The organism is Arthrobacter sp. 2MCAF14, assembly GCF_052115645.1.
In the GTDB taxonomy this organism is placed as follows: Bacteria; Actinomycetota; Actinomycetes; order Actinomycetales; family Micrococcaceae; genus Arthrobacter.
The window spans coordinates 55,189-111,528 of the sequence record NZ_JBFRHB010000005.1; the positions used below are offsets into that span (position 1 = coordinate 55,189).

Genomic DNA, 56,340 nt, shown 5'->3' on the forward strand with positions numbered 1-56,340 from the left:
CGTGCAGCGCGAAAGCCTCGAAGGCGGCGCCGTGGCGGGTTTCGAGCTTCTCGAGTCCTACCGCACGGCGTTTGGCTTCGGTGTATTCCGCGCGGGCTTCTGCGGCTTCAGCCTCCGCACTGGCGGCCAAGGCGTCAAGCTCAGCCAACATGCTTTGCGAGGATGCGCGGGAGGCCGCGATGGCCAGGAGCGACGCGGAGCTGCCGGCATCTCCGGCAGACTCGGCCAGTTCCTCGCGGGCCGTAGCCCGGCGGGATCGCAAGGATGCGCCTCGGGAGTTGGCGCGGGCCAGTCCACTCGCTGCGGCGTCCTGCTGTGTCTGGCGCAGGCGCAGTAGCCCGGCCAGGGAGAATTGACGGTTCACGCGGCTCCTTCGAGGCTTGTTGAGAGCCGGAAGAGTTCCGGCCAGGACTCGCTGTAGGGGGTGGATTCGTCCATGCTTTGCTGCAGGAACCCGTTGATGGCGGCTTCGTGGTCCAGGGCTGCGTCGACCAACGGATTACTGCCACGGTGGTAAGCGCCGACGTCGATCAGGTCCTGGGCGCCGCGCCGCGCGGCGAGGACCCTGCGCAAGGACGCCGCGAGCGCCGTGCGATCGGCGGAATTGACCTTGGAGGCCACGCGGGACACCGAACCAAGGACGTCCACCGAGGGAAAATGCCCCGTGACGGCGAGCTTCCTGTCCAGGACTACGTGTCCGTCAAGGATCGAGCGGGCGGCGTCGGCAATCGGTTCGTTGTGGTCGTCGCCGTCCACCAGCACCGTGTAGATGCCGGTCACGGATCCGGTTTCGGCGGTACCTGCGCGTTCCAGGAGCCGGGCCAACACGGAAAAGGTCGACGGCGGGTAGCCGCGGGTAGCGGGCGGCTCACCGGCGGACAGGCCTATTTCGCGCTGGGCCATGGCCACGCGGGTAAGCGAATCCATCATGAGCACCACGTCCTGGCCAGCCTCGCGGAACGATTCGGCAATCCGGGTGGCCGTGACCGCGGCACGCAGGCGCATGAGGGCTGGCTCATCGGACGTGGCAACAACCACCACGGAACGGGCCAGGCCTTCGGGGCCAAGATCGTCCTCCAGGAACTCGCGCACTTCTCGTCCGCGCTCCCCCACCAAGGCAATCACGGACACTTGGGCATCCGTTCCGCGGGCAATCATGGACAGCAGCGAGGACTTCCCGACGCCCGAGCCGGCGAACAACCCCATGCGCTGCCCGCGGCCAAGAGTGGCCATGGTGTCCAGGACGCGGACCCCGGTCTGGAGCGGGGTGTCCACCCGGGCGCGGTGCATCGCCGACGGGGCTTCGTTGTCCAGAGGGACCATGGGGCTTGCGGGCAACGGGCCTTTGCCGTCGATCGGACGCCCGAGCCCATCCAGTACCCGCCCGAAGAGGCCACGGCCGGTGGGGACCAAGATCGGAGCGCCCTTGGAGCGTGCCGGGTCTCCCGCGGCCACCCCGGTCAGCCGTCCCAGCGGCATGCAGCGCACGGCACCACTGACCGAGGCGACCACTTCGGCGTCGAGCCCGGGTGCCTCGCCAACGGTCACGAGATCGCCCACCGCACAGTCCAACCCGGAGACCTCCAGGCCAAGGCCGAGCACGGACGTCACGGTACCTACGCGCTGCGGTGCCGCGGCGGCGAGGGCTGCGCGGAAACGGCCCGGGTGCGGCCGGAAGTCCGTGTGGTTCATGAGTCGTTCCCCAGCAGGGCTGCCTTGGCCCTGTCCACAGCGGTGCCAAGCCGGGCGTCGAGCCAGCCGTGCGGATATTCCGCAATCGCATCGCCGGGATTCAGTGCGGGATCGGCCTTGAGTTCGACGCCGGCCACGTTCCCGACGTCGACGGCGGCCAGCGCGGCAAGGTCCACCGGGTGGAGGCGCACCGCAGTCACGGTTTCCACTCCGGACACGGCGCCAAGGGCACGGGCCAACGCGGCGCGGGCAGTGTTCCCTCCGTGCTTGAGTTCGTAGCCCAGGACGGCTTCGGTAAGCTCGATCGCGCTGGCCGCCAACACGTCCTGCGCTTCCTCCAATACAGCGCCGCGGCGCTCCCGGGACGCGGCGGTAGCCGCTTCGAGTACGCGGACAGCTTGCGCGACAGCCAGGCGTCCGGCGTCGAGCATCGCGCGGTGTTCGGCGTGGAACTGTTCGCTGAGACGGCGCTGTTCCGCAGCTGCAGCCTGGATCCCGGCGGCGTAACCTGCCGCGTGCCCCTGGGTGAACCCCCGGTCCTCCTTGCACGACCTCGCAGCCGGCTGGATGTCCGGAAAGACCACCCTCTGGAGTTCAGCCTCAGTAGACATAGTCGTCTTCTTCGCCGCGCCGGACAACGATGGCGCCTTCGGCTTCGAGTTCACGGATGGAACGGACAATCTCTGCCCGGGCCTCTTCAACCTGGGAGGCGCGCACGGGCCCGGCGGAAGCCATTTCGGCTTCCAGGATTTCGAGGTTGCGGCCGGACACGTTGGTGCGTACAGCCTCGAGCACCACGGCAGGGGCACCCTTCATGGCGACAGCGAGCACTTCGGCATTGACGCCACGCAGGATCTGCTGGATGTCGCGGCGTTCCAATTTCACGATATCCACGAAGGTCAGCATCCGGGCGCGCACTTCCGTGGCCAGCTCCGGATCGAGCGTTTCCAAGCCTTCCAGCACGGAGCGTTCGGTGTTGATGTCCGAGCGGTTGATGATGTCTACGAGGGGCTGGATGCCGCCGACGATCTCGCTCGACTTCCGTTGCGACATGACCGCCCCGGCGCGAACTTTCAGGGTTTCGGCCACGATGCCCACGGCCTCCGGCGAAGCCATTCCCATCGTGGCGATGCAACGGGCCACCTCGCTCCGCTGCACGTCGCCCAGTCCGGCCATGACCGCGGAAGCCTTCCCCGGCCGCAAATGCGCCAGGATCAGGGCAATGGTCTGCGGCATCTCGCCGTCGATGAGGGCCAGCAGCTGTCCGGAATCCATCATTTCCAGGAATTCGAACGACTTCCCGGCCATGGTCGAGGCGAGGCGGTCCATGAAACCGGCCGCTTTGTCCGCACCGAAGGACGCTTCCAGGAGCCCGACGGCGAATTCCTGGCCGCCGCGGGCCGTGCGGCGGCCGCTGACCGCAAGGTCGTGGAACTCGGTCATGACGTGGTCCGCCACGGTTGAGGAGACGCGGCGCAAGCGGACGATCTCGGCGGCGATGTCCTCGGCCTCGGATTCGGAGAATTGGGTCATGACGGAGGCCGCACTGGCCGGGCTCATCTGCATCAGCACCACGGCCACCTTCTGGGCACCGCTCAACCCGCTTACGTCCAACTCCCCGGCCCTCATACGGACTGCCTTTCATCCATGAGTCCGCGCAGGTAGTCGGCGGTCCGGGCCGGGTTCTCGGCAACCATGGCCTCAATCTGGGCCCGACGCCGCTCGCCGTCGAGAGCCTCGGCGCCTGGTATCGGCAAGCCGGACATCGGTAAGGCCGGAACGGGATGCACAGGCGGCAGTTCGATCGCCGACGTGGCAGGCGGCCCTTCGAGCGCCGGCGTGGAGACGCCTTGCGGCAGCATCTCGTAGTCAAGGCGTTCGCCAAGGTCAACCGGTTCGCGTCGCTGCCTGCGCCGCAGGAGGATCAGCACAAGCACGATCAGCGCTACAACTGCCAGCAGGATGCTGCCCGCCAGGATGAGCGTGTTCATCAAATCCGACTGTTGCTTGGCATCGGCTTGCGCTTTGGCCGCGCCCAATGCCTGGGCCGCCGCGTCTGCGGCCGAGGTACTGAACGGCAGCACTTCAACCGTCACCACGTCGCCGCGGGTAGGATCGACGCCCGCCGCGGAAGTAACGAGAGCCTTGACCGAGTTGACGTTGAGTCCGGCCGCAGCCGACTGGTTGATCGCCACTGAGATGGTCTGGCGTTTCACGGCGCCTTGCGGAATGGTGCGGTCTTCCGTGACCTTGTTGACGGCGTTGTTCTTGGTGGTGTCGCTGGAGTCGAACGTTCCGTTGCCGTTGGTGCCGCCCGGCACGGCGATGTTGTCCGGGCCAAGGACACCGGAGGCGCCGCCGCCGGACCCCGTGTACTTCTCGGTCTTGGTGGTCTCGCTGAGCGGAGCGGCATCCTTGGCCGTGGAGAACGTCTCGCTGCGCTGCTGCGCGGACTCGGCGGTCACGTCGGCCGCGACGGCGACGGTGGCGTTGCCCGGTCCCACTACCCGGTCCAGCACGGCCTTCACCGAATCGGAGGTGCGCTGTTGGTAGTCGGCGGCTTGCTTGGACGAGGAACCCGTGGCTCCCCCACCCACCGTGGAGAGGACGTTGCCTTGGGAATCCACCACGGTCACGTTGGTCGGCTTCAGGTTTTCTATCGCGGCGGACGTCAAGTGCACGATCGCCTGGACCTTATCGGCAGACAGGGTGGTGCCTGGCTGCGTTTCCACGAACACGGATGCAGTGGCGTCGGGAGCCTTGTCCACGAAAACTGTCTTGGCCGGAATGGCCAACTGCACGGCCGCTGTCTTCACGCCGTCCATGGCCTGGATGGTGGTGGCGAGTTCGCCCTCGAGCGCACGCTTGTAAGTCACGGACTGCTGGAACTCGGACGAGGTTACCCCGAGCTTGTCGAGCAGCGAATAGCCCGTGGCCGCGGCCGCAGGAAGGCCCGCCGCGGCGGCTTTCAGCCGTTCGTCGTTAACCTTGTCATCGGGAACCAGGATGGTGGAACCGCCATTGCTGAGCTCATACGGGACATTGTCCTTGCGCAGCTGCTCCACGATTCCGTTGGCATCCGTGTCCTTCAAACCGGAGAACAGCGGCGAGTAGGACGGCTTGCCCAACCATGCTGACAATGCCACTCCGCCGAGCACCAGGACGGCGATGCCGATGATGGCGATGGTGCGCTGCCCGGCGGTGAACCCCTTGAATCCATCGCCCATCTTGCGGAAGAAGGCGGCAATCTGTGGAGGCATCAGGCCTGCATCCTCATGATCTCGTTGAACGCGTCAACACCCTTGTTCCGCACCGTGGAGACAAGCTCGATGGTGATCTGGGCGCGGGTGGCAGCGATTGTCGCCTTGTGGATGTCGTCAAGGTTGCCCGTCACCGCAGACACTGCGAGCTGGTTCGACGTCGATTGCAGGGACTGGAGGTTGTCCACGGCACCGGTCAGCGCGGTCGCAAAGCCATTGCCGTCCGATGTTCCGGTGGCTCCGCTTATGTTGTTTGTGCCTAGGTAGCCGGTGCCGGTGACGCCCTGCACCGAAAGTCCTCCGCCACCTTGAATTGCGCCGATCGGGTCCAAAGCCATCAGGATTTTCCTATCTCAAGCGCTGCCTGGTAAGTCTCACGGGCACGGTCGACCACTTGGGCGTTGGCCTGGTAGCCGCGTTGCGCCACAATCAGGGCACCCATCTGTTCGGCGAGGTCGATGTCCGGGTAACGGACGTAGCCTTGGGCATCGGCAAGCGGATGGTCCGGTTGATACACGAGCCTGCCAGTTGCGCTGCCCTGAGGGGTGCTCTTGACGTACACGCCGTTTCCGTTGCTGCCCTCGGCGGCCTCAATGTAGCGGGCTTGGAACGCCTTGCCGCTGGTGCGCGTGGCGGTATTCATGTTGGCCAGGTTGTCGGAAACGGCGTCGAGCCATTTGCGGTGGACAGTGAGTGCGGAGCCGGCGATCCCGATCGCGTCGAAAGTCATCAGCTGGTCCTCATGGCCGTGCGGAGGGCGGTGAATTGCTCGCCTATGGCCCGGGAGGCGAACTGGTAGCGCAAGACGGTGTCCACGTTCGAGAGGGTCTCGGTGTCCAGGTTCACGTTGTTGCCGTTGAGCTGGGTGGGTTCCTGGGAGGCGGTGACGGTCGGCGCGGTCTGCCCATCTCCGGCGCTCACCGAGGCCGCAAGGGCGTCTTCGAACTGGACCCTTTTGGCGTGGTAGTTCGGCGTGTTGATGTTGGCGATGTTGTTGGCGATGGTGCGCTGGCGCAATGAGAGCCCGTCCAGGGCGCTACCAAGGGCAACAGAAGTCACTGACTCGAACACGACGGCCTGCCTTCGCGAATAGTTTGAAGACGCCGATCCGTGGCCGTGCATCGAGCATCCCTGCTCAACTTCCACCATCGGCAACCGCGGGCCATCCGTTAGCCGATGAGGGGAATGTTTTCGATACTTTCTCGTCAGCCCTGCACGTCGAGAAACAGCGGGCGCGCCGAACTTTGGCTGTCCGGGACGGTGCTGAGGGCGTCCAAGTGGGTGAGTGCATCGTTGCGGACCTTGCCGAGCATGGCCATGGACTCCTGCTGCGCGTCCAGGATCCGGCGTGCCCGGTCCGCCAGCTCTTCAGGAAGTGGTCCGGCGTTCGCAGGCGGATTCCATGGCTCAGCCTCGCCGCCGGAGACGGCCACGGCGATGTTTGCTTCAAGCCGATCCAGGATTTCGGACCATTCCTGGACCGGATCAGCCGACACCAAGAGTGCCGTTCGTCCTTGCCATGCCGGATACCGCGGCCTGGACCGGCAGTTGCGAGGCGGCGTCGTGCCAGCCTTGCCGCAGCGGCTCCAGCAGCGCGATGCATTCCTTGGTCCGGTTGACGTCGCGGTAGATGTTGGCCCCGATCATGGCTTCCATCGCGTACTGATAGATGCTCAGCAGCCCAGGCGCGCCATCCCACACATCGGTCTTCAGGGTAGAGGACAGCTCCGTGACGATCGACTGGGCATGCAGCAGGTTTTCGCTTGCGACACCCCAGTTGGCATTCTCCTGGGCGAACTGGGCGCGGTTCAGGTCCAGGAGCAGCCGGTCATACAGCATCGTGAGAAGCCTGGCCGGCGGGGCCGAAAGGACGGCGTCGTCGTTGTACCGGGAAAGCTGGCTGGCGCGGAGGGCTGTGGAGGTCATGCTTTACGCTCCTTACTTCGTCGAGCTCGAAAGGCCGGCAATCTGGCCTGTGAGCCATGATTGCTGGGCGTTGAGTTGGCCAAGGGCCACTTCCATGGCGTTGTACGTGGTTTGCAGGGTCTGCCGCCTGGTGGCCAAGCGCTGGTCCCAATCGGAGATCTGGCTGCCCAGGTCAGCCACTTCGGATTGTTGCCCCTTGATCAGGGCGGTCACCGAACCAGTGAACGGATCGGTAGCGCTGGTGGCCGCGTCGGACACCCGGGACGCAATGGTCTGGAGCGCTGCCTGCGTCCCGGCCGGATCCGAAGCCAGGGACGATTGGAGCTTGGCCGCGTCAAAAGTGAAGTTTCCATCCCGGGTGACGTTGATTCCGTATTCGGAGGGGGACTTCCCGTTCACGGGCATCGACATGGCTGAGAAGACCTGATCGTTGACCGAGCGGACACTGCTGTTGCCGCTGAAGATCCCGCCGCTGGCCACTGACGCGCCATTAGCGTTCGTCGTCTGGGTCACCGCGCTGTATATGGACACGAAGCCGAGGACGTCATTGACCGCGTTCACCAAATCCCCGGCCTTTTTGGTGATGCCTGCGGAGTCGCTCGCAATGTTCACGGTCACCGGTCCGGCAGTGACGGCGGAGGCCGTCACTGATACGCCGGGAAGCAGATCGGTGAAGGTGTTGGTTCCGGACGTGATTGTCTGTGCTGCCGGAGTGCCTGCGTACATGGTCGCTTTGGCGTCCTGGGCGGCCTTGACGACGGCGGCGGAGGGGTCAGCCATTAGGTCGCTCGCGGTGCCCGCGCTTACCTGTGCTGCCGTGCCCTGGTAGACGCTGAAGGCTCCAGCCGCGCCTGACGTGGCTGCGGTCAGTTGAAGGCGATAGGTTCCGTTGCCTGCCGGGACCTTCACGGCACGGGCCGGGCCGGATGCCGCGTTGATCGCCGTCACGACGTCGTCAAGAGAGGTGGATGCCGGCGTGATCTCGGTCTGTTTCCCCGCGGAGTCGACGAGCGTCAGGTGTGCGGGTGCACCTGATCCGTCGGTGGGCCAGCTGCTCATTGCGGCAGTGACGTCCACTTGGCTCTGGGCAAGCTGGGTGACGGTGACGTCGATGGAGCCCGCCGTCGCGGAGGTGGTCGCCGTCGCAGTGATCGACGGCGCACTCGTGGTGGCGGTGAACAAGTTCAAGGCGTTCACGGCCGAGTCGCCGCTCGCGAGGTCCTTCAGCGATGACAACTTCGAGTTGAGCGACTGAAGCGTCGAAATCATTGTCTGGTCTGACGCAAGCTTCGTCTTCAGTTGTGTCTGCGGTTGCGCTTCCACCGCCATGAGCGAATCAATGATGGAGGTGGTGTTCAAGCCGCTGGCGAGGCCGTCGATCGAGCTTGCCACGTTCGGTCCTTCCGGAGGTATTGGTTTTGTCGGCGGGATCGGGACGCGAATGGCGGCCAGGGGTGTGCTCCCGTCCTGGCCGCCATTCGCTGATTACCGGTCAGCTACCGGAAGGTCTTAGCGCAGGAGCGAGAGAACGCCCTGGCCGGACTGGTTAGCCTGGGCGAGCATTGCCGTGCCGGCCTGGGACATGATGTTGGCCTTGGTGTACTTGACCATTTCCGAAGCCATGTCCGTGTCCGTGATGCGGGACTCGGCTGCCTGCAGGTTTTCGCCGGAGACCTGGAGGGTCTTCGTGGCGTGCTCCAAACGGTTCTGGGTTGCACCCAGGTCCGCACGCTGAGCCGAAACTGCCGCGATGGCGGTGTCAACGGCAGCGATGGTCAGCTGAGCGTTGGCGCTCGTGTCCACCTTGAAGCCTGCGGCACCAGCTGCGCCGGAGAGGCCCGTCGCGCCGGTTCCGACGGCGGTTGCGACGTCACCGAGGTTCACGGCGATCTTGTCGTTGGCGCTGCCGCCGGTGCCGACCTGGATGTTCAGGGCCGCGCCGCTGTTTCCAGCCGCACCCTTGAGCAGGTCGATGCCGTTGAACTGCGTGGACTGCGTGAGACGGTCCAGTTCCTTGCCGAGTGAGTCACCTTCACCCTTGATCGCTGAGCGGGATGCGGCGTTGTTGGTGTCGTTCGAGCCCTGGACAGCGAGGTCACGCATGCGCTGGAGGATCGAATGGACTTCAGTCAGTGCGCCTTCAGTGGTCTGGATGACCGAGATGCCGTCCTGGGCGTTGCGGGCGGCGACTGCCGAGCCGCTGACCTGGGATTTCAGGCCTTCCGAAATTGCCAGGCCTGCTGCGTCGTCAGCTGCACGGTTGATGCGCAGGCCGCTGGAGAGCTTCTCCATGGACTTGGACACGTCGTTCTGCGTGCGGTTGAGGTTGCCGTAAGCGTTGTTCGCCATCAGGTTTGTGTTGATTGCCATGCCCATGATGTATTCCTCCGTGATTGGGTCTGCTGGAACTCCCAGGCCGTCCGTGGCCTGTCACTTCTGGTTATCGGAACAGTGGCCCCGTTTGGTTAGCAAAACGCCGCAGGAAAATTTGCCGCAGGCCACAAGTTCCGCCGCCCGTCGTTTGACTGGACAAAGCGAATAGATCATGCATAAACAGCGCCTAACGCATGGGCGGCGGCAGCCGATAGTTGTTTTCAACGCGGCGAAGGCACAGGGGAAGTGCTTTCCCGCGGCAACGCACCCGAAAAAAGAACCCGGAACTGGAGTTGACCCGACATGGCCATCCATGAACTGTCGGCGCTGCTGTGGCGAGAACGTGAGCTGCTGGATCTGCTGACATTCAAGCTGGAGGAAGAGCAACTGCTCCTCACGGCAGGCAAATCCCGCTGGTTGCCGCATGGCACCCGGGAAGTGGAACAGGTCCTGGGGCACCTGTCCAAGGCCGGGCTTGCAAGGGCGGTGGAAGTGGCGGCGGTGGCAGAGCAATGGGGCTTGCCTGCCGAGTCTTCACTGGGCGAGCTGGCCTCGTCCGCTCCAGAAGAAGCCTGGGCTGATGTCCTGTCCTCGCACCTGAACGCGATGCAGCAACAGACCGCCACCATCAAGGGGCTGCGTGATTCGAACGAGCAGTTCCTTCGCGCCGCCGTCCGTTCCACCCAGGAAACCATGGCGGATCTGAAGCCGACGGCCGGGACCTACGACTCCCACGGGCGGACCGGTTCCCAGGGCAGGACCGCAGACTCAACCCCGTCCCGCCTTTTCGACCAGCAACTCTGACCGAAACTCATCAAACGTAGCCGGACAACCAAAGGCCGCACCCACTCAGGCCCGGATCACCAAAGGACACACAACATTGAGCACATTCGGCGGACTCAATACGGCCTACCTGGGCCTCACCGCAGCGCAACAGGGCATCAACGTTGCCGGACAGAACATCGCCAACGCCGGCACTGACGGGTACACGAGGCAGCGGATCGAGCAATCGGCCGTCGGCGCACCCGCGCGCACGGGTCTCTTCACAGCGGGCGCACAGGCAGGTCAAGGCGTGTCGGTGGACGGGATCGCCCGCCTGGGCAACAGCTTCCTCGATGCCGGGGTGCGCTCCAGCGCGGCCCAGGCCGGTTTCGCCGGCTATCGGTCCACGCAGCTCCAGCAACTCGAAGGCTCCCTGAACGAGCCCGGGCCCGCCGGAATATCGACGGCGCTCCAGACTTTCTGGTCCTCGTGGCAGGGCGTCTCCAACCACCCGGGAGAAGCAGCCCCGGCCGGCGTGCTGCTTCAAGCTGGCACCACCCTCGCCAACACAGTGTCGGCGGGCTACAAGGCCTTGGATTCACAGTGGACGCGGATTCGCGGCGAAACCCAAAGCACCGTCGCCACCCTGAACGATGCCGCCGCCCGCGTGGCCGGTTTCAACGCAACCATCCGTTCCGTCACGGCCTCGGGTGGTTCCGCCAATGAGATCATCGACGCACGTAACAAGGTGACTGAAACCATCGCCTCCCTGGCTGGTGGAACTGTCCGGGACAACGCCGACGGCACGGTGGATGTCTTTGTCGGCGGCAACGCCATCGTCTCGGGTACTTCCCACCGCGACCTCACTTTGAGCGGCCAGGCAAGCATGGGCGCGCCGGGTTCCGCAGTGCAGTTGGGGGGACCGGTGCAGTTGGAATGGGCCGATCGCCCGGGTGTGGCGGTTCCCCTCGACGGCGGAAAGCTCGCCGGCGCGGTCTCGCTTCTTTCCCCGGCGGCGGGAGGCGCGGGAGGCGCCATCTCCGAGGCCGCTGCGTCGTACGACGCCTTCGCCACCAAGCTCATGAATGACGTCAATGCCGTGCACCGCACTGGGCAGTCCACCACCGGCGCCTCAAACCTCGATTTCTTCGCAACCACCCCGGGCGCCCCGGCGGCCCTGTCGCTCAGCATTGTCCCGACGAGCGCCGCGGGAATGGCGACCGGCAGCCCCGGCTCCGGCGCCCTTGACGGCAAGATCGCCGACGCAGTTGCCCAAATCGGCGCCGGACAGGGTTCCCCTGACGCTTTGTGGTCCGGAATCGTCACAGGAATCGGCACGGCGTCCCAGTCCGCACAGCAGCACCAGCAGCTCGCCGACGCGGCGAGCACTGCCGCCGTCGGGCAGCGTTCCTCCGGTGCGTCCGTCAGCCTCGACGAGGAGAACATCAGCCTCCTGAGCAACCAGCACGCATACCAAGCGGCCGCCCGGGCCATGACGGCCGTGGATGAAGCCCTCGACGTCCTGATCAACCACACCGGATTGGTGGGAAGGTAAGCCATGCTGAACCGTGTCACGAACCAAACAATGTCCGCGGCCGCGCAATTGAACCTGCAGGCCGGGCAGGCAAAGCTCGCCGCGCTGCAGGACAAGGCCAGCAACCTCAAGAACATCACGAGGCCCTCCGACGATCCCGCGGCCACAGCGAACCTGCTCGCCACGAAAAGCCAGCTCAGCGCCGTCGCACAGTATTCGAACAACATCAACGACGGCAATGGCTGGCTGACCACCGCCGATTCGGCCCTCGGCCAGGCCACCAACATTCTCAACCGGGTCCGTGACCTCACGGTCCAAGCCGCCAACGGTTCCCTGAACAGCAACGCCAACGAGGCGATCGCCGTCGAAATCGAAGGCCTCAACAAGGACCTCCTCGCCCAGGCGAACACCCAGTACCTGGGCCGGAACGTCTTTGCTGGAAGTTCCGATTCCGCCGGCGCGTTCAGCAACGCGACGCCACCTGTCTTCAACGGAACACCGGGCGGCACCGTGGAACGGCGGATTGACGCAATCCAGACGGTCCGGGTAGACGCCGACGGCGGTGCGATCTTCGGTGACGGCGCCGGTTCGGTTTTCGCTTTGGTGAGCAACGTCGTCGCCGATATCCGCTCGGGTGCTGATGTCAGCGGCCGTTTGGCGGCGATCGGTGACAAGATCAAGTCGGTCGTCAACGGACGCGCCGACGTCGGTGCCAGGCAGACCAAGCTCATGCGCGCCCAGGATTCCGTCGATGGTCTCAAGGCCTCATTCGACGCACAGCGCTCCGGAATTGAAGACGCAGACATCGGAAAGGTCGTCATGGACTTGAAGCTGCAGGAAACCAACTACCAGGTTGCCCTCGCGGTCACCGCCAAGACGCTGCAGCCTACGCTCATGGACTTCCTCAAATGAGCACGGCACAGGCCTCCCGGGAGTTGAGCTTCACCGCGCCCATGCCGGGGCTTGAAGCTTCCGACGGCTTCGCTTTGCGGGGAATCGACGGCGCCCCGGGACTCTACGCGATGGAGTCGGCCAGTCCGCGCATCCGGATGTTCCTGGCCGAGGCCGCCGTTTACGTTCCGGGCTACGCGCCCACGATCCCCCGCTCGACGCTGGAGGATCTCGGGCTGGACCGGGCTGAGCTGGCAACCACCCTGGTAGTGGTCAACCCGACTCCGGAAAAGACCACGGTCAATCTCGCGGCCCCCATCGTGCTGAACCCGGAAACCGGACGCTGCACGCAGCTTCTCCTCGACAGCAAGGAATACCCCCTCCGGGCCGAACTGAGCGCCTAAGCAGCACGCGTTCCCCGACGCTCGCTCACTTTTGGGCCGTTTCCGGCAGACGCTCGCTCAGATGATCTGAGCGGGCGTCTGCCCTTTTGGCCGCATATGTGAGCGAGCGTCCCTTCTTGAGCCGTGGGATCAGGGCTCTTTCAACCTGCCGGCCTCCCGACGCTCGCTCACTTTTGGGCCGTTTCCGGCAGACGCTCGCTCAGATGATCCGCCCCGAACCAAAATTGTTTGGCAATAACACTTGCGCCAAGGCTTCTCCGCGTCCATACTAAATGAACGTCATTCATTTAGTGACTCCCGTCTCATACCCCGCTGACGGCTTCACGGCATCACCCAGCAACAAACCTTCGGCCCATTTAGAAAGAGCCAAGCACATGACTCAATTAACCCGCCCAAGCGCCAGGAAAACCGTGGAGGCCCACGATCCCGCTGGCACCGAACACGGCATCAGCGGCAAAGGACTCAAGACGGGGCAGCTGGGGCTCCTCGCCGTCGTCGTCCTCGGTATTTCCTCGGTGGCACCCGCCTATAGCCTGACCAGTTCCCTCGGCCCGGCGGTCAACGCGGTGGGCCTGCAGTTGCCTGCGATCTTCATCGTCGCCTTCATCCCGATGATCCTCGTGGCGTTCGCCTACAGGGAGCTCAACGCAGACTCCCCGGACAGCGGCACCACCTTCACGTGGGCCACCAAGGCCTTCGGCCCGTTCATCGGCTGGATGGGCGGCTGGGGGCTGCTGGCCGCGAACATTATCGTCCTGTCCAACCTGGCGGGCGTTGCGGTGGACTTCTTCTACCTCTTCCTGGCGCAGGTTTTCGGCAATCCCGATCTTGCCGACCTCACCTCCAACAAGGCCTTGAACATCGCCACGTGCCTGGCCTTCGTGGCACTGGCTGTCTGGGTCAGCTACCGGGGCCTGCACGCCACCAAACTGGTGCAGTATGCCATGGTGGGGTTCCAGGTAGTGGTCCTTGGCGTGTTCATCGTCATGGCCCTCACCCACGCCTCTTCCGGCGACACCCCCACGGCCATCGCCTTCAGCTGGGACTGGTTCGACCCCACGAAGATCAGCAGCTTCGAGCAGTTCGCTGCCGGCATGTCCCTGGCGGTCTTCGTCTACTGGGGCTGGGACGTCTGCTTGACGGTCAATGAAGAGACCAAGGGCGGCAAGGGCACTGCCGGCAAGGCCGGAACCACGACGGCGATCGCCGTCCTGGGACTCTACGTCGCAGTGATCGTCGCAACGATGATGGTTGCGGGCGTTGGCGGCGACGGCATCGGGCTCAACAACCCGGACAACCAGTCCAATATCTTCGCCGCATTGGCTTCCCCGGTGATGGGTCCTTTGGCCATCCTGATGTCCTTGGCCGTACTCGCAGGCACAGCGTCGTCCCTGCAGTCCACCATGGCCTCCCCTGCCCGAAGCCTTCTCGCCATGGGTCACTACGGCGCCCTGCCGCAGAAGTTCTCCACCGTGAGCAAGCGCTTCGGTTCCCCGGGATACGCCACCATCATTGCCGGGGCTATCTCCGGCGGCTTCTACGCCATCATGAAGGTGGTCAGCGAGAACGTCCTCAACGACACCATCCTGGCCCTGGGCTTGATGATCTGCTTCTACTACGGAATGACCGCTTTTGCCTGCGCTTGGTACTTCCGGCACAGCATTTTCAGCAGCGTCCGCAACTTCTTCATGCGCCTGCTCTTCCCGGTGGTCGGCGGCGTGGTGCTGACGCTCGTCTTCATCCAAACGGCGGTGGACAGCTGGTCTCCGGACTTCGGCAGCGGTTCCGAGATCTTCGGCGTCGGCCTCGTTTTCATTATCGGCGTGGGCATCCTGGCCCTCGGAGCGGTGGTCATGGTGATCATGTCCCGCGTCCGGCCCGGCTTCTTCCGCGGCGAAACCCTTCGGAAGGACACGCCGGCCCTCGTGGTACCGGAGTAACCCTCAACATGCCAGAAACCCTGTTCCGGAATCACCCGGAGCAGGGCTTCTGTGCTTGTTGCTTCACCACATGTGGGCGACGTCGATCACCAGCCGCGATCCCGTTCCCGGGCCAGCCAGCGTCAAGACCCTGAAGGGAAGCCGGGCGCGAAGACCAAGGCCAAGGCTGGTGTATCCCTCAAAGCTCCCCGCATAGGCCACTTGCCGGAAGGTTTTGTAGTCCGAGACGGTCGTCAGCTCGTTCTTGTCGGCCGGGTTGTACGTGGCAGCGCCGCCAGAGTTGTACGCAGGGGCATTGACTGTGATCTGCAGGAACGCATTGCCTCTCAGCTCGACCGGAAGGCCCGAACCGTCCTGCAATACTTGTGGAACGTAGCGGATTGAATAGCCGGCAACAGCGCCGTTCAGGTCGATCACCAGGCGGTCATAGCAGGGTTGCTGGCCTGTCCGGACATTGAGCACTTGTGCCTGGGTCAGCGCCGGGTTGGACTTCGCCAACGATCCCCAGACGATTCCGCAATACGGGGCTGCGGATGCTGTCCCTGGAGCCACGAGGCCTAGCCCGGCGGCTACTAGCAAAGCCGCGAACCACGCATGAAACTTTCTCACTTGGGCCCATCCCCTTGAGTGCTTGAGCGATCCGATACCTCAAGCGTAGGAGCGTCGGGGCCCTTTCAGGAGCTTCGTATCCGCTTCGGCGCCCAACTGTTAGCGGACCTCGAGAAGGGTCACGAGGACGTGATTCATTGGCCTGGATTTCGCGATTTTATAGCGATTCCGGGCCGTATCGCGCCTCTGTTCGTTATCACGGATAACGACGCCGGAGTGGTGCTTCTGAGGGGTCGCGGGGTGCAGGTAGGCACCAGCCTGGCGACTGTTCAATCGGGGTCTTGGTCGGCGCGCGACCGGAACAGACATCAAGAGTCGAGGCTGGTCGTTCGACTTGCTGGTCTGGGCTTGGGCACCACCGGGTCGATGGCTCCCTGTCGATGGCCTGTCCTGGCAGTCGTTCAAATTTTCTGGATTCTTTCGATTGGGCGGGTCTTTTCGGCCTATTAATGTCGTAGGTCCCTGAAATGCTTTGGTTATGGCCGGGAACCGGGGAACAGAGCTGATCGGATCAAGCGCGCCGTTCGGCGACGCGGGTCCGGAGGCTCCGGTGTCAGGTGCCTGGGTGCGGGAATTGATCGATACCGTTGCCTCGTTCAGGGCATGCGCCGTGGGCACCGAACCGGCCGGCGGCACCGACTTGATAAACCTGTTGCGTGCCCTTGAGGATCTGAAGTCGGCGGCCGCCGCTGCGCAGGCGAGGATCGCCGTCGTGTTCGATACCGCCCAGCGCGGCGCCGACGCGGCAGCGGGTGTACCGGCCGAGGAACAGGGACGCGGGGTCGGAGCCCAAATCGCGTTGGCCCGGCGGGAATCACCGGTCCGCGGATCCCGGCTCCATGGCCTGGCGAAAGCCCTCGTGAGCGAAATGCCGCACACCCTCGCCGCCCTCGAGACCGGGCAGCTGAACGAATGGCGGGCGACGTTGCTGGTGAAGGAAACCGCCTGCCTGTCCGCTGAAGACCGCTGCGCGGTGGACGCGGAACTGGCCGCGGACACGGGAGTCTTCGACGGCGCCGGGGACAAGGCGATCATCGCCGCGGCCAGGACCGCGGCCTACCGGCGGGACCCCCGCTCCGTGACCCAGCGCGCAAGCCATGCGGCGGCGGAACGGCACGTGAGCCTGCGCCCGGCACCGGACACCATGACCTACCTGACCGCCCTGCTCCCGGTCGCCGAAGGCGTCGCCGTGCACACGGCCCTGACCCGGCACGCCGACACCCTCCGCTCCAGCGGGGAGACCCGGTCCCGGGGCCAGATCATGGCCGACACCCTCGTCGAACGCACCACCGGCACCCCCGCAGGCATCAGCGGTGTCGAGGTCCAGCTCGTCATGACCGACCGCACCCTCTTCCAGGGCGACAGCGAGCCGGCACGCCTGCCCGGCTACGGCATCGTCCCCGCCGGCTGGGCCAGGACGATGCTCTCGACCGGCGAGCCTGAGGGCGGTCAAGAACTCAAGCTCTGGCTCCGGCGCCTCTACACCGCCCCCGGGACCGGGGAGCTTGTCGCCACCGATTCCCGTGCCCGGCTTTTCCCGGCGGGCATGGGGCGCTTCATCCAGGCCCGCGACGACACCTGCCGGACACCCTACTGCGACGCGCCCATCAGGCACTTCGACCACATCATCCCCTGGCACGACGGCGGACCCACGAGCCTGGCCAACGGGGCGGGCCTGTGCGAAGCCTGCAACCACACCAAAGAACTCAAAGGCTGGACAACACAAACCCGGTCAGCAAAAACACGCCCCGGGACACGGCATGCCCTCGACATCCGCACCCCCACCGGACACCACTACCGATCAACAGCCCCACCCCTGCCAGGAACCCACGAGCCGGAAATTCAACCCGCGCATTCCAGGCACCACCGGCGCAGGCTACGACACCACGCCAAAGCTCTCAAATACGCCCGCGTCACCAACCTGCAGGCCGCCTGAGAGGCCGCGCCGCAGGGCCGTTGGTACCGCGGGTATGCAAAAGCCCCACCCGGCTGGTTTGGCCTTGCTGGTTTCCAGTCGGGCGGGGCTGCATTGCGTGCGGGGTTTAGCCTTCGCAGTCGCGGCAGTACTTGAGGCCGTTCTTTTCCAGCGCGATCTGCGACCGGTGACGGACCAGGAAGCACGATGAACACGTAAATTCATCGGACTGCTCCGGGACAACGATGACGGTCAGTTCTTCGCCGGACAGATCGGCGCCCGGAAGGTCAATGCCCTCGGCTGTGTCGTTCTCGTCGATGTCGATGACAGCAGTCTGGGCACCGGAGCCGCGCGACGCCTGAAGGGCCTCGAGCGATTCGGCGGGAGACTCTTCTTCGGTCTTGCGTGGGGCGTCGTAATCGGTAGCCATTGATTGGTTCACTTTCGTTGCTGCATAGTGCCATTTCAGGCACCTCAGTGAAGCAGTTTAGGGCATAGTACACGCCATCAACGAATAGTGTGTTCAACAAGACATCTAGCAATTCAAAAACCCCGGAATCCCGGGGTTTTAGCTACTCCGCGGCCCGGATTTTCCGCGCCTGGGCGTCGGCGATGGCCACACCGCTGAGGGCCGGGAGCCAGCCATAGCGGGTGGTTTCAGTGGCTCCGGAGGCCCCCAGCTCGGCGGCGTCGTAGAAGTAGGCGGCTTCGATCCAGGCACTGACCTTGGACATGATGGATACGATCATGTGGCCACGCTATCGAGGCACCGTTCAGGACCGGTTTCCGGTCTGTCACGGCTGTGTTAAATGATCCTGTAGCTCAGTATCCGCGTGCCGCCGTCGTCGTCGCCGTCATCCGGCGCCGCGTGAATCAGCAGCCCGGATTCATCCACGGTGACCGTGACAGGATTGCGGGTGATGACGTGACCGGCACTGCTGAACTCGCTGATGGGCACGTCCCACGTGATTCTTTGCCGCAGCGGCTCCACCAGGGCCAGTCCCCCGAGTTCAACGACACCGCCATCGGCCTGCGGCAGCAAGGAAATCCCGCTGCACAGCAGGAGTCCCGGACCGAGGATCTGGGCATCCTGGTAGTCGACGAAATGGCCGGGATTCTCCCACTGATCCACCAGCTGGCCTTCCGTGTCCCAGGTGTAGAGCTGCCGGGAACCCCAGCTCCCCCCGAACACAAGGTCCAGCACGGGATCGCGGGCGATCCAACCGATGTGGTCGTCCACGCGGAACCGCTCACGGACCTCGAAGGTGCCCGGATCGATCGTGTAGACGATGCTTCTGCTCCCGGCCCGGTACTCGGCGACGGAAACCCACACGTGGTCGCCGTCGAAGTCGATACCACCGGGGTGATACGCCAAGCCCTCGCCCACGGGGATATCGCGTAGCAGCCCGCCTGCGTCAAGGACGAACACGTGCCCGCTCCCCCGTCCGGGAGTGCGCAGCGCCGGATCCGCCGCAGGGCGCGGCGCTTCGAGGATCTCAACGGATGACAAGAACGTCAGACCCTTGGCGAAGGCCATGCCCTGCGGGTGGTGCGTCGGGAAGTCGAGGCGGATCTCCTCAACCAGTTCGAAGCGGCTCCGCCGGTCAAGGGTGGATACGGCGTCGCTGAGGAGCTCAGTCCCCCGCGTCGTCATGTGCTTGCCTCCACAGTTCGTAGAGTTCGGCGGCATATTCCGGACGTGCCGCGAGTACCCCGCCCTGTTCAGGGAACGTGTCCATCTCACCTTCGGAGTTGAGGACGATGCCTCCAGCCTCTTGAACAACGAGCGTGGCCGCCAGGTGGTCGATCGGGCTGAAGCTCCCGATGATTGCCCCCGCACCACGCCCGGCAGCTACCCCAACCACCGTCATGGTCGCCGATCCCATGATCCGCATGATGCTGTGCCGCTCGCCAAGCTCCGCGAGGAGTTCCAGCATTCCGGGCCACGGCAAGTGCCCCGCGAGTTCGGTCGCCACCACGGTTCCGGCCAGGGCCTCCGTCGAAACTCCCGCCGGAGCCAGCGATAGCGGCTTTCCGTTGAGCCAGGCACCATGACCGGACCACCCCTCGAAAATCTCGCCACGCCAAGGATCTGCGACGACGGCCACCGCGGGCTTGCGGTCCACAGCCAAGGCAAGCGAGAACGCCGTCCAGGGAATGTGGTTCACGTAGTTGGTGGTTCCGTCGACGGGATCAAGATACCAACACGGCGCGCCAGGCACGGCGACTCCGCCCATTTCCTCGCCCACAACCGTGTGGCCGGGAAGGCGGGCGGCAATCACTTCGCGGACATGGCGCTCGACGGCGACGTCGACTTCCGTGACCAGATCGGCAGGGTGCGCTTTGGTCGAGACCTGTCCGCGATCGGCGTCGCGCATGTACCCGACGGCCCATTCGGCCAGCTCAAAAGCGACTTTCCGGGACTCAAGAACTTCGTCTCCGGCGAGTCCCCCGGGAGCCTGGGCCGAAGCCCATGCCCGCGGGTCTTCAGCGATGGCGCTTTGCAGCAGGTCCAGTTGGTTGCTCGTGATCGAATCCACGCCGAGTCCCAAGGCCCAGCGCATTGTTTCGAGATGATCAATGGTCCAGCACGCAACTTTGGCCCCCGCGGCGTGGATCTGTTCGACCATGTGCTTGCTGAGAACCACGTGCTCGGAATTGACGAACTCAGGGGTCAGCTCGGCCAGCAGCTCTTCCGGCGGGGCGGTCCTCTTGCTCCAGGGCAGCCAAATCCGGGCGTCCTGGTCGAGGGCACGGATGATCCGCATTCCGTCCAGGTTCCCGCACCAGGCCACTTCGATGCCGCTTTCGCGCACGACGGCGGCAGCCGCCCCTGCGGGGCCGGGCTCGTCCATGTCGATGAGCAAGGTTGACCGGCGCCCGCGGAAAAGCTCTAGGGCTTCGGAAAGCAGGGGAATCCGCTCCTCGCCGGCGCCCAGTTGCCTGATGCGGTCATAGTCGACGTCTGCAATGTCGGCGTCGAGGCTCCAGATCCTGAGCAGCGAGGCATCGTGCAGCAGGATCACCTGCCCGTCCTTCGTTACCCGGACGTCTACTTCCACGAGGTCCGCACCCGCGTCGATGGCTGACGCGATGGCGGGCAAAGTGTTCTCGAGATACTTGCTGGAGTCGCCCCGATGGGCCGTGGCGCGGGTCCTTTTGGTGTCAACGGTGTTGCTCAAAGCGCGGCACCTCCCTCTGCTACCAAGCGTCCGTCCCGGAAGGACATGGACTTGCGGATCCCCGCATACGTCTGTTGGCCTGGCTGCATGAGCTCACCGCTCACAAAGCTGCGGAGCTGGGCGTCGGCCCTGCGCACGTACACTTCCTGGAAGTGTCCGCGGGGGACGACCCTCTCGACCGTCGCCGGGACCGCACCCGCAAAGGGCGTGTCTGCCAGGATGACGTCCTCGGGCCGGATCCCGAGAATGTCCGGGCCCGCGGTGATGAGTCCGTTGTTGAGCGAGCCCTCCAGGCGGTTCATGCTGCCGATGAAGGTGGCCACAAACTCGGTTTCCGGGCGGGCATACAGCGCCTCCGGGGTACTGTATTGCTCGATCCGGCCCGCATTCATGACGGCGATGCGGTCGGACATGGACATCGCTTCTTCCTGGTCATGGGTGACGATGACCGTGGTGATGCCCAGTTCCTGCTGGATCTTGCGGATGTCTTCACGGACTTTGACACGCAGTTTCGCGTCCAGGTTGCTCAAGGGTTCGTCAAGGAGCAAGAGCTTCGGCTCCTGGACGAGTGCCCGGGCCAAAGCCACGCGTTGCTGCTCGCCGCCGGAGATGCGGGCGGGCTTGGAATCCTTGTGATGCAAAAGGCTCACCAACTCCAGGACGGCTTCCACCCTGGCTTTGATCTCAGTCTTCGACATCTTGCGGAGCTTCAGTGGGAAGCCGACGTTCTTGGCCACGGTCATGTGGGGCCACAGCGCGTAGTTCTGGAACACCATGGCGCTCGGGCGGTTCTCCGCACCAAGGTGGGAGACCTCCTGGCTTTCCACCTCGATGGAGCCGGAGTCCGGCTCGAGGAAGCCGGCGATCATTCGCAGCGTCGTTGTCTTTCCGCAGCCGGAGGGCCCCAGCAGGGATACCAGTTCGCCCTCCTTGACCGACAGATCGAGGTTGTCGATGATGGTGCGGCCGCCGAGGATCTTGTGGAGGCCGCGGATAGCCAGCCCACCGCCCGACGCCGGAGTTCCCGGCTTTGTTGTGCTGGCGGGTGGTTCAGTCAATGGTTCATGAATTGTCATTGGTTCTCTGTCTGACGTTGAGCGCGGGGCGCTATTTGATCTGGAAGCCTTCGGCGAGCTGGCCGCCGAGGATGTGCTTGTGCGCCGCGAGCATGAGGGCAACGGAGGGGATGGCCAGCAGGATCGAGAAGACGGCAGCCACCTGGGTGGGGTAGTTCAGCACCAGGCTGTACATCTGGGTGGGCATGGTCATGAAGGCCGGCGCGCCCACCAAGTACGTTCCTTGTGCTTCGTCGAAGGACGCCAGGAAGGACATCACGGCCGCGACGATAATCCCGGGCAGCGCCATGGGGAGCGTCACTGAGGCGAACACGCGCAATTTGGAGGCTCCGGCGTCGCGGGCTGCTTCCTCCAGGTTTCGCGGCACGGCAGCAAACGCTGCCGCGGGGATCCATGTCATGAAGACCACTGTGCCCAGCACGTGCACCACGAGGATTCCCAAAATGGTGTTCATCAGGTTCAACGCGTAGAAAAGAGCCGCCAGTGTAACGAACAAGCCCATCTTCGGAAAGGCGTTCGTCGCGAACAGGCTGATCAGGAAGAATCGGCGTCCGGGAAAATCAAAGCGGGCGAAGGCGTAGGCCGCGGGCAAGCAGATGATCGCAGACAGGAGGACCGTCAGCGGGGCGAAGAACAAGGAGTTCTGCACCGCGATGCCGAGCGCGCCGTCGTTGACGACGACCTGCCACCAGCGCAATGTCCAGTCATCGGGAAGGAGATTGGGGAAGGTCCAGTTACCGGCGAAGGCGCGGACACCGAGCCAGAGCAAGGGTCCCAGGATGAAAACGACCATGAGCACCACGAACAGGCCCACCAGCGCACTGCGGACAATCGAGTCCAGCGTCAGCGGTCGGCGGGTGCGGGAAGCAACCGGGGATCCGGCAGGGAGAGCCATCAGACTTTCCCCTGTTCCTTGGCGGAACGGACGTTTGCCCACACGTAGAGCGCGGCGATTCCGGAGGCAATCAGGAAGACAGTGAAGGCCATGACGGCGGACTGCTGGGGTTGGTTGAAGGCAGAGAAGTAGTTGGACATGTCCACTCCGAGCATGTTCGGTGAATTGGGCCCGGTGAAGTACGGAACCGTGAACGATCCAACAATTCCTATTGCCGTGAACGTCGTCGCGATGATGATGGGAACGGCGGCCATGGGAACGATTACTGAAACGATCGTGCGCACGGAGCCGGCACCGGCGTCGCGGGCTGCTTCGATCATGGCGTTCGGCACGGACTGCAGTCCGGAGGAAATCATGAGCACGGCGAACGGCAGGGATGTCCAGACCGAGCCGATGATGACCGTGACCATGGTGAACGCCCACACGGGGAAGTCAAGCCCGAAGAGGGCAAAGACGCTCCGCAGGAAACCCGTGCCGGAGTAGAACGTCAGGATCGCCCACGAGGCGATGACCACCGGGATGAAGAGCGGCACGATCGCCAGTCCGGAGAGGAGGCGGGCCATTCGACCACCCTTGAGCTTGAGATAGAGCCCAATGCCTAGGGCAAGGAAGATAACCGTTGCCGTGCTCACCAGAGTCACGATGACCGTGACGAGAAGGTCCCCGAGGAAACGCTTGTTGGTGAACATATCTTGGTACGCGGCCAGGGTTCCCCACCAGGCGTCTGCCTCGTGCACGTTCTGGCCAATGGTGGCGATGGTGTGGTTCAAGCCGCCGGTCAGGCCGATGCTGAAGCCGAAGGCGAGCACGATCGGGAAGCCGACGAAGAGTGCGATCAGCAGGATCGGCGGGAGGGCCATGAAGAACCCGACGGCGCGCTGGCCCAGTCGCTTGGGGCGCGTGGCACCAGCCGGCGGAACTACTTGTTGCAGTTCCGCCGGCTTTTGAAGCGTGGTTGTCACTGGCCGGGAACCTTCTGGTCCCAGAGGTTGTTCAGGTCTTTGCCCATCTGGTCGAAGTAGCCCTTACGCAGGTTGTTGGTGTCTGCGTCCTTGAACTTGTCCTTCACATCAGCGGGCAACTTGTCCAGGCTGATGGCCGGGAACCCGGACATTTCCTTGATGATCATGGTCTGCGCGTCCGGCGAAAGGACGAAGTTGGCAAGCTTCAGCGCGGCTTCCTGGCGGGGCGAGGACTTGGGAATGCCGAGGTAGGCAGCACCGCCAGTGAAGGAAGGGTTGCTGATCTGGGTGGCCTTCACGGTGGACGGGATCTGGCCGTTGGTCAAACCGGTGATGAACTGGTCAGACCACACCGGGGCCATGGAGATCTGTCCCTTGGCGAGCAGGTCAAGGGTCTGCTGGTTGCCATTGGGGTAGACACCGCTCTGGAAGACGGACGAGTTAAGGTCCTTCAACGTCGCGAAGCCCTGGTCCCAGTACTTCTCGAGGTCCTTCTCGTAGCCCACCGCCATCTTGGCGCGAGCGTCCGCGGGAACGAACTTGTCCAAAACGGTGGCAACGAATGCGCCGCCAGACCCTCCCGACTTGGGCGAGTTGTAGGTGAACTTGCCCGGGTTTGCCTTGATCCAGGCGAGCAAATCGTCCAGGGTCTTCGGCGGAGTGGCAACTGTCTTGGTGTCATATGCCAGGAGCACCGCGGAGCCGCGGTAGGGGATGCCACCCGTGCCACCGGCCTTGATGACGTCCTGCGGTACGTCGTTCAGCGCGGAAATCGTCTGCGAGCTCACGGAGGTCAGCAGATTGGCCGCGGAGGCCTTGGGAACAAAGCCGCCATCGACGAGGTCGAAATCAGGTTCCTTGTTCTGCTCCGTGGCGCTGGTCAGTTTCGCCAACGTCTGGGCATCGTGCTCGCCGTGCAGATCGAGGGTGACCTTAACGTTGTAGCCGGGGTTGGCCTTCTCGAAGGCGGGAACAAGGCTCTTCTCCCACAGGTTCTGGACGTTCGTGTCCCCGCTGATGAAGACGGTGATCGTCTTGTCCGGGGATGCGCTGGCGCCATTGTTCTGGGCCGAAGCGGTACTGCTTTGAGCGCAGCCGGTCACAGCGGTGGCTGCAACAACGGCGACGGCGGCCGCTGCTAGAAAGCGGTTGGTCATGGTGTTCCTTCATCTTGAACCGAAAAGTCCCCCCAAGGGCAGGAACTACCATCCAAGGGCAAGGTGAAGGAGCGGGTCATGGCCCATGAATCCAGGGTTAACCGGAGACAGAATTAACGCAAATATGTCAGGACATACGAACAACAGTACGAAAAGTTGAGCGGTACCGGATTGGGCTACTTGTGGGCTCGTCGCCAATCGATCGTCAGGAACGTGACAAGGACGGCTATCGCAGCTGCGAGGGCCAGGCTGACGGGGCCGGTACCCCAGTCGAGTCCCCCTCGGTCGGGGGAAACAGCGGTCCAGTCAGAGAAGGACGCCCCCAATGGCCGGGTCAGGATGTACGCGAACCAGAAGGCGGGGATCGCAGCCAGCAGGCGACGCCAGTGGGCCAGTGCCGGGAGAGCGATGACAACCGCGAACATGATTCCTGAGGCGAAGTAGCCGAGGCCGAGCGAGTAGGCAGTCAGGTCTCCGGTAGCCGTGCCAAGTGCGAAGGTTGTCAGCACCGCAGCCCAGTAGAAGGACTCCCGACGCGGGGTGGTGATGCTATGGATGGAGAGGGTCTTTTCGCTCCGGTGCCAAAGCAGGAAAACGACGGCGAGCGCCACGGTGAAGAACAGGGTCGACGCCAGGTAAGGGACGCCAAGTCCGACGTGGACGGCGTCCGCAGCCATTGTCCCGAACACGCTGACCATCGCGACGGCGGTCCAGTACACCCAGGGGATGTACCTGCGGACCCGGAACTGCAGGACCAACGAAATCACCAATGCCGCGAAACCGAGGCCCAAAGCGATCTCGGGTTCGAACCGGTGAACAAGGAAATCGGACGTCGTTTCGCCCATCCCGGTAGTAAGGATCTTCACCACCCAGAACAGGACGGTCACCTCGGGTACTTTCGAGGCGGAGGCTCGGGAGACGGCGCTTTGCAGTTGATCGCCAACAGCTACGGTGTCCTTGGTCCGCGGGCTAGCGGTGAGTTCTTCGGGCATCATGGACCCCATTGTTCATGGCTTTCCCGAGCGTTTCCCGAATGTGACACTCGGGCACCCCGCCCTGAAACGGCAGCGAACCCCTCAAGCAACCGGTCCGATCCGCGGGATAATGGAACTATGGCCGATCAGGATCAGGATCCTTGGGATGAGTTCGACAGGCTTAAGCCCGCGGGACACGATCGCGTCCAGGGCTATCCCGGAGGAGAACCCTTGGGATTTGGCTTTCAGACGGGCGTGCGGAGCGCAAGAGTGACCTTCGGTTTCGCCGTCTACACACTGGTCCTCGGAACCGTACTCGTCCTTGTCGGGATCATTGACTTTATCGGCACGGGCGAGTTGCTGTGGCTCGGATTGATGGTGCTCATCGAGGCCGCCTTCATCTACGGATTCATCCAGCTGGCGCACCAAGCGCGCAACCGACGCTCAACTTAGACGCGCCCGTTTTCAAAGAATTACAACCCCTCCGCGATGCGCTTGATCGCGGCCAGGCGGCGGTCCCACTCTGCACCGATGCGATCGAGGCTGCGTGCCGTTTCGCTCAGCTGCGAGCCGAGCACCCTGTAGCGCAGTTCGCGGCCCACGCGCACCGATTCAACGAGCCCGGCCTCCTGCAGCACAGCGAGGTGCTTGGCGATCGCTTGCCGGGTGACCGGGAGCCGCCCAGCGAGGGCCGACGCCGATGCGTCGCCCTCGCCGAGGGCAGCCAGGATGCTCCACCTCGTCTCGTCGCCGAGCGCGGCGAACACTGGAACCAGGGTGCTCGCGGTCACGACCCACCCTCGACATACGCGGCCAGCTCGTCGAGTTCCGAGTCCCAGCCCTGGCGGTGGCTCTCCATGTTGAACGCGGCATCGCTCGTCGTGTCGAATCCGGTCTCGACGACGGTGAGCTGCGTTCCGCCGTCGAGCGCTTCAAGCGTGAAGCGGAACACGGTCGAGTGGTCAGGATCGACCTCGGCAGGCGGGGTGCCGCGCGCGTCGTCGTTGCTCCAGCGGTAGGCGATCATTCGCGGTGGGTCGAGCTCCTCGATCCGCACCGGGAAGGCGCCGTAGCCTTCGAAAGAGAAGACACCGCCGGCGCCGACGGCCACTTCGTCGAGGACGGCGGCCTGTCCGAACCAGCGCGCGATGTGCTCGGCCTCGGTGATCGCGGCCCAAACCTTCTCGATTGGTGCCGCTATGGTGATGGTGCGCCTGACGGTGAATTCGCCGGCATCGACGACAGAGGCCTGGTTTGCAGTCATAGTCATGATTCTTTTCCTTTCAGTCAGTTGCTGCAACTACAGGGTTGCACTAACCCAAAGAAAGAGCAACCCCTAGGCTGCAGATCGGGGCTTACTGGGGTCGCCAAGTCCGGATCCCTTACGGCGTCCCGCGGCCACGATGAAGACGGCGACGGCGATTGCCACTATCGCGGCGCCGCCACCGATTGCAGTGATCATGTTCCACGGGCTGGCAATCCCGTCGCCGGATTGCGCTCCGGGGGTGGCGGGTTTCGAGGCTGTGGTGGTTGTTGCGCCCGGTGCAATGGCGGCGTAACGGGATACTGAGCCGTCCCCGCTACCGCCGCCCGGGCTCGTCACGATGACTGTCCCGTCCGGAGCCACCGCCAGATGCCCGGAGTTCTTATCAGTCGGGATGGAGGATCCCACAGCTGTTGCGCCCGGCGGGATTACTGACAATACGCGGTCCTGGACCGTGGTCACATAGAGGGTACCGTCCTGCCCGACGGCTGCCTCTTGGGGTCCTCCCGGGACGAAGATGCGGTAGGCAACTGTGTCAGCGCCCGGTTTGATGACAGCGAGCTCATTGGAACTGATGTTGGTGACATAAATTGTTCCGTCGGGGCCCGCGGCGATCCCGTGAGGATTCTCTGTGTTTCCTGGTGTTGCGCTGAGCTGAATGGTCCTGGACACAGCGCTCGCTCCGGACGGAATGACTGAGACCGTCCCCGCGATTTGGTTTGCCACGAATGCGGTGCCGTCCTTCGTGACCGCGACTTCCACCGGCCCTGCTCCGACGGGTACTGTCCGGTCCACGGTCGATCCGTTCGGCGCGATGACCGACACGGTGTGCTCCGAGGAGTTCGGAACGTAGATCGTCCCGTCGGGGCCTGCGGCGATCAGATGACTCCCGCGGGAAACCGGAATTCGTCGCGCGACACCGGTCGCGCCAGCAGGAATGACGCCCACGTCGTACTGATTGCTGGCGCTATCCAGCTCAGCCACAAAAAGGGTGCCGTCCGGAGCTATTGCCAGGCCTGACGTGGACCCTCCCGTGCTGATGGTCCGGGATGGCCGGACCGCTCCGGGAGGAATCACCTGGATGCCGCCAGCCCCGCCGTAATTGCCCACATACGCAGTGCCGTCGGAACCAACCACCACGCCAACGGGCACCCCGCCGACGTCGAGAACTTCCGAAGGGGCCGCCATCGCAGGCACCGCGCCTAGTAAGGCGAACGCTCCGGCCGCAGCCACGACGGCAAAACTCCAGATTTTCACTTTCTTCCCCCAAAAATCCCCACAACGGCGCTGGACGCCGACTCAGCGAAGCGGGCTCCGCGTCTGCAGCATATCCCGCCGCCGGTCCTCAACCCTTGCGTGGCAGATATGTGTTCACCGGGCGCCCGGTGGAACCGTAGGCCAAATGCAGGTCAACAAGTCCTTTACGTTCGAGTTCACTGAGATAGCGCTGGGCCGTCGGGCGGCTGATGCCAACGCTGCCCGCAATCTCCGAAGCGCCCAAGGGCTCCGTGGAGTGAACCACCATGTCGAGGACCTTTTGCATCGTGGGCGGCAGGCGCCGGGGTCCTTTGGCAGGCGGAGCCGTACGGCGCAGACTGAAGAGCTGGTCCACGGTCGCCTGGTCGGCCACCGTCCGGGACTCCGCCTCCTGCCGCCAGCGCCGATAGGCCTCGAGCTGGGTTTGCAGTTGCTCGAAGCCAAACGGTTTGACGAGGTAATATACCGCTCCCCCGCGCATGGCGGCCCGCACGGTCTCAAGGTCCCGCGCGGCGGTGATCATGACGGCGTCGAGCTTTTCGCCGGCTCCCTGAAGTGACCTCAACAGGCTGATGCCGTCTTCGTCGGGAAGGTAGACATCGAGGAGAAGAAGGTCCGGTTTGAGCCGCTGTACCGCTTCCCTGGCCTCGGCGGCGGTGTGCGCCTCGCCGACGCATTCGTATCCCTCGATTTTGGCCACGCGGCTGGCGTGGATGCGCGCTACGCGGAAGTCGTCGTCGACCACCAAGGTGCGGATCATTCGATCGACTTTCCTGTCATGACCGGGGTTTCGGATCCCGAGCGCGGTTCCGGCAACCAGATTTCAAAGCGTCCCCCGGGTCCGGGGAAAACATCCATAGTTCCTCCTGCACGGTGAACGATCCGGCTCACCAGCGCAAGGCCTATCCCGCGGCGCATTCCTGGCCGCGGTTCCTTGGTGGTGAACCCGTCGGCGGTGATCGTGCCCACCAATTCCGCAGGAACACCGGGCCCATTGTCGGTCACGCAAATGAAAATGCCCGAGGAATCGTCCAGTTGGATGGTCACCTCACGGGGCATGGGTTGCTCCGCGAGGATCTCGACGGCGTTGTCCAGGAGGTTGCCGACGATCGTGAGCAGCGCTTGCGTTTCGAGGAATGGTTGACGCAGCTGAGAGTCGTCGGTCACCGAGATTTCGACATCCTGCTCAGCAGCCACGGTGATTTTCGCGAGCAGCAGGGCCGCAAGCTCCGGCGGCTCGATCCGCGAGCGCAGCCCTTCGCCAAGGGAGCGCGAGGTGTCCGAAATCCGCGATACGAAATTCCGTGCCTGGTCCACATCTCCGAGTTCCAGGAGTCCGTCCACCACGTGGAGACGATTGGCGTACTCATGCTCCTGGGCGCGCAAAGCTTCCATCAGCCCTTCGACGGAGCGCAAGTCGCGGACGAGGCCCTCTACCTCGGTACGGTCGCGCAAGGTGACCACCGAGCCTATGCTCCTTCCCGCCAAGGCAACGGACATCCGGTTCACCACGAGCAAGGCGTCCTCGGTGATCACGATCTGGTCGGTACCGCTGATCTCACCCGTCAGGAGGGAACGGAGCCGTCCGGACGGCAGAAGATCCTCGATCTTCTCTCCCAGCACGTTTTCTTCCAGGTGCAGCAGGGAGCGCGCCTCGGAGTTGATGACGGTGACCCGGCCGTCGTCGTCGAAGCCGATCATTGCTTCGCGGATGCCGTGCAGCAGGGCTTCACGCTCCTGCAGTAGGGACGCAATCTCCACCGGTTCGAGATCGAAGGTGACCCGCTTGATTCTGCGCGCCAGCAAGGCAGAACCCATGGCGCTGATCGCGAGCACGACCGCCGAATAGCCGGCAATCAGCAACACCTGTTTGGCGAGTTCGCTGCTTTCCGTGGTCTCCAGGATTCCCACCGAGACCTGCCCGACGACGGTCCCGTCCGCCGCGCGCACCGGCGCCTTGGCGTTGACTGAGTCGCCGAGGCTGCCCTTGTCGATGCCGACATGGGTCTGCCCGTCGAGGACGGCGACGGGTTCCTCCAAGGTCTGCCCGATGAGGTTTGGATTCGGGTGGGAATACCGGACACCTTTCCGGTCGGAGACGACGACGTAGTCCGGCTGCGCTTGGGACTGGACCTTGCTCGCAATCGCCTGAATCGAGTGCGTTGGATCCCCGTTCCCCAGCGACGTGACGATTTCCGGCATTTGCGCCACCGTAGTCGCGATCCCCAGCGCCCTGAGCCGGTATTGGTCCTCGAGGGTCTGGTTACTGATCTGGGTGTAAAGAAGCGCGCCCAAGGTGACTGTCACAAAGAGGATGCAGAGCAGCCACACCAGAATCTGGGAGGCAAGCGGTCGCGTCTTCCAGCGCGCACCGAAAAATCGCAAGCCACGCAACTCTGGATGCACCGCCAACCTCTTCCTACTCTCCTAGTAGCTTATGTGACAAAGTTCACGGCTACTACGCCGTGCCCGACGGAGGCGGTCCGCCGTCGGGCTGGGCTGCATGAGCATGACCGGTGGATACAGCGACAAGCCGGTACAAGGGCCAAGTGGTGATCGCCACCAAGTTCGGCTGGGACATCGATCCCGCAGAACGCAAGCCGAGCGGGCGCGTGAGCAGCCGCCCTGAGGTCATCAAGGACGTGGTGGACGGCTCCCTGCGCCGGCTCGGCGTCGACGCCATCGACCTCTACTACCAGCACCACGTGGACCCCGACGTTCCCATCGAAGACGTAGCGGGTGCGGTCAAGGAACTGATCGAGGCCGGCAAGGTGAAGCACTTCGGCATGTCCGAAGCGTCAGCGGGAGGAGGAAGTGCTGGCCGCGTGCCGTCCAGCCCGTGAGCGCTGTCCAAAGCGAATACTCCCTCTGGTGGCGCCGTCCCGAGGAGGAAGTGCTGGCCGCGTGCGAGGAACTGGGCATCGGCTTTGTCCCCTACAGCCCGCTCGGCAAGGGCTTCCGGTAACGACATTCGCAGCACCATCCCCCGGCACGCGCAAGCTGCACCGCCTGGAGGAAAACATCGGTGCCGCCGTCGTCGAATTGTCCGCCGCGGAACTGAGCGAAATCGAGGATGCCGCCTCGAAGATCCAGGTACAGGGCGGGCGCTACAACGACGCCGCAGAACGGATGACAAACCTCTAGGCGTCCGCACGGTGCCACGCCGCCGGATCCTGTGAGCCGGGCAAAATGTCACAGTTCAGGCACAGCATGGGTATACAGGGGCCAAAGCCTGGGGTTCGAGGATGGGATACAGCTTCGAACCCCTCGGAGTTGAACCTCTAAGGAGCAACATCGTGAACAAAGTCCGGAAAATCGCAGTGGGCGCGGCCCTGATCGGCGCCGTCGCAGGCGGCGGAGCCCTCACCGCCATGGCCCTGCCGGCTAACGCTGCAACTACTGACACTTCCACCGCCAGCCCATCCGCCCCTGCCACGAACGGCGGCACGCACGGAAACGAAACGGCCCTGACCGGCGACACCGCAACCAAGGTCAAGGCTGCCGTGCTGGCGGCCAACTCCGGCGCCACGGTGGAGAACATGACCACCGAAGACGACGGCAGCGCCGCCTACGAAGCCCACATCACCAAGTCGGACGGCACGCACGCCACCGTCAAGCTCGACGCGAGCTTCAAGGTCACCGCAACCGAAACCGGCGGACCCGGCGGCGGGAAGGGCGGCCACGGCAACCACGGAAACGAAACCGACCTCACGGGTGACACCGCAAGCAAGGTGAAGGCCGCTGTATTGGCCGCCAACTCCGGCGCCACGGTGGAGAACATGACCACCGAAGACGACGGCAGCGCCGCCTACGAAGCCCACATCACCAAGTCGGACGGCACGCACGCCACCGTCAAACTCGATGCGAGCTTCAAGGTCACCGCAACCGAAACCGGCGGCCCCGGTCACTAACTCCCAGTCCAACTAACCACTGTGGGCGGATACGGCACCCAGCCGTATCCGCCCACTTGTGCGATCTCCCCCGGGCCGCACAGCCCGGACCGGTCCGGGCCGGTCCGGGCCGGTCCGCAGTGAGGGTAGGACCGTCAATCCTAGGAAAAGCAGGGAGCGGCCCAGCTGCTGACATCGTCTTCCGGAGCCCTTAGCGTCTTTAACAGAACCTTGAACGACGGCGGTTCCGCCTTGAGTATTCGGGTTTCTTCCAGCCGCTAACTGATTTACAGTCCAGGGCTCCACGTTTTAGATGAGAAGAAGATGACTATGGAATTTTCGTTGATGATGGCTTGTGCAGTTATCGGCATCGTGAATAATGACAGCCGCAGTGCCTTGCCGGGAGCACCGGTTGTTCCGGCACGCCCGGCGAGGAGCCTGCGGCTGGCTCGGCTCCGGGGTTGGCTCGCAACCGCATTGCACCGGGTAGCTTGGGGAATTGAGCCTAAGGTGCCGCCTGTCCTGGAGCCTTGCCAGTGAAAGGCGCCGCAGTTGCCCGAATGTCAGGCGTGACCCTGCAGACTGAACATGACTGCATTCCATTCCCGGATCTCGCTGGGTACGGCCAGTCCTTCCAGGACGAAAGGATCGCCAGCGATGAACTGCTCCGCCCTTTCCTTGCTGGTGAAGATGCCCATTGAACCGTTCACGGCAGGGTTGTTGAAAGTCCCGATGCCGATCAGGCCGCCTTCGGCAGCGAACGCCTGCATATATTCAACGTGCCTGGGGTAAACGGCCTGGAGCCCTGGAAGCGCCGAAGGATCCGAGCTGTAGAAGACGACGAATTGCATTGTTTTCCTTAGCTGTCGGGGTGGGCGCTGTCGGATTCGGCGCTGTCGGATTCGGCCAGGGTCTGGCCGAGCCGCGGAAAAACATGGTTTCGCCATCCGCCGCTCATGATGCGGTGCGATGCCACGTGGGTCGGCTCGTCGGGATTGAAGCCGTCGTGGACAAGCGACAGCCGGGTCCCGGTGTCCTCCGCAGTGATTGACCATGTCACGGTGCTGTTGAGGCTGTTTCCTGAGTTCGCGTCCCGCCATGAAATACGCAGGAACTTCTCCGTTTCCACGTCAAGGACTTCGCTGGCCACCAAGCCGCTGAATCCGACCGCCGGAACGGGAATCCCGCGCATCTGGAACTGGTGCCCGACGATCGCCTGGAAGTCGTTTTCCATCAGCCAGCGGGCGATCAGCGCGGGTTCCGTCAGTGCCCGCCAAACCTTGGCAGGCGAATACGGCAGGAATTCTTCGACCTCGATGGTCGTAAGTCGTTCACTCATTTGCGGTCCTCAATCTCGTTCATGACCATCCTAAATTCCGAGGGAGCCATCGGCGGAGCGATCAAATACCCTTGGGCGGTGTCGCAGCCCAGATCCCGCAGAATATTCAATTGCTCCTGGCGTTCCACTCCTTCGGCGGTAACCCGGACCCCCATCGCGTTGAGGGTTTGGATCAACCCCCGGACAATCGTCGCAGTATGCGGCTCACTATCGATGTCCCTGATGAACGCTTTGTCGATTTTTAGCGTGGTCAGCGGAAGGACCCGAAGCATGGCCAAGGACGAATAGGCGCTCCCGTAATCGTCCAAGGCAACACCAAGGCCCATGTCGATCAGTTCCCGCAATTGCGATGCCACGGAGGGAACGTCTACTATCGCCGTTCCTTCGGTGATCTCAATTTCCAGCATCCCGGCAGGAATTCCATGGCGGTTCAAGGCAGCCCGGATGTCGGATGGGAGGTTACCGCCCGCGAACTGGACCGGGGAGACGTTCACGGCGATGTTTCGGGGCGCGCCGGTAGTGGAGCCAGGGCCGAGTCGTCAACGGCAAAAGGGAGCCGACGCCGGATGTGCGCCTGGCGCACGAACGGTGCCGGTTCCTGACAGGGGCCGATACGGCCGAAGGCACGGGGCTGCCGCCGTTCGAACACACGTTCTTCTTACCACCCGGACATGGATTGGCCCTTGTTTAACGACGGTCAGCGATATATCGTTAACTATCGCAGAACAAACTGCGAGCCTCAGGGCAACCCACACAAGATTGAAAGGACGATGCCGCTATGAAAGGCATTCACGACAACAGACACACGGATTGCGGTCCGGATATGGAACGCTTCGGACGCGGCCGGAGCCGTCGCGGGCCCCACGGACACGGCGGATTCGGGCCGGGCCGCGGGTTTGGGCCAGGCCGCGGTTTCGGGCCGGGGTTTGGCCCAGGCCTTGGTCCCGGCTTTGGCCCCGGCGGCCAGCGTCGGGCCAACAAGGGCGACGTTCGCTTCGCGATCCTCTCCCTGCTGGCCGAAGCACCATCCAATGGATACGGACTCATCAAGACAATCGCCGAGAAGACGTCCGGATCGTGGCGCCCAAGCCCGGGTTCCGTCTATCCGACGCTGCAGCAGCTCGTTGACGAAGAGCTCATTGCACCCGTCGGCGAAGGCCGGCGCACTGAGTTCACACTCACCGACGCCGGAAAGGCATACGTAGCGGAGCACGCCGAGGAGCTGGAAAATGCGTGGAACATCGATCCAGAAGGATCAGGACCCGCGTTTCACCAGAGCGTGGCAAAGCTCATGGGGGTTATCCACCAATTCCGCTTCGCCGCAACCGACGAACAGCGCACAGCCGCCATGGAAAAGATCGACGAAACCCGGCGAGCGCTGTACCACATCCTCGCTGACTAGTACCACCCCTTCCGAGGCCGCGACGCGGAATTACCCACTCCGCTCGCGGCTTCCGGGCGGGCGCGGCTAGCGTCGGGTGATGGAGGTGCCCCCTGTTGGCGTCCAGGTGATTCGGCCGCCTTGGAAGTCCTGGGCAGCACCACCGCAACAAACGGAGTACTCATTGCTTGTGGGATAGCCGAGCTCGCCGTTCTCCCATCCCTGAGCGGCGTATGCATCGCGGATGGCGCCTTTGTTCACGTGCGCGCCGGTGGCCGGGGACCAGTAGATCGCCCCGCCTTGAAACGACTGGTAGGCGCCGCCGTCGCGCAGCCCCTTTACCTCATTGCCCGTGGGGTAGCCCAGCAGGCCGTTCTCCCATCCCTGTGCCGCATAGGCGGAGCGGATGGCGCCCGCGTTCACGTGGGCGCCGGTCGCCGGCGACCAGTAGATCGCGCCGCCTTGAAACGACTGGTAGGCGCCGCCGTAGCGCAACCCTTTTACCTCGTTGCTCGTGGGGTAGCCCAGCAGGCCGTTTTCCGAACCTTGAGCGACATACGCAGAGCGGATGGCGCCCGCGTTCACGTGTGCGCCTGTGGCCGGTGACCAATAGATCGCCCCGCCCTGGAAGGACTGGTAGACGCCGCCGCCGCGGATCGGTCCGACTTCATCGGAGGTGGGGTATCCGAGGGGGCCGTTCTCCCATCCTTGAGCCGCGTAGGCGGATCGGATCGCACCCTGATTGAGGTGGGAGTAGGTCGTCGGCGACCAGTAGATCGTCCCCCGGCTGTAGTTGCGGTAGGCTCCACCGAAGCGCAAATTGTCTACCTCCCAGCCGGTGGGATCACCAAGAAATGCAGGACCGCCGAGGGAAAAGTAGTAGATGTCGATAGGAGTCAGGTGGAGGGTGACCGAATTGCTGGGTGGCGACGGCTGTGACGTACCGGCGCTGTTGGTGGCCGTGGCTGTGAAGCTGTACGTGTAACCGTTGATCAGACCTCTGACCACGCATGAACCCGATGCCCCGGTGATGGTGCAGGTGGCGCCGTCGGGGTTGGCGGTCACGGTGTATGAATCCACGGCCCCGCCGGAAGACGGCGGGGAAACGGAAAGGCTGGCCGAAGAGACTCCGTCCACGGCTGTGGGGGCACCGGGTGATCCCGGGGGCATGAGACCAGCACCCATCCCTATGATGCCGGTCGCCGCCATGGAAGCAATAGTCGTCGTCATGAATCCAAGACGCATCAAACGCCTCGTGAATTCCCGGGTCCTGATCAATATTGAAGTCACTTTAGACGCACCCATGTAGCGACGCCCGTGCCGCACCCCGAAGCCCGCCGGCGGCAAGCCCATGGCGATCATAGGGCGCGGAAGCGAGCTCCCGCAACGAGTCTCCGCGTTGCTGTTCCAGCTGGGCTGCTGGTCTTACCCTCCGAGGCGGAGCTCCATGAAAACGCTGCGCGCGGACGACGGCGGGGCCTCCCGCCGTCGTTCCCTGCGTTTAGCGGCGACGCCGCTCAGGAGTACCACTGCCACTCAGGCGGTTCCCAGCCCGAGGGAACCTGATGGTTGTCCTTCGTACCGCATTTTGCGCAGCTGTAGCTCGCCGACGGCGGCCGCAATCCGCTGCCATCGGCTGCATAAACCGCCGGAACATACTCATGAAAGGTCAACGGAAACCCAGGGCCGCACTGCCCGCAGGCTGGCACCCTTGGCAGCGCTGCGGGGATACAGGGCCGATGGGCGGAAATTCGATGTCCAGCACGAGCAAGCGTCATGTTTCTCCCTCACGTCTTCAACGGTCGGGAATCGGCGCCGGCCACATCCCGAGTTCAAAGTTCACGCCCGGGCGCCCGCATCGTGCCTATGAACCCAATGGGGCAGCCAGCGGGTAGTGGGTCAAACCCTATGCCAGGATTCCCTGCAGGGCCATGGGCAAGCCGGAAGAGATGGTTCGCAATCAGTTAAGCCGCTAACGGAAGTAACTGTTGCCTGCGTCACATCCTCCGTTTAGTCTTTGTTCCGGGCCGCAGCGTCGCGGTTCCTGATCGGAAGAGGACTCATGACCGAAAAAATCCGGCTTCTCGTAAAAATGGACATCGATGGTGCCCAGGTCCGCATCACAGCCCATGGACGGCTAACCTCCCGGAGCCTCCACGCCCTTTACGTAGTCGCGAGGAGGGCCAACGCCCTTATGCATGGCCTGGCCCTCGAAATCGACGTCAGCGGGGCCAACGTGGACCCGGCGGCCATGGAAGCGCTCCGCCGCTGCTCGCAATCCCGCCGTCTTCCGGCCCTGATCGATCCCCAACAGTCAGATGTCAACATCTCCGTCCGGTCATCCGCAGACGCGGTGATGGCCGCCTGAATCCGGCGGCTATGAACGTGGTGGGCGCTTCGACCCAGCTTGCCTAGAACTTGGTGGTGCCGCGCAGTCGCCGGGGACGGCCGTCCGGGTCCACGACGAAGCGGCTGAGCGGATCCGCCCACAGACGCTGGAGGGCGGACACGGGTTCCGGCGTGTGGTGCCGCACGTTTCCGGTGGGGCGGTGCGAGCGGCGCCCGGTTTCGTGCCAGTTATCGAGGGCGTCGGCGCTGGTCTTCCACAGCTTTAGCCCAGCCGCCGGGTCGTGAATTCGGGGATCGTCATGATCCAAGCCCAGGTGTTCGGCCCAGAGTTGGAGCCGGAGCCCGCGGGCCAGCGGCCCGGAAGCGGCGTGGCCGTTGTCGGTGCCGGGCGGCTCCCCGTTCTCGGCAGTGGTGTCGGCAGTGGTGTCGAATACGGCGCAGGTGAGCTCGCTGTCGGTGGTCCAGGACCGGCGGTTGAAATTGTCTGAGCCGCAGGTGAACCAGATGTCGTCGATAATGCAGATCTTGGCGTGGACGTAGATCGGAGTTCCGGAGCTGTTCTCCAGGTCGAACACGCCAACCCTGTCGGGTGCGACCTCGCGCAACAACTTGAGGGCGCGAAGTTGCCCGATCCGGCTTGCCGGCCCCGCAAGGGGGCCGTCGGAGTCGGGGTAGCGTGGCACGACGGCGATCACGTTCAGCTCGGGGTTCCGCTCAAGGGCCTCTGCGATTCCGGCTGCAACTTCTGTCGACCATAAGTACTGGTCCTCTATGTAGATCAGCGAGCGGGCGCGGGCGAAGGCTTTCGCATATCCGCGGGCAACGCTGCGTTCCCCTTCGGGCGCGAACGGGAACGGGGGACGTTTAACACCGTAGGTTCGTAGTAGTTGCACGGCATGGGGTCCGGCCGCAGGCGGCGGCGGTGCAGCGGCCGGGAGCGGTTCGGGGTGCCGGGGCATACGGGCCAGGCGTTGCAGCAGCATCCGGTACGGGGTGCGTCGATCCAGTGGATGGGGGTCGTTCCACCGTTCAGCGAACACCGCCAGTACATCCGCGACCACGGGCCCCCGCAGTTCGAGTGCGGCATCGTGCCACGGCGGACGTTTCCCGTACCGGGGATCCATGGTCACCGCTTGCGGGTCTCCCGCATGGTCGGCGTCGTCCCTTCGGCTGTGGGAAAGGTCGAGCCCGCCGATGAACGCGACATCCCGTGACGGATCGTCACGACGGCGGATGACGAACATTTTCTGGTGATGGGAACCGAACAGGCGGACACGCTGATCCAACAACACTTCTCCGCCGGCGTCGTTGATCTTGCGGCTCAGGAGCTCGTTGGATCGGCCGCTCATCGGGGCTGATACCCGCTCTCCGTGGGATCTCCAGACAAGGCCCCGCACTTCCACGCCCTCGCGAGCCAACCCTGCGAGCAGGTCCCCGATCGTCGGTCCGTCCGCCAGCAGCCGCTCGTCGGCGTCGCCACGCCAGTCGGTGAACCACACACGGTCTCCCGCCCGCAGTGCAGTCAGCTCCTCATACAGTCGGGCAAAATAGCTCGCTCCATGAATCAGGGGCCGCACAAGGTTGCCCTCCGACCACGCCGGAGACCCGGCACCGCCCGCGTGCACCTCCGTGGCCAGATTCCCCCGCTCAGCACGACTCAGGAACCACGTGCCAGCATCAGTGTCCACTCAGTGCTCCTTCCGGGGGGCGAGGCCAATCCTCTGGGGTCCGGTCTTCAAACAGCCTAGAAGGTAACCTTACTGATCAAATCAATTCACGAGGTGAGGCGGAAGACAATGGGCGTTCATCCCCAAGGCACGTCGGACGAAGACTCAGCCGGAGGCAAAGGCGAGCTTGCCGACGACCGTTTCGTCGGTGACGCTGACCTGGCCCGGTGGAAGTCCCCCGCTGGTAGGTGGCTCGCCTCCCGTGCACAACGCCTCAGTGCCCGTCTCGGCCCGTACGGTGCGCTGATCCTGATCCTCGCTGCTGGAGCCGCAGTGGCATCACTGCTGGCCTTCGCGACCGGCGGAGTGTACGAGGCCGTGACCGAAGCAGATGGCGTGTCCGCCCTGGACCACCCGGTCCTGGAGGCAGCGATGACCTTGCGCAGCCCCGCACTGGACGCCGCCGCCACGGCCTACACCGATCTGGGCGGAGGAATCGTGATGCCGATCCTGGCCGTGATTGCCACCGCCGTACTGGTCCTGCGGCGCCGCTCCTGGACGCCGGCGATCCTCATTGTGACCGCTGCGGCCGGTTCCCTCCTCATGACCATTGCCGGCAAGCAGCTCATCGGCCGTGCCCGGCCCCCGCTCAGCGACGCCGTGCCGCCCTACGAGTATTCCCCCTCGTTTCCCAGTGGGCATTCGCTGAATTCGTTCGTGATCGCCGGAATCGTCGCCTACCTGGTCATCCTGCGTTGCCGCTCCCGCCGGGCCCGTGCCTGGACAGTGACCGCCGCGGCCCTCTTCGCCCTGACCATCGGCCTAAGCCGGGTGTTCCTGGGCCACCACTGGCTCACCGATGTCCTGGCGGCCTGGACGCTCGGCGCCGCCTGGCTGGTCCTGGTCATTACAGCTCACCGCCTTTACCTCACCGCCCGAAAGACTGAAAAGCTCAATCACTCCCGGACGGAGACTCCAGGCCGATAAAAGCCGGCTCCGACTTGCCCCCTCCCGCATGTTGCCCAAAGTTTGCTTTTCCTGCACTTAGCTTTTGCCTGATGCTGGAAGAGTCGGGCGGGGGTTTTGTCAGCAAAGCCAAGCACCGGGAGCAGCTCATGTCAGGTCTCAACCGTCGGCGTTTTCTTCAACTATCAGGGGCCACCGCGGCGAGTGCCGCAATCGCGGAAATGCTCGGCGAGAGCATCGCGCGCGCCGCGACCATTCCGGCCAACCGTGCCACCGGCTCGATCAAAGACGTCGAGCACGTAATCGTCTTCATGCAGGAGAACCGCGCCTTCGACCACTACTTCGGCACGCTCAAGGGCGTACGCGGGTTCGGTGACCCGCATCCGGCCATCCTCCCGAGCGGGAAGGACGCGTTCGCGCAGAACAACGGAACGCGGGACATCCTCCCCTACCACCCGACCGCGCCGGATCTCGGCATGCAGTTCATGGAAGACCTCGACCACTCGTGGAAGCTCACCCACGAGGCCTTCAACGTGGGCAAATACGACAAGTGGCTCCCCGCCAAGTCCGAGGCCACCATGGCGTTCTACGAACGCGGCGACGTCCCGTTCCATTTCGCCCTCGCGGACGCGTTCACGATCTGCGACCAGTACCACTGCTCGTTGCTCGGCCCCACGGACCCCAACCGCTACTACATGTTCACGGGCTGGGACGGCAACGACTACAAGGCCGGCGGCCCCGACCTGTGGAACGCCGAGGTCGGCTACTCGTGGAGCTCGTACCCCGAGGAGCTTGAGAAGGCCGGCGTGAGCTGGAAGGTGTACCAGGACGTCGGCGACGGCCTCACGGCTGCGGGCTATTGGGGGTGGACGGGCGACGCGCACATCGGTAACTACGGCGACAACTCGCTCCTCTACCTGACGCAGTACCAGAACTCGAAGCCCGGAAGCCCGCTGTACGAGAAGGCGCTGACGGGCACGAACGCGAAGGCCGGCGACGACCTGTTCCGCATCTTCCGCGAGGACGTCGCGGGCGGGAAGCTCCCGCAGGTCTCCTACGTCGTGGCCCCCGAGGCGTACACAGAGCACTCGAACTGGCCGCCGAACTTTGGAGCCTGGTACACGGCGAATATCCTCAACATCCTTACCTCCAACCCGGACGTCTGGAGCAAGACGGCCGTGTTCTTCATGTACGACGAGAACGACGGCTTCTTCGACCACGTCGTCCCGCCGCACCCCAACACCCCGCAGATCCCCGGCGCATCCACGGTCTCTACCGAGGGCGAGTGGTACGACGGCCGGATGACGTTCTCCGGCATCGCCGATGCCCCGGGCCACTACGGTCTCGGCGTGCGCGTGCCGATGCTCGTCGCCTCGCCGTGGAGCATGGGCGGGTGGGTCTGCTCGGAGACATTCGACCACACGTCGATCGTGCGGTTCCTCGAGTCCCGCTTCGGCGTGAAGTCCCCCAACATTTCGCCGTGGCGCCGCGCGGTGTGCGGCGACCTCACGAGCGCATTCGACTTCTCGGCGAACGCGAACGCGGGCGCGGCGCCGGCCCTGCCCGACACCTCGGCATTCAAGCCCGCGGACCACAATCGGCACCCGAGCTACGTGCCGACGCCTCCCGCGGTCAACTCGATGCCGCCCCAAGAAAAGGGCACGCGCCCGTCGCGCCCGCTCGGGTACGCGCTCGACGTCGCGGTCTCTGTGGCCAGCGGCAAGCTCTCCGCCCACTGGTTGAACGCCGGGAAGCTCGGCGCACACGTGCAGGTCCGCTCGAATCTCCTTCCCGCGGGACCGTACTCGTACACGATCGGCGTAGGCGCCGCCCTCGACGCGTCGTGGACGCTTGGCGCCGAGTACGACGTGCAGATGCACGGCCCGGCTGGCTGGTACCGCCGTTATGCGGGCACGACGGCGGCCGCGGACATCCGCGCGACCGTCACCCGCGACGGTGTCTCCGGCCACGCACAATTCCGGATTGAGAACACTGGCGCGGCCGCGGCCGCCCTCACGGTCACGGACGCGTACGGCGCCGGATCGCAGGTGCTCGCGCTCAACCCGGGCCAGGCCAAAACCGTGGTGATCCCCACGCAAGGCGGCTGGTACGACCTCGAGATCACCGCCGCGGCAGATCCGAAGCTCGTGCGAGTCCTCGCAGGGCGCCTCGACGACGGCCGGGCTCTCACGTCCGACCCACAGTTGGGCCGCTGAGGGGCGGTCGCCCGCCGTCGCCCGCTGTTCTTCACCCCGCTGCTTCACCCCGCTGCTTCACCCCGAATAGAAGCGCTCCGACAGGCGCGCAACCCCAAAGGACAACACCGCGGCCAACTACCACGGCGTCACGTACCCGAGCCTGCCCAACTACCTCTCAGCCATCTCGGGCAGCTTCCAAGGAATCTGGGACGACTGCAAAGCGGGAGCGAATGTCACGTGTGCCCCTGAAGAGTTCGTCCCCGGTTCCAGCGACACAAGAGTCACCGGCAGCTCACGCCAGAACAGGCGGCCAGCGCCGCCGCGACTCCGCATATGTTCTCCGGCCAGACCATCGTCGACCAGCTCGAAAACAAGGGACTGAGCTGAAAGGCACACATGGAGAACCTCCCTAGCACCGGCTCCCAGGTCGAATACGCACCCACAATCGGCTCCACCACGGTCAACCTGTACGCCCAGAAGCACAACCCGTTCATGTGTGGCACCTCGGCTGTCTGGCGAACCCCTGCTCGCCCACTACGTCGGGCACGTTCGAGGAACTCTTCCGCCCCTAAACCCTTTATAGCGTTCAAGAGCTGACGACCTGCCCGCACATTCCGTGCGGGCAGGCCGTCCGGTTATCCGGCGAGGCGCCGTAGTCAACGAGCCCAATCGCTTATCGGGACGCCGCGAAGAGAGTGAGCTCAGACCGGCCGTCGTCGGCGGTCACGCCGCGAATCTCCGAGAATCGGGCGACCGGTTGGAAGCCGAGAGCATCGTGCATTCTGATGGATGCCGTGTTGTGTTCGTTTGCGAAGTAGTGAGCGACCGACGTCCGGGACCAGATCCATTCCAACCTCGCCAGGGTGAGGGCAGAACCGACCCGTCGCCGTCGAAACCCCGGAGCGACCACCATGCCCCCGAGATAGTGGCCTGCGGGCGAGCGGCCTTCCGGATCCGAGTGGAAATGCGTCTTGGCTACGCCGATGACCTCACCTTGTGTGACCGCCACCAAAACGACTCTGTCGCTCCTTGGCGCGATCATCTCGCTGGTCCAGCGTGTTCGCGCGCTCGCATCACAGACCGCATTCACCTGCCCCAGGTCATCGAGGGTGCATTCACGAATCTGCATGGCGATAGCGTACTCGCTCAGCTCGTGGACGATCCTAGTCGTGAAGGACCACTTGGTAGAGGTTGTGGTCTTGCCATTTACCGGTAATCTGCAGGTACCGCGGTGCCATACCAATCTGCTGGAATCCGGCCTTCAGCAGCACCCGCCGCGAGCCAACGTTGTGGAGGAGAGTGCTCGCCTCGATGCGGTGCAGTCCGAGTTGGTGGCGCGCCATTTCGACAATCGCCTGGACCGCGGCGGACGCCAGTCCGCGGCCTGCATAATCGCTGTCCACCCAGTAACCCATCCTCGCGCTCTGGAAGGGACCGCGGACGACTCCTGCTACGTTGAATCGGCCGACGAGTCTATCGCCGTCGAACAGTCCGAACGTGTGCCCTTCCCCTGCCTCATGCGCGACGAGGCGGCTGGCAATGTCCGAGGACTGCCAATCTTCGGTGTAGTACTCCTCGGGCCGTACTGGCTCCCAGGGTGAAAGGTAGGCACGGTTGCGCACATATGCGGCTGCGAGCGCAGCCGCATCATTTATGCGCAGTACGCGCATGCTGACGCTTTCACTAAGTTGGCGCGATTCAATCATCGATCAACACTAGATCCAAATACCGCTCCCGGCCCAGAGTCCGGGCCCGTTGATGATCCGGCTACCTAGGCGGAGGGTGTCTCCAAGCCGTCAGTGCCGATCTGTCCGCGGGAGGGCTTCCCGATTATGCGATAGTTTGCGGTAAGAACGGGGATGCATCATCCGCAGCGGGGGAAACCAAGTGACCCACATCTGTCGACACACCTCAGCTCTGGCTCCAGGCGATGTTCCGGCCGACGTGCCCGCATGAAGGCGGGCACTCTCCGGGAGTCGATGATGGAAGCGGCCGCTGGTCGCTGGCTCAGCGCCTCCGACTTAGTCGCGGTCGCACGGAGCACTGGTGTTCTTTCGGATCATCGGCGGGCTAGGGAATTCACCATCGAGGCGATCAAAGAGCTCGTTTCCGAAGGATTATTGGTTCCGGGAGCATTCGGAACCGGCCGGTACATGCCCTGGTCATGGGCATATTTCTGCTAATACTCCCGACCGCAATCACCCTCGTACTCAGGAACGAGCTTGGAGACTATGGCAGAATCCGGAAACTGCTCGCCTCCGGAGCCCAGTGGCGGCAGGTCGAGGTCACCGTCACACGGAAGACCGCCGGCCGAGACGGCGTCACTATCCGGCTCGAAGGGAAGGACCCCGGAGGAAACCGGCGCTCGTTCTATATCTTGTCCCGATTTGTAAGCCCGATCGGCCCCGCCAGTAAAGGCGACAAAGCCAGCCTCAAGCTAATCGCGGACGGCAAAGGGCGGGCACTCATCCAGCGACCCGATAACGGCCGAATATGCGTTGCGCGCATCAACAGATCGAGCTGGCCGCAAGGTTGGGGCGACCGGCAATTGTTCGGGCGCACCGCGCAACTCCGTGACAAGGACCGAGGGCACGGAAAGACCGCGCAGAAATCTGATTAGGGTGAGTCCCGCACTCGAAAGTTCAAATGGCCACGGCCGAAATCAGTAAACCCGAAGCTCAAAGCCACAATTGAAGCCCCCTGTCGGATTCGAACCGACGACCCCCGTGAGCTAAAGGTGAGTCGGTCGCAATGGCCGGAGAGCCCCGTTACACGAAAACGTCGCGGCCCACTCGTCACAGTCTCTTGCTTAAACCCTCCCCCGCTGCAGCCCCCTGACAAGTGCTTGGCCGACCTCGCGCCAAAAGACTCGCCCGGCCGATCCCCGTTCCGGTTCCGGCGCAGCGCCGGCCAACGATATCGAGCCGGAGCCGGCCGCCTGGGCTGCCAGCCAGTCTCCAAAGTGGGTAATGTCCTCACCCCGGGACGCTGCGACCGCGTCGCACGCGAAGCCCACCGCCCTCGAACCATCGCTCAGCAGCACAGAGCCCAACAGCATGGGTTCGGGCAACTCTGCGAGGAAGGAGCCCAGGGCCGCCTCGGAGAGCAGCCATCGCTCAGCGGCGAGTTCGGCGCCGTCGTCGGACCGGACCACGCCGGGCTTGGGCGGCCGAGTGTCCAGCGAGACCATCCGGTACCGGGCCGCCGTCCTGACCGGACCGTCCCAGAAGGCACCGCGCGATTCCAGTTCTGTGACCAACGGCTGGCTCTTCCGGTGCGCGCCGACCACCACCAAGGGCACGACGGCGGCCCCCGCCGTCACGGGCCACGGCACCCCCGCCGAGGAGACACACGCCGGCGCGGCGCCGGTCGCGAAGAGCTCTGGCCTAGCCGGGGTGTACTCGATGCGCCGCGCGATGTCGGCAACGACGGCGTCGTCGAACGTCCGGCCAACCACCGTGAGGCCGAACTGCGATACCGACGTCGCCCCGTCGTCGTTTGCGCTGCTGTCCTCCACAATGCCGGCCGGAACAGCTACGGCGCACAGATCGAACAGGTTACAGAAGTTCGTGTAGGTGCCCATGCGCGAATTCACGCATACCGGATCCGCTGCGACCTCTGCCAGCGTCGGATGGAACGGCGCCGTCGGCACGATGAGGGCATCGAACCCTTCAAGTCGGGACATCGCCTCGCGCTTCGGCTCCTCCAGCGCCGCAGTGTCCGCCACATACTGGTGGGCGGGCAGGCGGCCGGCCTCGCTGACGATGCTCGCCACGGTCGGATCCAGCCCGATGCCGGCGGCGGCGTCGCCGGAAAGCGCGCCGTCGATGAAACTCCCGACGGCGGCGTAGCGCTCGGCGACCAGCGCACCGTCGTAAAGCAGCCGTGCCGCCTGGAGGAAGACATCCAGTTCGATCGGCTCGGCATCCACGCCGCTGGCGCGCAGACGCTCGATCTGGACCCCGAACTCCGCAGCCCAGGCGGGATCCAAAGCCGGGAGGTCCGCCGGATAGGCGACACGCGGCCTCGATGGCGAGGCCAATCGGATGTCTGTCGGCCACGTCCGGCCTTGCCCGGCCATGATGCCCATGGCCAGTTCGGCGGTGTCCAGATCCCGGGCGAGGATGGTAACGGCGTCCCAGGACCGGCAGGCCGGGACCACACCGGCGGTGGAAACCACGTTCAATGTCGGTTTGATGCCGACGATCCCCTGCAAACCGGCCGGAACACGCCCGGAACCGGCGGTGTCTGTGCCGATGGCGATATCCACGAGTCCCAACGCCACAGCCACTGCCGAACCTGAGCTTGATCCCCCGGAGATCCGGTCAGGCCGCCGCGAATCCCGGACTGGACCGTAGGGACTCCGCGTGCCCACCAGTCCTGTCGCGAACTGATCGAGATTGGTTGCGCCCAGTACAAGCGCTCCTGCTTGACGCAGCCGTGCTACCACCACGGCATCCTCTGCCGGTTCATAGCCAAAACCGGGGCAGGCCGCTGTCGTCGTGATACCGGCGACGTCCACGTTGTTCTTGACCGCCAGCAGGAGCCCGGCCAGCGGCAGTTCGGAGCCGGATGCCACCGCGGCGTCGATGCGGGCCGCTTCGGCCAGCAACTCTTCCTCTCCGCGGATTTCGATCCAGATCTCGGGCCGGTCCACCGCGTCTAGGGCGGCCAACGCGTCCTTTACGCGTTTGGCGGCGGTGGCCGTGCCGATCATTGTCTCCTGGGTGGTCACGCTGCTGCCTCTTCCAGTTCGCGTTCGCTCACTTCGTCCGCGCCTGCGAGCACCACAAGTGCTTCGCCGGCCACCACTTGGGAGCCGGCGGTCGGCAGGACTTGGTGCACCACGCCGTCGCACGGTGCTGACAGGACGGTTTCCATCTTCATGGCCTCAAGGGAAACCAGTGGCTGTCCCTGTGTCACGCGGTCTCCAGGTGCGACGTCCACCTTCCAGACGCTGGCGGCGAACGGCGCTGAAACGAGCGTTCCGCCGTCGGGAACCACCACTCCGCCGGCGCCGGGAACGGCGACCGCGGCCGCGACTTCCGCACGGTCAAACTCGCCGGCATCCGCCCAGGCCTGACGCTCCACCGCAAACGCCCCCGCCTGCCGCTCCCTGAAGAGGCCGATCGATTCGCGGTTCTCCTCCAGGAACGCTTCGTGTTCGGCGAGGGAGAAGGTGCCGTCCTCGATCTCGACTCCCCGGCCGCGGCCGGCGGCCATGTCGGCGCGGAGGTCCAGCAGCTCTTCGGGGCTGACGGGGTACCAGGAGATCCGGTCGAAGAAGCGCAGCAGCCAGGGCGATCCGGGTTCGAAGGGTGCGGAGTCGGCGTAGCGGGACCAAACCTGCGTGGTGCGGCCGACAAACTGGTAGCCGCCCGGGCCTTCCATGCCGTAGATGCACATATAGGCCCCGCCGATGCCGACCGCGTTCTCAGGCGTCCACGTCCTGGCCGGGTTGTATTTGGTGGTGACCAGCCTGTGCCGCGGGTCAAGCGGCGTGGCCACGGGCGCGCCAAGGTACACGTCGCCGAGGCCCAGGACCAGGTACTCGGCGTCGAAGACGGTGTCGAAAACGTCATTCACCGAATCCAGGCCGTTGACGCGGCGAATGAACTCGATGTTCCACGGGCACCACGGGGCGTCGTCCCGGACACCGGTCATGTAGCGTTCGATCGCCTCGCGCGTGGCGGGGTCGTCCCAGGACAGCGGCAACCGGACAGTCCGGCTCGGCACGACGAGCTCGGAACTCGCGGGCAGCGCGGCCACGATCTCCTGGACGAAGCCCAGCAGCAGCCTGGTAGTCAGAATCGACGGATCCACCTTGATCTGCAATGAACGGATCCCGGGCGTAAGGTCCACCACTCCGGGGACGCGGAGCTGCTCGATGTGCTGGTGCAGGGCATGGACCCGCGCGCGCAGGCCGAGGTCCAGCACCATGTCGCCAAATTCCACCAGGAGGTTGTCGTCTCCGGAACGGCGGTACGTGACTGCGGGCCGTCCTTCGGCTTCGGGTGCGCGGCCCAGCACTCCGTCGTCGCCGTCGCCCTTTAGCGTCCCGGCATGCCCGACGGCGGCTAGGCCGTCTGTGCGGGAGCCCGCGCCACCTGGCAGGATCAACTGCCGTCCCGGTCCAAGGTCCTTCGCCGACGGAGCCTGGGCGTCCGTCACCGCCACGAAGCGGACCTTATCCCCCGGACGCAACTGGCCGAGCTTCCAGCGTTCTCCGGTCACCACCGTCACAGGGCAGACGAAGCCGCCGAGGCTCGGACCGTCAGGGCCGAGCAGGATGGGGGTGTCGCCGGTGAAGTCCAGGGCGCCCACGGAGTAAGGGGTGTCGTGGATGTTGGAAGGGTGGAGTCCTGCCTCGCCGCCGTCGGTGCGTGCCCAGCGTGGCTTGGGGCCGACCAGCCGCACACCTGTGCGGGCCGAGTTGAAATGCACCTCGTAGTCTGTCGCGAAGAGTTCGTCGATGTCTTCGCGCCGGAAGAATTCCGGGGCGCCGTGCGGACCTTCGACCACCCTCAGTTCCCAGCGGGACGTGAGGGTGGGGCGGCTCTCGGCAGGAACCGGCTGCAAAGGCCTATCCGCCGGTAGCTGGTCGGCTGTGCGCAGCACGTCACCGGCGCGGAGCACGCGGCCGCCGTGGCCGCCGAACTGGCCGAGGGCGAACGTGGAGGCGCTGCCAAGGTAGTGCGGGATGTCGAGTCCGCCTTGGAACAGGACATAGCCTCGCAAGCCGGCCCCTTCGGCGGAGCCGATGTCCAGCAGGTCGCCCGGTGGAACCGTGATGGGTTCCCAAGCGGCGACCGCGGAGCCGTTGACTGTGAGCTTGACGTCGGCTCCGGTCACGCACACGGTGGTGGCGTGGGTGAACCGCAGAGCGGGCCCCGCCATGGTGAATTCCAGGCCCGGCGCGCCCTCCGGGTTGCCCAGGGCCTTGTTCCCCAGCCGGAAGGAGAGATCGTCCATCGGACCGCTGGGCGGTACGCCCACCTTCCAGAGTCCGGTTCTGCCCGGCCAGTCCTGCACGCTCGTCTGGAGGCCGGGGCGTTCCACGGTGATGCGGGGTTCGGGATCGCCCACGGTGTCCAGGGTTCCTGTGGAATGGTTCGCAGCCCGAACCACGTCCAGCCCGGTCACTGCACGCAACATGCCCAGGTTGGTCTCGATGCCGTCGATACGGGTCTGCTCCAAGGCCTCGGAGAGGGCGTCAAGCGCCGCATCCCGGTTGTCTCCGAAGGTGATGAGTTTGCCCAGCAGGGGGTCGTAGTTGGTGGACACCTCGCTGCCGGTCTCCACCCACGCGTCAACCCGCACGACCTCGGGGCTTGGGTACTGTGCGTTGGTGACGGTTCCGGCGCTGGGCTGGAAGTTGTGGGCCGGGTCCTCGGCGTAAATGCGGGCTTCCACCGCATGCCCTGTCACCGGAACGCTTTCCGGGACACCCCCGAGGACGGGCCGTGCCTGGGCCAGGTTGAGCATCCACTCCACGAGGTCGACGCCGGTGATCGCCTCGGTTACCGGGTGCTCCACCTGGAGCCGGGCGTTGACCTCGAGGAAGGAGGCTTCCTGCCGGAGGGGATCGTAGACGAACTCCACCGTCCCCGCCGAGCGGTAGGCCACCGAGGCGCACAGGGCACGGGAGCTGCGGTGGAGCTCTTCCCGGAGGGCTGCCGGCAGGTCCGGTGCAGGGGCTTCTTCCAGCACCTTCTGGTGCCGACGTTGCAGGGAACAGTCGCGGTCTCCGAGGCTTACGACTCGGCCTTCACCGTCGCCGAAGATCTGCACCTCCACATGGCGGGCGTGTTCGATGTAGCGTTCGGCGAACACTCCCGCGGTGCCGAAACTGGAGTTCGCAAGCCGGGCCACGCGGGCGTAGCTTTCCGTCAATTCTGCTTCGTTCCGGCACACAGCCATGCCAATGCCGCCGCCGCCGCCGGTAGCCTTCAGCATCAGCGGGAACCCGATCTCCCCAGCGGCTCCGATGGCCGCGTCGAGATCCTCAAGCAAGCCGGACCCGGCAATCATCGGCACGCCCGCCCGCTGCGCCGCCTCCCTGGCGGTGTGCTTGGTCCCGAAGATCCGCAACTGTTCGGGGGTCGGGCCGACGAACACCAGGCCCGCGGCTTCCACAGCCTCGGCGAACCCGGCATCTTCGGAGAGGAAACCGTAACCGGGGTGGATGGCGCCGGCGCCGGTCGCGGAGGCGCCTGCCAGGATGGCGTCGACCCGAAGGTAGGACTCCTTGGCGGGTGCCGGTCCGAGCAGCACGGCTTCGTCTGCGAGGCGAACGTGCTTCGCGCCGCGGTCCGCTTCGGAGAATACTGCGACGGTCCGCAGCCCGGCTTTTCGGGCGGACTCGATGATTCGGCAGGCGATCTCGCCGCGGTTGGCAATGAGCAGGGTGTCGAAACGGGTCACGGTTAAGCCTCCGGGCGGGTGACGATCATGCGCACGGGCGTGGGGTTGAAGCCGTTGCACGGGTTGTTGATCTGGGGGCAGTTTGAGACCAGGACCAGCACGTCCGTTTCCGCGCGGAGCGCAACGCGTTTGCTGGGAGCGGATAGCCCATCCACGATGCCGAGGGCACCGTCTGGATCGACCGGCACTTTCATGAACCAGTTGATGTTCGAGACGATGTCCGGCTTCCCCAGGCCCCATTTGGAGCCTTCGATGAGGAAGTTCTCTACGCAGGCATGCTGTTCGTGGGTGTGATGGCCGTAGCGCAGTGTGTTGGATTCCTGGGAGCACGCTCCGCCGATGGTGTCGTGGACACCCACCTCGTCAGCCTCCACGGTCATCAGGGCGTCGCCGTCGTCTGAGCGGAGGACGGACCCAGTGGTGAGAATGATGGACTGTTGGGCGGCAATCGTGACGGCGGCAGAGTAGCGGGTGGCGACGTCGGCGGCCGAGTAGAGGAGGCAATCAACGGCCTGGTTGCCCTCGAGGTCCACGATGGTCAGGACATCCCCGGCTGTGACCACGGCCGACCACGGGCCGCGTGCTTCGACGTGTTCGTCAAGGATGACCCGTCCGGAAACCAGCGCAGCGGAGTGGGCTTCCGGCAGGCGCTGGGCCTCCGGCAGGGAAACTGTGGCAGCGGCGGGGTTCATGCGGAGGTCCTCGCTTTGTGGTCGTGTTCGGTGTTCTGCAGGGCCAGGAGGTGTTCGGGGCCCGGTTTTAGCCCAAGCGTGTGATCGAGCCCAAGTTCCCCCGCGGCGAGGGCCCGGAGGTCCTGCGGCGCCTGCCAGGCGACGATGTCCACGGCGCTGCCGGTGAAGGCCGGGCGGGGGTCGAGGGGATGGGTGGTGTTGGCGAGCACCAACACCAAATCCATGTGGAGCAGGAATTCGACGGCGGTTCCCGCGCCGGCGCTGCCGCCGAAGCGGATGCCGCCGTCGGCGTCTACAGTGATGCCCTTAAAGAAGGACACCGACGGCGGGAGCTCCCGCCGGCTGATCCCGTGCTTGAGTGCGCCGAGAGTCAGCAATTCGCGACCGGCCGGTGACGCGCTGTGGGCGCTGCCGGCACCGTATTTCGCCTCGTTGCCGGCCCGGTGCGTGGTGCCGGTGAGGGCGTCGTGCCGCCCCGAGGAGTCGACGACAACTGTGGCCATCAGCCGTCCAGCGTCGGAAAGCAGCGGGTGGCCCGGCCCGAGGTAAGCCTGCCAGGGCACCTTGACGGTATCCGCGACGTTGATCCGCTCGTGGTGGGAGCCGCCCCGGAAGAGAACCGCATGGACGCAAGCGTCGCCGTCGGTGTCGGTCAGCCGGATCCGCGTTCCTCGCGCAAGTTCCATGTGCGTGTAGCGGCCGAAGGCCAGTGACTCGGTCCACGTGGTGGCAGCAAGCTCCCGGGCGTCCAGCCCGGCCGTCAGCCGTTCCGGGGCCGATGCGGCGGGCACGTGGATCATGTTGTCGGCGGTTCGGCCGTGCTGCGAGCGTGCGTGGGCGCGGGCGCCTGCTGTCGTCGCCGTCCCAACGGCCGTTTCAGTGGTTTCGAGGGTCTGTGTCATGTCAGTTCGTTTCTGCGTGGCGGTTTCGTTTGGTGTCGGCGTCAGTCGGCCGGGGTGAGGTCGGCGGTTTTCCGCTTTCGTACCCAGATGCCCAGGAGCAGCACAGCGCCTACCATCAGCGGAGCGGAGAACAGCAGGAGGCCGTTGTCGCCGGTGGGGTCGTAGACCTCGGGCCGCGGCCAGGCGAGGTTCACCACCATCAGGGCGCCGTAGAGGACTGCGAGGATGTTGACCGGAAGCCCCCACCGTCCGAGCGAGAACAGTCCCCCGGGCATGGTCTTGCCCGTGCGGTCCCAGTCTCCGCGCAGCCGGTTGATCAGCAACGGCACGGTGACCAGCAGGTAGGCGAGGTAGAGCATCACGATGCAGACGCTGCACAGCGTGGTGAACAGCGCGGCGTTGCCGATGTTGATGGCCAGGACGGCGACCGCGAGAAGACCCACGATCACCGAAGGCCACAGCGGGGTGCCGCTCCGAGGGCTGACGGCGGACAGTGCCGCCGCGGCGGGGAGCTGGCGGTCGCGGGCCATCGAGAAGACCAGGCGCGAGCCGGCGGTCTGAATGGCGAGGGTGCACACGAAGATGGCGATCGCGACGTCGACCAGCAGGACCTTGCCCCAAAAGGTCCCGAGAACGGCGGTCAGCACGTAGGGCAGCCCTTGGCTGGCCAGGTTGCCGTCGTCGAGGCTCGGGGCGGCCATCAGGGCGCCGATGATCATCAGCCCGCCGCCGAGTCCGGAGATAAGCAGGGCAGAGATGATGGTGCGCGGCGTGGTGTGGCGCGGGTTTTTGGTCTCTTCGGACAGCTCGCCGGCGGAATCGAAGCCGACCATGACGTAGGCGGCCATCAGGCCGGAGACGAGGAACGCGCCCACCGGGCCGAGGTCGGAACCGCTGACAAGCTGCGTGTTCTGGACAACGTCGGGGCCGCGTTGCGCCACGGAAACGAGCGCCAGGATCACGGCGGCCACGCCGACCAGTTCGCAGGTGACGCCGATCGAGTTGATATGGGACATCAGCTTCACACCGACGGCGTTGATCGCTGTGGTGGCGACCAGCAGCAGGGCGCCGAGGATGACGGCATTGCTCGCCCCGGTGACAGTATTCAGCGCAGGGTCGCCGCCGACGAGCTGGAACCCGTCCCAGAGCTGGGGAAGAACAACCTGCAGGGCGATGGCGGCCGCGGCGGCGGTGATCACCTGGGCGGTGGACATGAACCAGCCGGCGAACCAGCCGACGGTTTCGCCTCCGACCCGCCGCGACCACTGGTAGACGGCCCCGGAAATCGGGTACCGCGCAGCCAGTTCGGCGAAGTTCAACGCCACAAGCAACTGGCCGACGAGGACGATCGGCCAGGTCCAGAAAAAGGCCGGCCCGGCAAAGGAGTAGCCGAAGCCGAACAACTGGAAGATGGTGGTCAGGATGGAGACGAACGAAAAACCCGCGGCAAAGGAAGCGTAGCGGCCAAGTTTGCGATGCAACGACGGCTGGTAGCCGAGCGACGTCAGGTCTGCATCGTCGGCGTGGGCGGACGCCGTCGAGATGGTGGTAGTCATCGGTTTCTCCGTGTCTGGAACGGGGGGCTGGTGACGACGGAAGCGGGAAGGCTCTGACGGCCGTCCGCAATACCGGTCAATTGATAGTTTTCCAGTGGGATGTCCCGCTTCCGTTTCGCTGATGTAAAAGCTGGATGACGGCGCATTTCCGGCATGTGAACATAAACTCACCTGAGATTGGCGCGGCCCGAGGACGACGGAATCGGGCACGAAGCCGCCTTCGGCGATGTAAGAATGTGGGGTGACCACCGCCGGACCGGGCAGACCCCGCAAACAGCAACCCGTCCGCCCTGGCGCCACGGCCCGGGACGAGATCCTGGATGCCGCCGCCGAACTCTTCACCAGCCAAGGATTTGCCAACACCTCCACCAGGGCGATCGCCGACGCCGTGGGGATCCGCCAGTCATCGCTTTACCACCACTTCGGCACCAAGGACGACATTCTCGCGGAACTCCTTGACGGCACCGTGGCAGGAGGCCTGGCCTTCGCGAGCGCCGTACATGCCAGCCTGCCGCCGTCCGGTCCAAGGGCCGCGGCTGCGCGCCTGCACGCCGTGGCACGTTACGACGGAAGCCAACTGTGCAGCGCCCGTTGGAACCTCGGTGTCCTCTACCATCTGCCGGAAGCCCGCGCACCGAGGTTCCGGCACTTCATGGATGACAGGCTGCAGCTCCGGCAGTTGTACCGGGAGCTAGGCCAAACCGTGGAGGAATTCGCCTCGACGGACCCCCGGCCAGGCGCGGCATCGCCAGGCGATCTCCTCTTCCGCCTGGTCGAGTCCCTGATCAATCTCCGTGCCGATGGCCTCGCGGACGCCGATTCAGCCATGCAGACGGCGGACGCCGGCATTGTCCTCGCCGGGATGGCTGCAGACCTAGATGAAATACGGGCCATGAGCACAGAGCTGATCCGCGAATTCGGGTAGGGCTGCTACTAGGCCAGATGGCACCGCGTGTCTGCTACTGCTGTCGCGGCGACTCCATGCCGGTTTCCAGGATCATCTCCGCAATGAGCGTCATCATTTGGGCCGGGACGATTTCGCCGGGCCAGCTTGTGTTCCACCGGTTCACGGCCCGATCAGCTTTCTTAGTTCGGCGGCTCGAAATCGCAGTACTTCCGGGTTCTCCTGGACATCTCTAAAAGAGGAACCCGTTGCCTCTCTGATGGCACGCCGCATGGCTGGCAGGCTCGTGAATCCGCTGGCCTCCGCTATGTCTGTCTGGGATCGCTTCCAGGGGTTTGCTTCGGTGAGGAGCTCAAGGGCCTCCAGGGTCCTCAGCGCGCGGATGTATCCGCTCACCTGGAACTCTTCGTCTTCGAAGAGGTAGTAGAGGGCACGGCGGGAAAGAAACGAGTAGGCCACAACCTCGTCCACATCAAGGGCCCGGTTCCGGTAGTTCCTGCGTATGAACTTCTTGATCGCCGCGACGCGGGCCAGTTTCAGGTCACCGGGTTCGGCAGGGGTTTCGAGCAGCGAGCTGACCAGGGCGGTCATCATGGACCGGAGGACCGGCTGGAGACGCGGCGCCTCCTGGCCTATTCCCGTCCGCTGCCAGCCGGACAGCGCCGGAAGAATCAACCCTCGCACCAGAGGGTTTTCCCTGATGTCGGCCAATCCCTGCAACCGTTTCACTGTCTTGTCGTCCAGACCCAGCAGGCACCGATCGAGTTGGAGCCGCACCGCGCTTAACCCGGCCGGCGCATGGAACTTACCGGGTGAAGCAAGATCAAGAAACCTGACCGCGCCAGCAGAAACTTCTTCTGAGCGGCCCGAGAAAGTGAACTCAGGACACGAACTTCGAAAATACACCAGCCAGTCCCCGGAAAAAGCATCCCCATTCCAGTAGCAAGTAACGGGTTCATTCGTGACGTCAACAAGGCTGAACCCAGGACCGTCCAGGCTTAAAGCACTTGGATTGAAACCCGGACGCACTAGTTTCTCGATTTTCTCCAACCGTACGGGAGTGTCGATGGCGCTACCGTACCAGGTGCGCCAGTGTTCGAATTTTTCCTCGGGGCTCAGCCCGGGGGGAACACCGTAGCGTCTCGTCTGGTCATGCAGTAGCGCATCCGGAGAGTCGGCGCCGGCGCCGAAGGGAAGCGTGATTTCCATGGGTTTGGGACCTTTCGGCCGGATGAAAAGCGATTCAATGTGCCGCATATATGCAACAGAAAGAGTCATCTACGTTATACGGAAAATAGCCATGTCGGAGACTATGCAAGAGTGGCCGGAAGGCCTGTCGTCCCGCCGGCCTCTAGGATCTAGCTTTGCTGGACGTTGGCCCGACCGTCCCCGGCGACCGGTTATGCCACTGGGCCCAGTCTTCGGACCGGACGGAGGGCCTGCCGAGGAGGTAGCCCTGGCCAACGTTCATGCCGAGTTCGGTGACTGTGGTGAGTTCTGTGTCTGTCTCGATTCCTTCGGCGATCAGGGCGGCCCCGATTCCTGTTGCGAAGCTGACCATGGCCATGCCCAGGGCTCTCTGGCCAGGGTTGGTGTCGATACCGGCGATGATGGTCCGGTCAAGTTTGATCACCTCGGGCCTGAGTTGAAGGATGTGGCGCATCGAGGCGAAGCCGGCGCCCGCATCGTCGACGGCGACGCGCAGCCCGGAGTGTCGAAGGCGCGCTAGCGCCGCGGCGAGTGGTTCGTAGTCGTCAACAGCGGAGCGTTCGGTCACCTCCACCACAACGCGTCCCGCGGGCACCCCGGAGCTTTGCAGGATCTCGCCTAACCGGGAGTCGAGGCACGCACGGGGTGAAAGGTTGACGGCGATGTACAGCTCGGCCGGAAGCTTGGCCGAGGCCAGAAGCGCAGTTTCCATCGCCAGGAATTCGAGATCTGGCCCACGCCCGATGGAGGCCGCGTCGGCGAACCACGTCTCCGGCGATCTGACCGGTGA

Annotated in this window: 56 protein-coding genes and 1 pseudogene (2 of these 57 cut by a window edge); 16 read left to right on the forward strand and 41 right to left on the reverse strand. The window is 64.5% G+C overall.

Annotated elements, in window-relative coordinates:
• The 12 genes from AB4074_RS05820 to AB4074_RS05875 form a co-directional block, all read right to left on the reverse strand.
• On the reverse strand, positions 1–364 hold the 5' portion of the coding sequence (locus AB4074_RS05820) for a flagellar FliJ family protein (RefSeq protein ID WP_441412512.1). It extends 62 nt beyond the left edge of the window; only the first 364 of its 426 coding nucleotides appear in the window; it begins with the start codon at positions 362–364; its stop codon lies off the left edge, out of view.
• Positions 361–1,692, reverse strand: coding sequence for a FliI/YscN family ATPase (locus tag AB4074_RS05825; RefSeq protein WP_441412513.1), 1,332 nt, complete (start codon positions 1,690–1,692; stop codon positions 361–363). The genes AB4074_RS05820 and AB4074_RS05825 overlap by 4 nt, the downstream gene beginning before the upstream one ends.
• Positions 1,689–2,303, reverse strand: coding sequence for a FliH/SctL family protein (locus AB4074_RS05830; RefSeq protein WP_441412514.1), 615 nt, complete (start codon positions 2,301–2,303; stop codon positions 1,689–1,691). Before AB4074_RS05830 ends, AB4074_RS05825 begins: the two co-directional genes overlap by 4 nt.
• Positions 2,293–3,321, reverse strand: a complete 1,029-nt coding sequence (fliG, locus tag AB4074_RS05835; protein ID WP_441412515.1) for a flagellar motor switch protein FliG — start codon at positions 3,319–3,321, stop codon at positions 2,293–2,295. Before fliG ends, AB4074_RS05830 begins: the two co-directional genes overlap by 11 nt.
• Positions 3,318–4,952, reverse strand: coding sequence for a flagellar basal-body MS-ring/collar protein FliF (gene fliF, locus AB4074_RS05840; protein WP_441412516.1), 1,635 nt, complete (start codon positions 4,950–4,952; stop codon positions 3,318–3,320). The genes fliG and fliF overlap by 4 nt, the downstream gene beginning before the upstream one ends.
• Positions 4,952–5,290, reverse strand: coding sequence for a flagellar hook-basal body complex protein FliE (gene fliE, locus AB4074_RS05845; protein ID WP_441412517.1), 339 nt, complete (start codon positions 5,288–5,290; stop codon positions 4,952–4,954). The genes fliF and fliE overlap by 1 nt, the downstream gene beginning before the upstream one ends.
• On the reverse strand, positions 5,290–5,682 hold the full coding sequence (locus AB4074_RS05850; RefSeq protein WP_236815521.1) for a flagellar basal body rod protein FlgC: 393 nt from the start codon (positions 5,680–5,682) through the stop codon (positions 5,290–5,292). Before AB4074_RS05850 ends, fliE begins: the two co-directional genes overlap by 1 nt.
• Positions 5,682–6,023, reverse strand: a complete 342-nt coding sequence (locus AB4074_RS05855) for a flagellar basal body rod protein FlgB (protein ID WP_441412518.1) — start codon at positions 6,021–6,023, stop codon at positions 5,682–5,684. The genes AB4074_RS05850 and AB4074_RS05855 overlap by 1 nt, the downstream gene beginning before the upstream one ends.
• Positions 6,024–6,157: 134 nt before the next feature.
• A complete protein-coding gene (locus AB4074_RS05860; protein ID WP_441412519.1) occupies positions 6,158–6,448 on the reverse strand; it encodes a hypothetical protein in 291 nt (96 codons plus the stop codon).
• Positions 6,438–6,878, reverse strand: a complete 441-nt coding sequence (gene fliS, locus AB4074_RS05865) for a flagellar export chaperone FliS (protein ID WP_441412520.1) — start codon at positions 6,876–6,878, stop codon at positions 6,438–6,440. Before fliS ends, AB4074_RS05860 begins: the two co-directional genes overlap by 11 nt.
• Before the next feature lie 12 nt (positions 6,879–6,890).
• Complete coding sequence (fliD, locus tag AB4074_RS05870; protein WP_441412521.1) at positions 6,891–8,270, reverse strand: flagellar filament capping protein FliD; 1,380 nt, start codon at positions 8,268–8,270, stop codon at positions 6,891–6,893.
• Between the two features lie 117 nt (positions 8,271–8,387).
• Positions 8,388–9,254, reverse strand: coding sequence for a flagellin N-terminal helical domain-containing protein (locus tag AB4074_RS05875; RefSeq protein WP_284982081.1), 867 nt, complete (start codon positions 9,252–9,254; stop codon positions 8,388–8,390).
• 300 nt (positions 9,255–9,554) lie between these two features.
• On the opposite strand from AB4074_RS05875, the gene flgN reads away from it, so the two are divergent.
• The 5 genes from flgN (at position 9,555) to AB4074_RS05900 (ending at position 14,782) form a co-directional block, all read left to right on the forward strand.
• Complete coding sequence (gene flgN, locus AB4074_RS05880; protein WP_441412522.1) at positions 9,555–10,055, forward strand: flagellar export chaperone FlgN; 501 nt, start codon at positions 9,555–9,557, stop codon at positions 10,053–10,055.
• A gap of 76 nt (positions 10,056–10,131) precedes the next feature.
• On the forward strand, positions 10,132–11,568 hold the full coding sequence (gene flgK / locus AB4074_RS05885; protein ID WP_441412523.1) for a flagellar hook-associated protein FlgK: 1,437 nt from the start codon (positions 10,132–10,134) through the stop codon (positions 11,566–11,568).
• A 3-nt stretch (positions 11,569–11,571) separates the two neighbouring features.
• Positions 11,572–12,459 carry a flagellar hook-associated protein FlgL gene (gene flgL / locus AB4074_RS05890; protein ID WP_441412524.1) on the forward strand — a complete coding sequence of 296 codons (888 nt, stop codon included), beginning with the start codon at positions 11,572–11,574 and terminating at the stop codon, positions 12,457–12,459.
• Complete coding sequence (gene fliW / locus AB4074_RS05895; RefSeq protein WP_441412525.1) at positions 12,456–12,842, forward strand: flagellar assembly protein FliW; 387 nt, start codon at positions 12,456–12,458, stop codon at positions 12,840–12,842. The genes flgL and fliW overlap by 4 nt, the downstream gene beginning before the upstream one ends.
• A gap of 374 nt (positions 12,843–13,216) precedes the next feature.
• Positions 13,217–14,782 (forward strand): APC family permease, encoded by a 1,566-nt coding sequence (locus AB4074_RS05900; protein ID WP_441412526.1) that lies wholly within the window; start codon positions 13,217–13,219, stop codon positions 14,780–14,782.
• Positions 14,783–14,845: 63 nt separating this feature from the next.
• On the opposite strand, the gene AB4074_RS05905 is transcribed toward AB4074_RS05900, so the two are convergent.
• Positions 14,846–15,391 (reverse strand): AMIN-like domain-containing (lipo)protein, encoded by a 546-nt coding sequence (locus AB4074_RS05905; RefSeq protein ID WP_441412527.1) that lies wholly within the window; start codon positions 15,389–15,391, stop codon positions 14,846–14,848.
• Positions 15,392–15,869: 478 nt separating this feature from the next.
• Between AB4074_RS05905 and AB4074_RS05910 the strand changes: the two genes are divergently transcribed.
• The gene (locus AB4074_RS05910; RefSeq protein WP_441412528.1) at positions 15,870–17,327 is read left to right on the forward strand and encodes an HNH endonuclease; all 1,458 of its coding nucleotides are present in this window, start codon (positions 15,870–15,872) and stop codon (positions 17,325–17,327) included.
• A 106-nt stretch (positions 17,328–17,433) separates the two neighbouring features.
• On the opposite strand, the gene AB4074_RS05915 is transcribed toward AB4074_RS05910, so the two are convergent.
• The 9 genes from AB4074_RS05915 to AB4074_RS05955 form a co-directional block, all read right to left on the reverse strand.
• Positions 17,434–17,736, reverse strand: a complete 303-nt coding sequence (locus AB4074_RS05915) for a DUF4193 domain-containing protein (RefSeq protein WP_059388261.1) — start codon at positions 17,734–17,736, stop codon at positions 17,434–17,436.
• 142 nt (positions 17,737–17,878) lie between these two features.
• On the reverse strand, positions 17,879–18,055 hold the full coding sequence (locus tag AB4074_RS05920; protein WP_236815494.1) for a hypothetical protein: 177 nt from the start codon (positions 18,053–18,055) through the stop codon (positions 17,879–17,881).
• Between the two features lie 56 nt (positions 18,056–18,111).
• A complete protein-coding gene (locus AB4074_RS05925) occupies positions 18,112–18,960 on the reverse strand; it encodes a DUF6454 family protein (RefSeq protein ID WP_441412529.1) in 849 nt (282 codons plus the stop codon).
• Positions 18,941–20,488: an inositol monophosphatase family protein gene (locus AB4074_RS05930; protein ID WP_441412530.1), complete on the reverse strand. Its 1,548-nt coding sequence runs from the start codon at positions 20,486–20,488 to the stop codon at positions 18,941–18,943. The genes AB4074_RS05925 and AB4074_RS05930 overlap by 20 nt, the downstream gene beginning before the upstream one ends.
• A complete protein-coding gene (locus AB4074_RS05935) occupies positions 20,485–21,546 on the reverse strand; it encodes an ABC transporter ATP-binding protein (protein ID WP_441412531.1) in 1,062 nt (353 codons plus the stop codon). Before AB4074_RS05935 ends, AB4074_RS05930 begins: the two co-directional genes overlap by 4 nt.
• Positions 21,547–21,595: 49 nt before the next feature.
• Complete coding sequence (locus AB4074_RS05940; RefSeq protein ID WP_441412532.1) at positions 21,596–22,459, reverse strand: ABC transporter permease; 864 nt, start codon at positions 22,457–22,459, stop codon at positions 21,596–21,598.
• Positions 22,459–23,421, reverse strand: a complete 963-nt coding sequence (locus tag AB4074_RS05945; protein ID WP_441412533.1) for an ABC transporter permease — start codon at positions 23,419–23,421, stop codon at positions 22,459–22,461. The genes AB4074_RS05940 and AB4074_RS05945 overlap by 1 nt, the downstream gene beginning before the upstream one ends.
• On the reverse strand, positions 23,418–24,578 hold the full coding sequence (locus AB4074_RS05950) for an extracellular solute-binding protein (protein WP_441412534.1): 1,161 nt from the start codon (positions 24,576–24,578) through the stop codon (positions 23,418–23,420). Before AB4074_RS05950 ends, AB4074_RS05945 begins: the two co-directional genes overlap by 4 nt.
• 176 nt (positions 24,579–24,754) lie before the next feature.
• The gene (locus AB4074_RS05955; RefSeq protein ID WP_441412535.1) at positions 24,755–25,573 is read right to left on the reverse strand and encodes a COG4705 family protein; all 819 of its coding nucleotides are present in this window, start codon (positions 25,571–25,573) and stop codon (positions 24,755–24,757) included.
• A 117-nt stretch (positions 25,574–25,690) separates the two neighbouring features.
• Here AB4074_RS05955 and AB4074_RS05960 point away from each other — a divergent pair, with 117 nt between their 5' ends.
• Positions 25,691–26,005: a hypothetical protein gene (locus AB4074_RS05960; protein WP_441412536.1), complete on the forward strand. Its 315-nt coding sequence runs from the start codon at positions 25,691–25,693 to the stop codon at positions 26,003–26,005.
• Positions 26,006–26,025: 20 nt separating this feature from the next.
• On the opposite strand, the gene AB4074_RS05965 is transcribed toward AB4074_RS05960, so the two are convergent.
• The 5 genes from AB4074_RS05965 to AB4074_RS05985 all read right to left on the reverse strand — a co-directional run bounded on the left by AB4074_RS05965 (position 26,026) and on the right by AB4074_RS05985 (position 30,479).
• On the reverse strand, positions 26,026–26,343 hold the full coding sequence (locus tag AB4074_RS05965) for an ArsR/SmtB family transcription factor (RefSeq protein ID WP_236815476.1): 318 nt from the start codon (positions 26,341–26,343) through the stop codon (positions 26,026–26,028).
• Positions 26,340–26,822, reverse strand: coding sequence for an SRPBCC family protein (locus tag AB4074_RS05970; protein WP_441412537.1), 483 nt, complete (start codon positions 26,820–26,822; stop codon positions 26,340–26,342). The genes AB4074_RS05965 and AB4074_RS05970 overlap by 4 nt, the downstream gene beginning before the upstream one ends.
• A 66-nt stretch (positions 26,823–26,888) precedes the next feature.
• Positions 26,889–28,073 carry a virginiamycin B lyase family protein gene (locus AB4074_RS05975; protein WP_441412538.1) on the reverse strand — a complete coding sequence of 395 codons (1,185 nt, stop codon included), beginning with the start codon at positions 28,071–28,073 and terminating at the stop codon, positions 26,889–26,891.
• 88 nt (positions 28,074–28,161) lie between these two features.
• Positions 28,162–28,833, reverse strand: coding sequence for a response regulator (locus AB4074_RS05980; RefSeq protein WP_284982098.1), 672 nt, complete (start codon positions 28,831–28,833; stop codon positions 28,162–28,164).
• Positions 28,830–30,479 carry an ATP-binding protein gene (locus AB4074_RS05985; RefSeq protein WP_441412628.1) on the reverse strand — a complete coding sequence of 550 codons (1,650 nt, stop codon included), beginning with the start codon at positions 30,477–30,479 and terminating at the stop codon, positions 28,830–28,832. The genes AB4074_RS05980 and AB4074_RS05985 overlap by 4 nt, the downstream gene beginning before the upstream one ends.
• A 110-nt stretch (positions 30,480–30,589) precedes the next feature.
• Between AB4074_RS05985 and AB4074_RS05990 the strand changes: the two genes are divergently transcribed.
• From AB4074_RS05990 to AB4074_RS06000, 3 genes are all read left to right on the forward strand, one after another.
• Positions 30,590–30,916 (forward strand): aldo/keto reductase, encoded by a 327-nt coding sequence (locus tag AB4074_RS05990; protein WP_441412539.1) that lies wholly within the window; start codon positions 30,590–30,592, stop codon positions 30,914–30,916.
• Positions 30,913–31,038, forward strand: coding sequence for an aldo/keto reductase (locus AB4074_RS05995; RefSeq protein WP_441412540.1), 126 nt, complete (start codon positions 30,913–30,915; stop codon positions 31,036–31,038). The genes AB4074_RS05990 and AB4074_RS05995 overlap by 4 nt, the downstream gene beginning before the upstream one ends.
• A gap of 331 nt (positions 31,039–31,369) precedes the next feature.
• Positions 31,370–31,984, forward strand: coding sequence for a PepSY domain-containing protein (locus tag AB4074_RS06000; RefSeq protein WP_441412541.1), 615 nt, complete (start codon positions 31,370–31,372; stop codon positions 31,982–31,984).
• Positions 31,985–32,526: 542 nt separating this feature from the next.
• On the opposite strand, the gene AB4074_RS06005 is transcribed toward AB4074_RS06000, so the two are convergent.
• The 3 genes and pseudogenes from AB4074_RS06005 to AB4074_RS06015 all read right to left on the reverse strand — a co-directional run.
• A complete protein-coding gene (locus AB4074_RS06005; RefSeq protein WP_441412542.1) occupies positions 32,527–32,814 on the reverse strand; it encodes a YciI family protein in 288 nt (95 codons plus the stop codon).
• Between the two features lie 8 nt (positions 32,815–32,822).
• Positions 32,823–33,302 carry an SRPBCC family protein gene (locus AB4074_RS06010; RefSeq protein ID WP_441412543.1) on the reverse strand — a complete coding sequence of 160 codons (480 nt, stop codon included), beginning with the start codon at positions 33,300–33,302 and terminating at the stop codon, positions 32,823–32,825.
• Positions 33,299–33,805 (reverse strand): annotated as a pseudogene (locus AB4074_RS06015) (EAL domain-containing protein); the annotation flags it as partial. The gene AB4074_RS06010 and the pseudogene AB4074_RS06015, both read right to left, overlap by 4 nt.
• Positions 33,806–34,080: 275 nt before the next feature.
• Here AB4074_RS06015 and AB4074_RS06020 point away from each other — a divergent pair.
• The gene (locus tag AB4074_RS06020) at positions 34,081–34,704 is read left to right on the forward strand and encodes a PadR family transcriptional regulator (RefSeq protein ID WP_441412544.1); all 624 of its coding nucleotides are present in this window, start codon (positions 34,081–34,083) and stop codon (positions 34,702–34,704) included.
• Positions 34,705–34,770: 66 nt separating this feature from the next.
• Here AB4074_RS06020 and AB4074_RS06025 read toward each other — a convergent pair whose 3' ends face one another.
• Positions 34,771–35,913: a fibronectin type III domain-containing protein gene (locus AB4074_RS06025; protein WP_441412545.1), complete on the reverse strand. Its 1,143-nt coding sequence runs from the start codon at positions 35,911–35,913 to the stop codon at positions 34,771–34,773.
• An 832-nt stretch (positions 35,914–36,745) separates the two neighbouring features.
• On the opposite strand from AB4074_RS06025, the gene AB4074_RS06030 reads away from it, so the two are divergent.
• Positions 36,746–37,051 (forward strand): hypothetical protein, encoded by a 306-nt coding sequence (locus tag AB4074_RS06030; protein WP_441412546.1) that lies wholly within the window; start codon positions 36,746–36,748, stop codon positions 37,049–37,051.
• Positions 37,052–37,094: 43 nt separating this feature from the next.
• On the opposite strand, the gene AB4074_RS06035 is transcribed toward AB4074_RS06030, so the two are convergent.
• The gene (locus AB4074_RS06035) at positions 37,095–38,720 is read right to left on the reverse strand and encodes a phospholipase D family protein (protein ID WP_441412547.1); all 1,626 of its coding nucleotides are present in this window, start codon (positions 38,718–38,720) and stop codon (positions 37,095–37,097) included.
• Between the two features lie 108 nt (positions 38,721–38,828).
• Here AB4074_RS06035 and AB4074_RS06040 point away from each other — a divergent pair, with 108 nt between their 5' ends.
• Positions 38,829–39,686 (forward strand): phosphatase PAP2 family protein, encoded by an 858-nt coding sequence (locus AB4074_RS06040; RefSeq protein ID WP_441412548.1) that lies wholly within the window; start codon positions 38,829–38,831, stop codon positions 39,684–39,686.
• A gap of 71 nt (positions 39,687–39,757) precedes the next feature.
• Entirely contained in the window at positions 39,758–41,881 is a 2,124-nt protein-coding gene (locus tag AB4074_RS06045; protein WP_441412549.1) for a phosphocholine-specific phospholipase C, read from the forward strand.
• Between the two features lie 655 nt (positions 41,882–42,536).
• On the opposite strand, the gene AB4074_RS06050 is transcribed toward AB4074_RS06045, so the two are convergent.
• Together AB4074_RS06050 and AB4074_RS06055 are read right to left on the reverse strand one after the other, a co-directional pair.
• A complete protein-coding gene (locus AB4074_RS06050) occupies positions 42,537–42,992 on the reverse strand; it encodes a GNAT family N-acetyltransferase (RefSeq protein WP_441412550.1) in 456 nt (151 codons plus the stop codon).
• A gap of 34 nt (positions 42,993–43,026) precedes the next feature.
• Positions 43,027–43,569 carry a GNAT family N-acetyltransferase gene (locus AB4074_RS06055; protein WP_441412551.1) on the reverse strand — a complete coding sequence of 181 codons (543 nt, stop codon included), beginning with the start codon at positions 43,567–43,569 and terminating at the stop codon, positions 43,027–43,029.
• 458 nt (positions 43,570–44,027) lie between these two features.
• On the opposite strand from AB4074_RS06055, the gene AB4074_RS06060 reads away from it, so the two are divergent.
• Positions 44,028–44,483, forward strand: coding sequence for a hypothetical protein (locus AB4074_RS06060; protein WP_441412552.1), 456 nt, complete (start codon positions 44,028–44,030; stop codon positions 44,481–44,483).
• Between the two features lie 189 nt (positions 44,484–44,672).
• Here the strand turns inward: AB4074_RS06060 and atzF are convergent, their stop codons facing one another.
• The 5 genes from atzF to AB4074_RS06085 are packed head-to-tail and all read right to left on the reverse strand — an operon-like array spanning position 44,673 to position 53,437.
• Positions 44,673–46,598, reverse strand: a complete 1,926-nt coding sequence (atzF, locus tag AB4074_RS06065; protein WP_441412553.1) for an allophanate hydrolase — start codon at positions 46,596–46,598, stop codon at positions 44,673–44,675.
• Positions 46,595–50,287 carry an urea carboxylase gene (uca, locus tag AB4074_RS06070; RefSeq protein ID WP_441412554.1) on the reverse strand — a complete coding sequence of 1,231 codons (3,693 nt, stop codon included), beginning with the start codon at positions 50,285–50,287 and terminating at the stop codon, positions 46,595–46,597. The genes atzF and uca overlap by 4 nt, the downstream gene beginning before the upstream one ends.
• Positions 50,288–50,289: 2 nt before the next feature.
• Entirely contained in the window at positions 50,290–50,979 is a 690-nt protein-coding gene (locus AB4074_RS06075) for an urea amidolyase associated protein UAAP2 (RefSeq protein WP_441412555.1), read from the reverse strand.
• On the reverse strand, positions 50,976–51,881 hold the full coding sequence (locus tag AB4074_RS06080; RefSeq protein ID WP_441412556.1) for an urea amidolyase associated protein UAAP1: 906 nt from the start codon (positions 51,879–51,881) through the stop codon (positions 50,976–50,978). Before AB4074_RS06080 ends, AB4074_RS06075 begins: the two co-directional genes overlap by 4 nt.
• A 41-nt stretch (positions 51,882–51,922) precedes the next feature.
• Positions 51,923–53,437: an amino acid permease gene (locus tag AB4074_RS06085; RefSeq protein WP_441412557.1), complete on the reverse strand. Its 1,515-nt coding sequence runs from the start codon at positions 53,435–53,437 to the stop codon at positions 51,923–51,925.
• Between the two features lie 241 nt (positions 53,438–53,678).
• Here AB4074_RS06085 and AB4074_RS06090 point away from each other — a divergent pair, with 241 nt between their 5' ends.
• Positions 53,679–54,362 (forward strand): TetR/AcrR family transcriptional regulator, encoded by a 684-nt coding sequence (locus AB4074_RS06090; protein WP_441412558.1) that lies wholly within the window; start codon positions 53,679–53,681, stop codon positions 54,360–54,362.
• A gap of 141 nt (positions 54,363–54,503) precedes the next feature.
• Here the strand turns inward: AB4074_RS06090 and AB4074_RS06095 are convergent, their stop codons facing one another.
• The gene (locus tag AB4074_RS06095) at positions 54,504–55,391 is read right to left on the reverse strand and encodes a helix-turn-helix domain-containing protein (protein WP_441412559.1); all 888 of its coding nucleotides are present in this window, start codon (positions 55,389–55,391) and stop codon (positions 54,504–54,506) included.
• A 301-nt stretch (positions 55,392–55,692) separates the two neighbouring features.
• Positions 55,693–56,340, reverse strand: partial view of an EAL domain-containing protein gene (locus AB4074_RS06100; RefSeq protein WP_441412560.1) — the 3' end only. It continues 801 nt past the right edge of the window; the window shows 648 of its 1,449 coding nt (coding positions 802–1,449); its start codon lies beyond the right edge, outside the window — the gene reads right to left on this strand; the stop codon is at positions 55,693–55,695.

Coding starts and splice junctions, on each gene's coding strand:
- AB4074_RS05950 (WP_441412534.1), bottom strand. CDS start 24,578: ATGACCAACCGCTTTCTAGCAGCGGCCGCCGTCGCCGTTGTTGCAGCC.
- flgL (WP_441412524.1), top strand. CDS start 11,572: ATGCTGAACCGTGTCACGAACCAAACAATGTCCGCGGCCGCGCAATTG.
- fliE (WP_441412517.1), bottom strand. CDS start 5,290: ATGGCTTTGGACCCGATCGGCGCAATTCAAGGTGGCGGAGGACTTTCG.
- AB4074_RS05910 (WP_441412528.1), top strand. CDS start 15,870: ATGGCCGGGAACCGGGGAACAGAGCTGATCGGATCAAGCGCGCCGTTC.
- AB4074_RS05940 (WP_441412532.1), bottom strand. CDS start 22,459: ATGGCTCTCCCTGCCGGATCCCCGGTTGCTTCCCGCACCCGCCGACCG.
- AB4074_RS05830 (WP_441412514.1), bottom strand. CDS start 2,303: ATGTCTACTGAGGCTGAACTCCAGAGGGTGGTCTTTCCGGACATCCAG.
- AB4074_RS06045 (WP_441412549.1), top strand. CDS start 39,758: ATGCTGGAAGAGTCGGGCGGGGGTTTTGTCAGCAAAGCCAAGCACCGG.
- AB4074_RS06025 (WP_441412545.1), bottom strand. CDS start 35,913: ATGACGACGACTATTGCTTCCATGGCGGCGACCGGCATCATAGGGATG.
- AB4074_RS05900 (WP_441412526.1), top strand. CDS start 13,217: ATGACTCAATTAACCCGCCCAAGCGCCAGGAAAACCGTGGAGGCCCAC.
- AB4074_RS06085 (WP_441412557.1), bottom strand. CDS start 53,437: ATGACTACCACCATCTCGACGGCGTCCGCCCACGCCGACGATGCAGAC.
- AB4074_RS06005 (WP_441412542.1), bottom strand. CDS start 32,814: ATGCAATTCGTCGTCTTCTACAGCTCGGATCCTTCGGCGCTTCCAGGG.
- AB4074_RS05875 (WP_284982081.1), bottom strand. CDS start 9,254: ATGGGCATGGCAATCAACACAAACCTGATGGCGAACAACGCTTACGGC.
- AB4074_RS05960 (WP_441412536.1), top strand. CDS start 25,691: ATGGCCGATCAGGATCAGGATCCTTGGGATGAGTTCGACAGGCTTAAG.
- AB4074_RS05970 (WP_441412537.1), bottom strand. CDS start 26,822: ATGACTATGACTGCAAACCAGGCCTCTGTCGTCGATGCCGGCGAATTC.
- AB4074_RS05925 (WP_441412529.1), bottom strand. CDS start 18,960: ATGACGACGCGGGGGACTGAGCTCCTCAGCGACGCCGTATCCACCCTT.
- fliW (WP_441412525.1), top strand. CDS start 12,456: ATGAGCACGGCACAGGCCTCCCGGGAGTTGAGCTTCACCGCGCCCATG.
- AB4074_RS05915 (WP_059388261.1), bottom strand. CDS start 17,736: ATGGCTACCGATTACGACGCCCCACGCAAGACCGAAGAAGAGTCTCCC.
- AB4074_RS06040 (WP_441412548.1), top strand. CDS start 38,829: ATGGGCGTTCATCCCCAAGGCACGTCGGACGAAGACTCAGCCGGAGGC.
- AB4074_RS05920 (WP_236815494.1), bottom strand. CDS start 18,055: ATGATCGTATCCATCATGTCCAAGGTCAGTGCCTGGATCGAAGCCGCC.
- AB4074_RS05955 (WP_441412535.1), bottom strand. CDS start 25,573: ATGATGCCCGAAGAACTCACCGCTAGCCCGCGGACCAAGGACACCGTA.
- fliF (WP_441412516.1), bottom strand. CDS start 4,952: ATGCCTCCACAGATTGCCGCCTTCTTCCGCAAGATGGGCGATGGATTC.
- AB4074_RS05850 (WP_236815521.1), bottom strand. CDS start 5,682: ATGACTTTCGACGCGATCGGGATCGCCGGCTCCGCACTCACTGTCCAC.
- AB4074_RS06080 (WP_441412556.1), bottom strand. CDS start 51,881: ATGACACAGACCCTCGAAACCACTGAAACGGCCGTTGGGACGGCGACG.
- AB4074_RS06055 (WP_441412551.1), bottom strand. CDS start 43,569: ATGATTGAATCGCGCCAACTTAGTGAAAGCGTCAGCATGCGCGTACTG.
- AB4074_RS06010 (WP_441412543.1), bottom strand. CDS start 33,302: ATGAGTGAACGACTTACGACCATCGAGGTCGAAGAATTCCTGCCGTAT.
- flgN (WP_441412522.1), top strand. CDS start 9,555: ATGGCCATCCATGAACTGTCGGCGCTGCTGTGGCGAGAACGTGAGCTG.
- AB4074_RS06030 (WP_441412546.1), top strand. CDS start 36,746: ATGACCGAAAAAATCCGGCTTCTCGTAAAAATGGACATCGATGGTGCC.
- fliS (WP_441412520.1), bottom strand. CDS start 6,878: ATGACCTCCACAGCCCTCCGCGCCAGCCAGCTTTCCCGGTACAACGAC.
- AB4074_RS06050 (WP_441412550.1), bottom strand. CDS start 42,992: ATGCAGATTCGTGAATGCACCCTCGATGACCTGGGGCAGGTGAATGCG.
- AB4074_RS06075 (WP_441412555.1), bottom strand. CDS start 50,979: ATGAACCCCGCCGCTGCCACAGTTTCCCTGCCGGAGGCCCAGCGCCTG.
- AB4074_RS05980 (WP_284982098.1), bottom strand. CDS start 28,833: ATGATCCGCACCTTGGTGGTCGACGACGACTTCCGCGTAGCGCGCATC.
- fliG (WP_441412515.1), bottom strand. CDS start 3,321: ATGAGGGCCGGGGAGTTGGACGTAAGCGGGTTGAGCGGTGCCCAGAAG.
- AB4074_RS06060 (WP_441412552.1), top strand. CDS start 44,028: ATGGGCATATTTCTGCTAATACTCCCGACCGCAATCACCCTCGTACTC.
- AB4074_RS06020 (WP_441412544.1), top strand. CDS start 34,081: ATGAAAGGCATTCACGACAACAGACACACGGATTGCGGTCCGGATATG.
- AB4074_RS05825 (WP_441412513.1), bottom strand. CDS start 1,692: ATGAACCACACGGACTTCCGGCCGCACCCGGGCCGTTTCCGCGCAGCC.